Origin of the sequence: Serratia ureilytica (assembly GCF_017309605.1) — a bacterium.
In the GTDB taxonomy this organism is placed as follows: domain Bacteria; phylum Pseudomonadota; class Gammaproteobacteria; order Enterobacterales; family Enterobacteriaceae; genus Serratia; species Serratia ureilytica.
Genome location: NZ_CP071320.1, coordinates 400,627 through 457,178 on the forward strand (window position 1 = coordinate 400,627; position 56,552 = coordinate 457,178).

Annotated in this window: 52 protein-coding genes (2 of these 52 only partly in view); 31 read left to right on the top strand and 21 right to left on the bottom strand. The window is 60.5% G+C overall.

Going from position 1 to position 56,552, the window contains the following annotated elements; genetic code table 11:
* Positions 1–1,609, top strand: partial view of a glucose-6-phosphate isomerase gene (pgi, locus tag J0X03_RS01895; RefSeq protein WP_160204659.1) — the 3' portion only. 38 nt of this gene lie to the left of the window's left edge; only the last 1,609 of its 1,647 coding nucleotides appear in the window; the start codon falls outside the window, past its left edge; the stop codon is at positions 1,607–1,609.
* Positions 1,610–1,670: 61 nt separating this feature from the next.
* Here pgi and J0X03_RS01900 read toward each other — a convergent pair whose 3' ends face one another.
* Complete coding sequence (locus J0X03_RS01900; protein ID WP_033644394.1) at positions 1,671–3,107, bottom strand: capsule assembly Wzi family protein; 1,437 nt, start codon at positions 3,105–3,107, stop codon at positions 1,671–1,673.
* Positions 3,108–3,332: 225 nt separating this feature from the next.
* Between J0X03_RS01900 and psiE the strand changes: the two genes are divergently transcribed.
* On the top strand, positions 3,333–3,740 hold the full coding sequence (gene psiE, locus J0X03_RS01905) for a phosphate-starvation-inducible protein PsiE (RefSeq protein WP_015379238.1): 408 nt from the start codon (positions 3,333–3,335) through the stop codon (positions 3,738–3,740).
* A gap of 85 nt (positions 3,741–3,825) precedes the next feature.
* Here psiE and malG read toward each other — a convergent pair whose 3' ends face one another.
* The 3 genes from malG to malE are packed head-to-tail and all read right to left on the bottom strand — an operon-like array spanning position 3,826 to position 7,556.
* A complete protein-coding gene (gene malG, locus J0X03_RS01910; RefSeq protein WP_046687898.1) occupies positions 3,826–4,716 on the bottom strand; it encodes a maltose ABC transporter permease MalG in 891 nt (296 codons plus the stop codon).
* A gap of 11 nt (positions 4,717–4,727) precedes the next feature.
* Positions 4,728–6,305: a maltose ABC transporter permease MalF gene (gene malF / locus J0X03_RS01915; RefSeq protein ID WP_046687897.1), complete on the bottom strand. Its 1,578-nt coding sequence runs from the start codon at positions 6,303–6,305 to the stop codon at positions 4,728–4,730.
* Between the two features lie 57 nt (positions 6,306–6,362).
* Positions 6,363–7,556, bottom strand: a complete 1,194-nt coding sequence (gene malE / locus J0X03_RS01920; protein ID WP_160204658.1) for a maltose/maltodextrin ABC transporter substrate-binding protein MalE — start codon at positions 7,554–7,556, stop codon at positions 6,363–6,365.
* Positions 7,557–7,914: 358 nt separating this feature from the next.
* On the opposite strand from malE, the gene J0X03_RS24295 reads away from it, so the two are divergent.
* The 4 genes from J0X03_RS24295 to malM all read left to right on the top strand — a co-directional run bounded on the left by J0X03_RS24295 (position 7,915) and on the right by malM (position 12,313).
* Positions 7,915–8,886 carry an alpha-amylase family glycosyl hydrolase gene (locus tag J0X03_RS24295; RefSeq protein ID WP_160204657.1) on the top strand — a complete coding sequence of 324 codons (972 nt, stop codon included), beginning with the start codon at positions 7,915–7,917 and terminating at the stop codon, positions 8,884–8,886.
* Positions 8,879–9,988, top strand: coding sequence for a maltose/maltodextrin ABC transporter ATP-binding protein MalK (malK, locus tag J0X03_RS01930; RefSeq protein WP_016930284.1), 1,110 nt, complete (start codon positions 8,879–8,881; stop codon positions 9,986–9,988). The genes J0X03_RS24295 and malK overlap by 8 nt, the downstream gene beginning before the upstream one ends.
* 32 nt (positions 9,989–10,020) lie before the next feature.
* Positions 10,021–11,310 (top strand): maltoporin, encoded by a 1,290-nt coding sequence (locus J0X03_RS01935; protein WP_025304461.1) that lies wholly within the window; start codon positions 10,021–10,023, stop codon positions 11,308–11,310.
* 97 nt (positions 11,311–11,407) lie between these two features.
* Positions 11,408–12,313 carry a maltose operon protein MalM gene (malM, locus tag J0X03_RS01940; RefSeq protein ID WP_033644398.1) on the top strand — a complete coding sequence of 302 codons (906 nt, stop codon included), beginning with the start codon at positions 11,408–11,410 and terminating at the stop codon, positions 12,311–12,313.
* Between the two features lie 55 nt (positions 12,314–12,368).
* Here the strand turns inward: malM and J0X03_RS01945 are convergent, their stop codons facing one another.
* The 3 genes from J0X03_RS01945 to J0X03_RS01955 are packed head-to-tail and all read right to left on the bottom strand — an operon-like array spanning position 12,369 to position 15,782.
* On the bottom strand, positions 12,369–13,352 hold the full coding sequence (locus J0X03_RS01945) for a nucleoside hydrolase (RefSeq protein WP_089195236.1): 984 nt from the start codon (positions 13,350–13,352) through the stop codon (positions 12,369–12,371).
* A 21-nt stretch (positions 13,353–13,373) separates the two neighbouring features.
* Positions 13,374–14,375 (bottom strand): LacI family DNA-binding transcriptional regulator, encoded by a 1,002-nt coding sequence (locus J0X03_RS01950; RefSeq protein WP_033644401.1) that lies wholly within the window; start codon positions 14,373–14,375, stop codon positions 13,374–13,376.
* Positions 14,376–14,399: 24 nt separating this feature from the next.
* On the bottom strand, positions 14,400–15,782 hold the full coding sequence (locus J0X03_RS01955) for an MFS transporter (protein ID WP_160204656.1): 1,383 nt from the start codon (positions 15,780–15,782) through the stop codon (positions 14,400–14,402).
* 392 nt (positions 15,783–16,174) lie between these two features.
* Between J0X03_RS01955 and ubiC the strand changes: the two genes are divergently transcribed.
* Both ubiC and ubiA read left to right on the top strand, forming a co-directional pair.
* The gene (gene ubiC, locus J0X03_RS01960) at positions 16,175–16,690 is read left to right on the top strand and encodes a chorismate lyase (RefSeq protein ID WP_033651214.1); all 516 of its coding nucleotides are present in this window, start codon (positions 16,175–16,177) and stop codon (positions 16,688–16,690) included.
* 17 nt (positions 16,691–16,707) lie between these two features.
* Entirely contained in the window at positions 16,708–17,580 is an 873-nt protein-coding gene (gene ubiA / locus J0X03_RS01965) for a 4-hydroxybenzoate octaprenyltransferase (RefSeq protein ID WP_025304455.1), read from the top strand.
* A gap of 66 nt (positions 17,581–17,646) precedes the next feature.
* On the opposite strand, the gene plsB is transcribed toward ubiA, so the two are convergent.
* Positions 17,647–20,112, bottom strand: coding sequence for a glycerol-3-phosphate 1-O-acyltransferase PlsB (gene plsB / locus J0X03_RS01970; protein ID WP_033644405.1), 2,466 nt, complete (start codon positions 20,110–20,112; stop codon positions 17,647–17,649).
* Positions 20,113–20,260: 148 nt separating this feature from the next.
* Here plsB and J0X03_RS01975 point away from each other — a divergent pair, with 148 nt between their 5' ends.
* The 4 genes from J0X03_RS01975 (at position 20,261) to J0X03_RS01990 (ending at position 23,306) form a co-directional block, all read left to right on the top strand.
* Positions 20,261–20,629, top strand: a complete 369-nt coding sequence (locus J0X03_RS01975; RefSeq protein ID WP_015379225.1) for a diacylglycerol kinase — start codon at positions 20,261–20,263, stop codon at positions 20,627–20,629.
* Positions 20,630–20,731: 102 nt separating this feature from the next.
* On the top strand, positions 20,732–21,340 hold the full coding sequence (gene lexA / locus J0X03_RS01980) for a transcriptional repressor LexA (RefSeq protein ID WP_025160136.1): 609 nt from the start codon (positions 20,732–20,734) through the stop codon (positions 21,338–21,340).
* A gap of 103 nt (positions 21,341–21,443) precedes the next feature.
* Positions 21,444–22,781 (top strand): MATE family efflux transporter DinF, encoded by a 1,338-nt coding sequence (gene dinF / locus J0X03_RS01985; RefSeq protein WP_033644406.1) that lies wholly within the window; start codon positions 21,444–21,446, stop codon positions 22,779–22,781.
* Positions 22,782–23,096: 315 nt separating this feature from the next.
* Positions 23,097–23,306 carry a CsbD family protein gene (locus J0X03_RS01990; RefSeq protein ID WP_004936743.1) on the top strand — a complete coding sequence of 70 codons (210 nt, stop codon included), beginning with the start codon at positions 23,097–23,099 and terminating at the stop codon, positions 23,304–23,306.
* Between the two features lie 102 nt (positions 23,307–23,408).
* On the opposite strand, the gene zur is transcribed toward J0X03_RS01990, so the two are convergent.
* Positions 23,409–23,921: a zinc uptake transcriptional repressor Zur gene (zur, locus tag J0X03_RS01995; protein ID WP_015379223.1), complete on the bottom strand. Its 513-nt coding sequence runs from the start codon at positions 23,919–23,921 to the stop codon at positions 23,409–23,411.
* Positions 23,922–24,166: 245 nt separating this feature from the next.
* Between zur and J0X03_RS02000 the strand changes: the two genes are divergently transcribed.
* Positions 24,167–24,739 carry a sugar O-acetyltransferase gene (locus J0X03_RS02000; RefSeq protein WP_042785466.1) on the top strand — a complete coding sequence of 191 codons (573 nt, stop codon included), beginning with the start codon at positions 24,167–24,169 and terminating at the stop codon, positions 24,737–24,739.
* A gap of 4 nt (positions 24,740–24,743) precedes the next feature.
* Here J0X03_RS02000 and J0X03_RS02005 read toward each other — a convergent pair whose 3' ends face one another.
* Positions 24,744–25,289, bottom strand: a complete 546-nt coding sequence (locus tag J0X03_RS02005) for an RNA polymerase sigma factor (RefSeq protein WP_160204655.1) — start codon at positions 25,287–25,289, stop codon at positions 24,744–24,746.
* A gap of 18 nt (positions 25,290–25,307) precedes the next feature.
* Positions 25,308–25,841 (bottom strand): tetratricopeptide repeat protein, encoded by a 534-nt coding sequence (locus J0X03_RS02010; protein ID WP_047573523.1) that lies wholly within the window; start codon positions 25,839–25,841, stop codon positions 25,308–25,310.
* 202 nt (positions 25,842–26,043) lie between these two features.
* On the opposite strand from J0X03_RS02010, the gene dusA reads away from it, so the two are divergent.
* Positions 26,044–27,054 (top strand): tRNA dihydrouridine(20/20a) synthase DusA, encoded by a 1,011-nt coding sequence (gene dusA, locus J0X03_RS02015; protein ID WP_060434708.1) that lies wholly within the window; start codon positions 26,044–26,046, stop codon positions 27,052–27,054.
* A 157-nt stretch (positions 27,055–27,211) separates the two neighbouring features.
* Positions 27,212–27,430, top strand: coding sequence for an envelope stress response protein PspG (pspG, locus tag J0X03_RS02020; RefSeq protein WP_016930270.1), 219 nt, complete (start codon positions 27,212–27,214; stop codon positions 27,428–27,430).
* Between the two features lie 299 nt (positions 27,431–27,729).
* On the opposite strand, the gene J0X03_RS02025 is transcribed toward pspG, so the two are convergent.
* Positions 27,730–28,713, bottom strand: a complete 984-nt coding sequence (locus J0X03_RS02025) for a quinone oxidoreductase (protein ID WP_060660196.1) — start codon at positions 28,711–28,713, stop codon at positions 27,730–27,732.
* Positions 28,714–28,880: 167 nt separating this feature from the next.
* On the opposite strand from J0X03_RS02025, the gene dnaB reads away from it, so the two are divergent.
* Together dnaB and alr are read left to right on the top strand one after the other, a co-directional pair.
* Positions 28,881–30,305: a replicative DNA helicase gene (gene dnaB, locus J0X03_RS02030; RefSeq protein WP_025160134.1), complete on the top strand. Its 1,425-nt coding sequence runs from the start codon at positions 28,881–28,883 to the stop codon at positions 30,303–30,305.
* A 17-nt stretch (positions 30,306–30,322) separates the two neighbouring features.
* Positions 30,323–31,402, top strand: a complete 1,080-nt coding sequence (gene alr, locus J0X03_RS02035; protein WP_047026579.1) for an alanine racemase — start codon at positions 30,323–30,325, stop codon at positions 31,400–31,402.
* A 44-nt stretch (positions 31,403–31,446) separates the two neighbouring features.
* Here alr and J0X03_RS02040 read toward each other — a convergent pair whose 3' ends face one another.
* Positions 31,447–32,214 carry a transporter substrate-binding domain-containing protein gene (locus tag J0X03_RS02040; protein ID WP_033651220.1) on the bottom strand — a complete coding sequence of 256 codons (768 nt, stop codon included), beginning with the start codon at positions 32,212–32,214 and terminating at the stop codon, positions 31,447–31,449.
* A gap of 215 nt (positions 32,215–32,429) precedes the next feature.
* On the opposite strand from J0X03_RS02040, the gene J0X03_RS02045 reads away from it, so the two are divergent.
* The 5 genes from J0X03_RS02045 to maa all read left to right on the top strand — a co-directional run bounded on the left by J0X03_RS02045 (position 32,430) and on the right by maa (position 35,780).
* Positions 32,430–32,903, top strand: coding sequence for an Lrp/AsnC family transcriptional regulator (locus J0X03_RS02045; protein WP_025304444.1), 474 nt, complete (start codon positions 32,430–32,432; stop codon positions 32,901–32,903).
* A gap of 79 nt (positions 32,904–32,982) precedes the next feature.
* Complete coding sequence (locus J0X03_RS02050) at positions 32,983–34,176, top strand: amino acid aminotransferase (protein WP_033644416.1); 1,194 nt, start codon at positions 32,983–32,985, stop codon at positions 34,174–34,176.
* Positions 34,177–34,301: 125 nt separating this feature from the next.
* Positions 34,302–34,718: a secondary thiamine-phosphate synthase enzyme YjbQ gene (locus tag J0X03_RS02055; protein WP_016930264.1), complete on the top strand. Its 417-nt coding sequence runs from the start codon at positions 34,302–34,304 to the stop codon at positions 34,716–34,718.
* Between the two features lie 4 nt (positions 34,719–34,722).
* The gene (locus J0X03_RS02060; RefSeq protein WP_019453210.1) at positions 34,723–35,076 is read left to right on the top strand and encodes an MmcQ/YjbR family DNA-binding protein; all 354 of its coding nucleotides are present in this window, start codon (positions 34,723–34,725) and stop codon (positions 35,074–35,076) included.
* Positions 35,077–35,222: 146 nt separating this feature from the next.
* On the top strand, positions 35,223–35,780 hold the full coding sequence (maa, locus tag J0X03_RS02065) for a maltose O-acetyltransferase (protein ID WP_103101919.1): 558 nt from the start codon (positions 35,223–35,225) through the stop codon (positions 35,778–35,780).
* A gap of 13 nt (positions 35,781–35,793) precedes the next feature.
* On the opposite strand, the gene J0X03_RS02070 is transcribed toward maa, so the two are convergent.
* The 3 genes from J0X03_RS02070 to uvrA form a co-directional block, all read right to left on the bottom strand.
* Positions 35,794–36,591: a M48 family metallopeptidase gene (locus J0X03_RS02070; protein WP_164489284.1), complete on the bottom strand. Its 798-nt coding sequence runs from the start codon at positions 36,589–36,591 to the stop codon at positions 35,794–35,796.
* 219 nt (positions 36,592–36,810) lie between these two features.
* A complete protein-coding gene (locus tag J0X03_RS02075) occupies positions 36,811–37,617 on the bottom strand; it encodes a MipA/OmpV family protein (protein WP_033651345.1) in 807 nt (268 codons plus the stop codon).
* A gap of 328 nt (positions 37,618–37,945) precedes the next feature.
* Positions 37,946–40,774: an excinuclease ABC subunit UvrA gene (uvrA, locus tag J0X03_RS02080; RefSeq protein WP_033644422.1), complete on the bottom strand. Its 2,829-nt coding sequence runs from the start codon at positions 40,772–40,774 to the stop codon at positions 37,946–37,948.
* A gap of 277 nt (positions 40,775–41,051) precedes the next feature.
* On the opposite strand from uvrA, the gene ssb1 reads away from it, so the two are divergent.
* Positions 41,052–41,582, top strand: coding sequence for a single-stranded DNA-binding protein SSB1 (ssb1, locus tag J0X03_RS02085; protein WP_004936793.1), 531 nt, complete (start codon positions 41,052–41,054; stop codon positions 41,580–41,582).
* 85 nt (positions 41,583–41,667) lie between these two features.
* On the opposite strand, the gene J0X03_RS02090 is transcribed toward ssb1, so the two are convergent.
* The 4 genes from J0X03_RS02090 to bhsA all read right to left on the bottom strand — a co-directional run bounded on the left by J0X03_RS02090 (position 41,668) and on the right by bhsA (position 44,487).
* A complete protein-coding gene (locus J0X03_RS02090; protein ID WP_069100421.1) occupies positions 41,668–42,624 on the bottom strand; it encodes a cyclase family protein in 957 nt (318 codons plus the stop codon).
* A gap of 226 nt (positions 42,625–42,850) precedes the next feature.
* Positions 42,851–43,054 carry a YdgH/BhsA/McbA family protein gene (locus J0X03_RS02095; protein ID WP_459076041.1) on the bottom strand — a complete coding sequence of 68 codons (204 nt, stop codon included), beginning with the start codon at positions 43,052–43,054 and terminating at the stop codon, positions 42,851–42,853.
* A gap of 272 nt (positions 43,055–43,326) precedes the next feature.
* On the bottom strand, positions 43,327–44,076 hold the full coding sequence (locus tag J0X03_RS02100) for a 3-oxoacyl-ACP reductase family protein (protein WP_033644429.1): 750 nt from the start codon (positions 44,074–44,076) through the stop codon (positions 43,327–43,329).
* 150 nt (positions 44,077–44,226) lie between these two features.
* The gene (gene bhsA / locus J0X03_RS02105) at positions 44,227–44,487 is read right to left on the bottom strand and encodes a multiple stress resistance protein BhsA (RefSeq protein ID WP_069100422.1); all 261 of its coding nucleotides are present in this window, start codon (positions 44,485–44,487) and stop codon (positions 44,227–44,229) included.
* Positions 44,488–44,682: 195 nt separating this feature from the next.
* Here bhsA and J0X03_RS02110 point away from each other — a divergent pair, with 195 nt between their 5' ends.
* The 5 genes from J0X03_RS02110 (at position 44,683) to J0X03_RS02130 (ending at position 49,788) form a co-directional block, all read left to right on the top strand.
* Positions 44,683–45,126: a lipocalin-like domain-containing protein gene (locus tag J0X03_RS02110; RefSeq protein WP_033644432.1), complete on the top strand. Its 444-nt coding sequence runs from the start codon at positions 44,683–44,685 to the stop codon at positions 45,124–45,126.
* Positions 45,123–45,791 (top strand): glutathione S-transferase family protein, encoded by a 669-nt coding sequence (locus J0X03_RS02115; protein ID WP_160204654.1) that lies wholly within the window; start codon positions 45,123–45,125, stop codon positions 45,789–45,791. Before J0X03_RS02110 ends, J0X03_RS02115 begins: the two co-directional genes overlap by 4 nt.
* Positions 45,792–45,838: 47 nt before the next feature.
* Positions 45,839–46,246, top strand: a complete 408-nt coding sequence (locus J0X03_RS02120; RefSeq protein WP_015379207.1) for a VOC family protein — start codon at positions 45,839–45,841, stop codon at positions 46,244–46,246.
* A gap of 333 nt (positions 46,247–46,579) precedes the next feature.
* Positions 46,580–47,941, top strand: coding sequence for an NCS2 family permease (locus J0X03_RS02125; protein ID WP_069100424.1), 1,362 nt, complete (start codon positions 46,580–46,582; stop codon positions 47,939–47,941).
* Between the two features lie 197 nt (positions 47,942–48,138).
* Positions 48,139–49,788: a Na+/H+ antiporter gene (locus J0X03_RS02130; RefSeq protein ID WP_004936822.1), complete on the top strand. Its 1,650-nt coding sequence runs from the start codon at positions 48,139–48,141 to the stop codon at positions 49,786–49,788.
* Between the two features lie 76 nt (positions 49,789–49,864).
* On the opposite strand, the gene J0X03_RS02135 is transcribed toward J0X03_RS02130, so the two are convergent.
* Positions 49,865–50,752, bottom strand: coding sequence for a LysR family transcriptional regulator (locus tag J0X03_RS02135; RefSeq protein ID WP_033644435.1), 888 nt, complete (start codon positions 50,750–50,752; stop codon positions 49,865–49,867).
* A 139-nt stretch (positions 50,753–50,891) separates the two neighbouring features.
* Between J0X03_RS02135 and J0X03_RS02140 the strand changes: the two genes are divergently transcribed.
* The 3 genes from J0X03_RS02140 to J0X03_RS24240 form a co-directional block, all read left to right on the top strand.
* Positions 50,892–51,314: a CidA/LrgA family protein gene (locus J0X03_RS02140; RefSeq protein WP_004936830.1), complete on the top strand. Its 423-nt coding sequence runs from the start codon at positions 50,892–50,894 to the stop codon at positions 51,312–51,314.
* On the top strand, positions 51,307–51,996 hold the full coding sequence (locus J0X03_RS02145; protein ID WP_160204653.1) for an LrgB family protein: 690 nt from the start codon (positions 51,307–51,309) through the stop codon (positions 51,994–51,996). The genes J0X03_RS02140 and J0X03_RS02145 overlap by 8 nt, the downstream gene beginning before the upstream one ends.
* Positions 51,997–52,606: 610 nt before the next feature.
* Positions 52,607–56,552, top strand: the 5' end (the start) of a protein-coding gene (locus J0X03_RS24240) for a non-ribosomal peptide synthetase (protein ID WP_206975675.1). It continues 13,901 nt past the right edge of the window; the window shows 3,946 of its 17,847 coding nt (coding positions 1–3,946); the start codon lies at positions 52,607–52,609; its stop codon lies off the right edge, out of view.

Below are 56,552 nucleotides of genomic sequence, written 5' to 3' on the forward strand. Positions count from 1 at the left end.
AGCCCTGCAGCAACATTATGCACAGATTAAAGACGTACGGATCGCCGACCTGTTCGCCGAGGACAGCGATCGTTTCTCCAAGTTCTCCGCGACCTTCAACGATCAAATGTTGGTGGACTATTCCAAGAACCGCATCACGCAGGAAACCCTGGAGAAGCTGCAGGCGTTGGCGAAAGAAACCGATCTGCAAGGCGCCATCAAATCGATGTTCGCCGGTGAGAAGATCAACCGCACCGAAGATCGCGCGGTGCTGCACATTGCCCTGCGCAACCGCAGCAACAGCCCGATCCTGGTCGACGGCAAAGACGTGATGCCGGAAGTGAACGCGGTGCTGGCCAAGATCAAACAGTTCTGCGCGCGCGTCATCGGCGGCGAGTGGAAAGGTTACACCGGCAAGCCGATCACCGACGTGGTGAACATCGGCATCGGCGGTTCGGATCTCGGCCCTTACATGGTGACCGAAGCGCTGCGCCCTTATAAAAACCACCTGAACATGCACTTCGTCTCCAACGTTGACGGCACCCACATCGCCGAAACGCTGCAGCCGCTGAACCCGGAAACCACGCTGTTCCTGGTGGCGTCCAAAACCTTCACCACTCAGGAAACCATGACCAACGCCCACAGCGCGCGCGACTGGTTCCTGAGCAGCGCCGTCGATCAACAACACGTGGCCAAGCACTTCGCTGCGTTGTCCACCAACGGCAAAGCGGTGGCCGAGTTCGGCATCGATACCGACAACATGTTCGAATTCTGGGACTGGGTCGGCGGCCGTTACTCGCTGTGGTCGGCGATCGGTCTGTCGATCGCGTTGTCCATCGGTTACGACAACTTCGAGCAGCTGCTGAGCGGCGCGCACGCCATGGATAAGCACTTCGCCGAAACGCCGGCGGAGAAAAACCTGCCGGTGCTGCTGGCGCTGATCGGTATTTGGTACAACAACTTCTTCGGCGCCGAAACCGAAGCCATTCTGCCGTACGATCAGTACATGCACCGTTTTGCCGCTTACTTCCAGCAGGGCAACATGGAATCCAACGGCAAGTACGTCGATCGCAACGGCAATCCGGTGGATTACCAGACCGGCCCGATCATCTGGGGCGAGCCGGGCACCAACGGCCAGCATGCGTTCTACCAGCTGATCCACCAGGGCACCAAGCTGGTGCCGTGCGATTTCATCGCGCCGGCCATCAGCCATAACCCGCTGGGCGATCACCACGCCAAACTGCTGTCCAACTTCTTCGCCCAGACCGAAGCGCTGGCGTTCGGCAAGTCGCTGGAGACGGTGGAAGCCGAGTTCGCGGCGCAGGGTAAAACCCCTGAGCAGGTCAAACACGTGGCGCCGTTCAAAGTGTTTGAAGGCAACCGTCCGACCAACTCGATCCTGCTGCGTGAAATCACCCCGTTCAGCCTGGGCAGCCTGATTGCGCTGTATGAGCACAAGATCTTCACCCAGGGCGCAATCCTGAACATCTTCACCTTCGATCAGTGGGGCGTGGAGTTGGGCAAACAGCTGGCCAACCGCATCCTGCCGGAACTGGCGGGCAGCGAGAAAATCAGCAGCCACGACAGCTCGACCAATGCGCTGATCAACCGCTTCAAGGAATGGCGCTAATTGCCTGATCTGAGCCAATAAAAAAACCCGCCGCGGCGGGTTTTTTTACGTCTGCGAAAAGTTACAGGTTGATCGGCACTTCGAAGCTGACGCCGGCGCCCACGTCATCGGCGGTGCTGTGATCGTTGTCGGTGTACCACAGGCTGGTGTCGAACTTAACTTGAGACGGGAAGGTGTAACCCCAGCCGAGCTGAATGCCCTTCAGCGTATCGGATTTCGGGAACGCCTGGTTGATGCTTTGGCTCAGTGGGTTCACCTTGGCGTAAACCACGCGGGTGCTCCAACGCTGGCTGTCGTCCAGCACCAGCTCGACGCGGCCGGACAGCATCTGGCCGTCGCCGCCCATCGCGTGGCCCAACGGGTAACCCTGTTGGTAGTAGCCGCCTTTGTAAGTGTAGTGAGTGTACACATAGTTTTTACGGCTCATATCCGAACGGGTGTCTGACCCTTCGATATACCAGTTGATGGTGGTCGGGCCCCATTCCGGGTGGCCTTCCAGACCGAGCAGATAGGTATTTTGCGACGGCAGATAGCCCGCTTCATCTTCGCCCACCAACTGACCGTACAGGCTGACCGGCAGGCCGATCAAAGGCTGCATTTTCAGCTTGAAGTCGAAACCGGCCAGCTGGTTGCCCGGATCGTTGCCTTTACCTGAATCATCGTTATCTTTACCGGTAAAACCATCCCAGAACGAGCTCCATGACTGCGGACGGCCTTCACCACCCCACATCATGATGCGCGATGCCCCTAATTCCAGGAAGTCGGTCGGCATCATGGTGAAACGGCCACCGATCAGTTTGGTGTGCGGTACAGAACTGTACTGCGACAGCTGGCCGGCGGACAACTGGTATTGCCAGCGGCCGATCCACGACAGCCACGGGGTTTCAAACGGCGATTGGTCGGCGCGCTGCAGCATGAAGCCGGCGACCGGGCGCGCGGCATCGGAGCGGATCAGGCTGCCGTCGTAACCCGGGCCCCACCACTGGGAGACCTCGCCGAAGGAGAGCCATTGGTTCCAGATTTTCACCGCGCCGTAGGAGCCGTTCATATTGAATTTGGAGCCATCGCTGACGCGCTGGTCGCCTTCCACCGAGCCTTGCAGACGCACGTCCCAGAACTCGCCGTTGGCGCCGGCGCCGATGGTCAGGCGATCGTCGGCGTACTCGTTTTGGCCGAAGCCCTGCGGGGTGCCGGGTTTATCGGTCGAGGCGTAACCGCTGACGCGGATGTTGGCTTTCAGGGCGTCAACGCGGCGTTGCACGCGGTCGATGACGTTTTTCTCAGTATTGGTGACCGGTTTGGCCTGCGCGATAACGGAACTGATCTCTTCCTGACTCAGCGGCCAGGTGGACAGGCTGACGTTGATGACGCCGCGGTCAGACAACCAGGCGAGATCGTTACGCAGATCGTTGTCAGGGGCTACCAAGCCGGCGGCGTGACCGGACAATGCACAGGTAAACAGGCCCGCAGCGACCAGTCCGTTAAGTTTAGCGCGCATAAAGAATTCCCTTGTTAATTCGAGGTTATTGGTTTTATGTAAAGATCTCTGTGACCCATGATAGTTGACATTTCGATTTGCTACAAATCTATAAGTCAGAAACATCTTATTATAACTTTATGAATTAAATGGGGTTTAAAGTGCTTTCGCGAAGGGCGTAATTTTTAGGACAATGCCTATATTGGCAAGCTTGAATCATATAAGCGGTATTCAGAGAGAGGTTTTATGGCAAAAACGTCGCGTTCGATAATGATAGCGAAAGGGCTGCAGCGAGTGCTGAACGTGGGCCTTCTGCTGCTGGCGGCAATTCTGGTGGTGTTTCTGGTCAAGGAAACCATCCATCTGGCGAAGGTGTTATTTATCAACAGCGAAGAGTCGTCCTCTTACCTGTTGATTGAAGGCATCGTGATTTATTTTCTGTACTTTGAATTTATCGCCTTGATCGTCAAGTATTTTGAGTCGGGTTATCATTTCCCGCTGCGCTATTTTATTTATATCGGCATTACCGCGATTATTCGTTTGATTATCGTGGATCACAAAAATCCCATCGACACCCTGATCTACGCGGCGGCGATATTGGTGCTGGTGGTGACGCTCTATCTGGCCAACACCGATCGGCTGAAACGGGAGTAGCGATAAAAATGGCGGCCAAAGGCCGCCAAAGACACAGGATTGCCGCTATCGCGGAAAAACATCAAACGCACTGCAGTGGCACAAATTACCCCTTCACGCCGCCGGCCGTCAGGCCGCCCACCAACCAGCGCTGCGCCAGCAGGAACACGGCGGTAATCGGTATCGCCGACAGCACCGCGGCGGCGGCGAAATCGCCCCACAGGTAGTTCTGCGGGTTGAGATATTGCTGCATGCCCACCGCCAGCGTGTAGCTGTTTACATCGCGCAGCAGCAGCGACGCCACCGGCACCTCGGTGATGGCGGCGATAAACGACAGAATGAACACCACCGCCAGAATCGGTACCGACAGCGGCAGGAGCACCAGCCGGAACGCCTGCCACGGCGTGGCGCCGTCCAGCGCCGCCGCCTCTTCCAGCGAATTGTCGATGGTTTCGAAATAGCCCTTGATGGTCCAGACATGCAGCGCGATGCCGCCCATATAGGCGAAGATCACGCCGCCGTGGGTGTTGAGGCCGATAAACGGAATGTACTGGCCCAGGCGATCGAACAAGGCGTACAGCGCCACCAGCGACAGCACCGCTGGAAACATCTGGAAGATCAGCATGCTTTTCAGCAGCGTGCTCTTGCCGCGAAAACGCATGCGGGCGAAGGCGTAGGCGCAGGTGGTGGACAGCGTCACGATGCCGATGGCGGTGATCGCCGCGATCTTGACTGAGTTCCACAGCCACAGCAGCACCGGAAACGGCGGCGGCGTCACGCTGCCGTCGGCGTGGGTGACGCTGAAGCCGAGCGCCAGCCGCCAGTGATCCCAGGAGAGGGTTTCCGGTATCAGGCTGCCGGTGGCGAAGTTGCCGGCGCGCAGCGAGATGGCCACCACCATCAGCAGCGGGAACATGATCAGGGCGATAAAGCACAGCATCAAAATGTGGGTCATCCACAGGCGCAGGCGCTGGGATTTGGGTCGAACCATGGCCATCGTTATTCTCCCTAATCGAAGTTCATCTTGCTGGCTTTCAAATTCAGGATCGCCAGCGCGCCCACCAACAGGAAGATCAACGTGGCGATGGCGGCCGCCAGCCCGAAGTCTTGCCCGCCGCCGCCTTCGAAGGCGATGCGGTAGGTGTAGCTGACCAGCAGATCGGTATAGCCGGCCGGCGTGGTGGTGCCGATCATGTCCGGGCCGCCGTTGGTCAGCAGCTGGATCAGCACGAAGTTGTTAAAGTTGAAGGCGAAGCTGGCGATCATCAGCGGCGTCAGCGGCTTGATCAGCAGCGGGAAGGTGATGCGGAAGAAGTTTTGCCACGGGTTGGCGCCGTCCATCGCCGAGGCCTCGTACAGATCGTCCGGGATGGCCTTCAGCAGCCCCATGCACAGGATCATCATGTACGGGTAGCCGAGCCAGGTGTTGACGATCAGGATCATGCTCTTGGCGGTGAGCGGATCGCTGAACCAGGCCGGTTTGATGCCGAACAGGTGGCTGAGCATCATGTTGATCTCGCCGAAGCTCTGGTTGAACAAGCCTTTGAAGATCAGGATCGAGATGAACGACGGTACCGCATAGGGCAGGATCAGCAGCACGCGGTAGATAGCCTTGCCTTTCAGCGCCTCCCACTGCACCACGCAGGCAAGCACCATGCCGACCGCCACGGTAAGGATCACCGTCATCACCGAGAACACGAGGGTCCAGATGAAGATCGACACGAACGGTTTTTTGATGCCCTCGTCCTGCAGCACCCGCAGGAAGTTTTTCCAGCCGGTGGTGACGGTATAGCCTGGGCTCAGGGTTTCCTGCGCCCAGCCGCCGTCGGCGTTGATCGCCTGATAGAAGCCGATGTCGCCGTTCGGCCGGTAGCGCACCTGAGTCTGGTTATTGGTCAGCGTGCTGCCGTCTTTGTCCAGCGCATACAGCGGACGGGTGCCGGAGAACTGGCGCAGGGAGCTCATGCGCAATTCATCGCCGTCCGGCAGCTGCGCCACCAGTTGGCTCAGCGCCTGCCGGTTCTGGGTGATCACCCGCAGCGTGGCGGGTTCGCCCTGCGGCGCGGCGCTCTGGGCCGTCAATTTCAGGGGGAGCGGCGGCGTCGCGTCGAGGCGGAAAGGCCCGGAAATCAGCGGCTGCTCACTGTCCGGCGAGGTCAGCTGCAGGCGCCACTGCTGGTTTTCCGCCGGGTAGAGGCCGAAGGTGAACGTTTTGCCGCTTTGGAACTGACGCTGCATCAATACCGATTGCGCGCGCTCAAACGTCAGCTGGTTGGTGCTGCTGTAGTTGGTAAAGGCGATGGCGATGGTGCAGATCAGCGGGAACAGGACGAACAATCCCATGCCGGCGACGCCGGGATACACATAGCGCCAGGCGTAGGCGCGGCGGTTGGCGAAGACGTAAAGCCCGGCGCTGACCAGGATCAGCGTCAGGATGGCGAACAGGTATTCACCCTGTGCATACATCAACACAATCAGGTAGCAGGTCACCAGGCTGAACAGGCCGACCACCAGCCATTTCAGCGCGTCGCTTTGCCACCACTTCGATTTTTTACGCGCGGGCGTCCCGGCGTGAGCGAATTGCATAGGGCGTTCCTTTCTGTGAAGCAACGGCGGGGCGCCACGGCGCCCCGCACGACGACATTACTTGGTGATACGGGTCTGCACATCGTCCAACGCGGCTTTCACCGTTTGGCGGCCGCTGACGGCGTTGAGCACCGCGCTGCGTTCGGCGTACCAGAAAGCGCTCATCTGCGGAATGTTCGGCATGATCTCCCCGTTTTGCGAGTTCTGCATGGTGGCGGCGATCTTCGGATCTTTGGCCAGCGTTTCCTGGTAGGACTTCAGCGCCACCGCGCCCAGCGGTTTGTCTTTGTTGACGTCCGCCAGCCCTTCGTTGGTCAGCAGATAGTTCTCGAGGAACTCGGTCGCCAGTTCTTTATTCGGGCTGGCGGCGTTGATACCGGCGGTCAGCACGCCGACGAACGGTTTGGACGGTTTGCCTTTGAAGGTCGGTAGCAGCGTCACGCCGTAGTTGATTTTGCTCTGCTCGATGTTGTTCCAGGCCCACGGGCCGTTGATGGTTATCGCGGTCTGGCCTTTGTTGAACGCGGCTTCGGCGATCGAGTAATCGGTATCGGCGTTGATGTGTTTGTTTTTCACCAGATCGACGATGAACTGCAGGCCGGCCTGCGAACCGGCGTTGGCGACGCCGACATCCTTGATGTTGTATTTGCCGTTCTCATACTTGAAGGCATAACCGCCGTCGGCGGCGATGATAGGCCAGGTGAAGTAGGGTTCCTGCAGGTTCCACATGATGGCGCTTTTGCCGCTGGCGCGCAGCTGTTTGTCCAGCGCCGGGATCTCTTCCCAGGTCTTCGGCGGCTGTTTGACCAGGTCTTTATTGTAAATCAGCGACAGCGCTTCGACGGCGATCGGGTAGCCGATCAGCTTGCCGTCATAGCGCACGGCGTCCCAGGTGAACGGGAACAGCTTGTCCTGGAAGGCTTTGGACGGGTGGACTTCGGCCAGCAGGCCGGACTGCGCATAGCCGCCGAAGCGATCGTGGGCCCAGAGGATGATGTCTGGGCCGTCGCCGGTGGCGGCCACCTGCGGATATTTCTCTTCCAGCTTGTCGGGATGCTCGACGGTGACTTTGATGCCGGTGTCTTTTTCGAATTTCTTGCCGACTTCGGCCAGGCCGTTATAGCCCTTGTCGCCGTTGATCCAGATAACCAGTTTGCCTTCCTCTATCTTGGCGAAGGCGGAAGAAGAGAGCACCAGAGTAGCCAGTGCCGAGAGCGCCAGCGTACGGGCGAGGGTAATGCTGCGAGTCATAATCCAGTCCTTCTTTTTGTGGGCACATAAATCAAGGAGAGACGTTTCGCGATCATAGTGGGTCACAACGCGACATATTCTCATCCTCCCCCCCTCTACGCCCCTGAGATGAGGAGTGTGATCCAGTTAACGTTGCGCTCTATTCTGTGGCGTCAGGCACAAAATAGGGGGGCGATTTTTGCCGGCTTGATCACAGATTTGCCTTAAGCGCGGAACTTCTCATCGCCGCGGTCGTTCTCTCATCCTCCCGTCTCCTCCCCCATGAAAAATCCTGTTACGGATGATTACCCTTTCCGGCGACTCCCGCACTATCGGCCCATTGATTTTTAACGCCACGCGCAGCAGGGATACCGGATTTATGTCGTCAATGCCTATCGCCACTCAGCCCACCCTGTACCGGATCCATCCGGCCAGTTTCCGTGACGGAAACGGGGACGGCGTGGGCGACGCGTACGGCATGCTGGCGGCGCTGCCGTACCTGAAAGCGCTGTCGATCGACGGTCTGTTGCTGCCGCAGACGCTGGCGCCGGAGGCCGAAACGGCGGTGACGGGCGAAGGGCTGACGCTGTGGTACGCCGACGAAGCCCATCGCGTTCGTCATGCCGCCGACGTGCAGCGGTTCGTCCACGGCGCGCTGGCGCTCGACGTGATGCCGTTCAGCGCGGAAAAGCTGGTGGCGGTGCTGCACGCCCGCCGCGCCACGTTGGCGGACAGCCTGTGGAGCACCGGCGACGCCGATCAGCCTCGGGTGGTCAGCCGCTGGGGGCAGGGCGACCTGCGTTCCGCCGCCGCCTTTTTGACGCTGCTGGCGATGTTGCCGGCGCCGATCTGCCTGTACCAGGGCGAGGAGTTGGGGCTGCCGCACGCCGCCGGCCTGCAGGATCCGCGCGGCGCGCAAACGCCGATGCCGTGGCATGAAGCCCCCGAACAGGTCACCGCCGGGGAGATCAGCTGGTATCAGCAGGTGGCGATCGAACACCGCGCGTTGGCCATCAGTCGCCAACAGCACGACAGCCACTCCACCTTGCGTTACTGCCAGACGCTGCTGGCCCTGCGCCGTTCGCCGCTTTTCCAGCGCGGCGAGCTGAGCGCGGTCAGCCAGCGCGATGGCGTGGTGCGCTTACTTATTACCCATCAGGATCAATGCCTTGAAGCGCTGATAAACCTGCAGCCTTATACTCAGGCGGCCGCGCCGTCTGAGGCGACCTTGCCGTTGGCATGGCAGCACGGCGCGCAGCAAGAGGGTCATCAATGGGTTTTGGCGGGCTTTGCCTCCGCCATTTTCACACGACATGTTAACTGCGAAAGCAGGGGAGTAACGCATGGCTAGCGTGACACTGCGCAGCGTTTATAAGGCCTTCGGTGAGGCCGTGATTTCCAAAGACGTCAATCTGACCATCGAAGACGGCGAGTTTGTGGTGTTTGTCGGGCCGTCGGGCTGCGGCAAATCGACGCTGCTGCGCATGATCGCCGGGCTGGAGGACATCACCTCCGGCGACCTGCTGATCGGCGAGAAACGCATGAATGAAGTGCCGCCTTCCGAGCGCGGCATCGGCATGGTGTTCCAGTCTTACGCGCTGTATCCGCACCTGTCGGTGGCGGACAACATGTCGTTCGGCCTGAAGCTGGCCGGCGCCAAGAAAGCGGAAATCAATCAACGGGTGAACCAGGTTTCCGAGGTGCTGCAGTTGGCGCACCTGCTCGATCGGCGGCCGAAGGCGCTGTCCGGCGGGCAGCGTCAGCGCGTGGCGATCGGCCGCACGCTGGTGGCCGAGCCGGACGTGTTCCTACTCGACGAGCCGCTGTCCAACCTCGACGCCGCGCTGCGGGTGCAGATGCGCATTGAGATCTCCCGTCTGCACAAGCGCCTGCAGCGCACCATGATTTACGTCACCCATGATCAGGTCGAAGCGATGACGCTGGCCGACAAGATCGTGGTGCTCGACGCCGGTCGCGTGGCGCAGGTCGGCAAGCCGCTGGAGCTGTATCACTACCCGGCCAACCGCTTCGTCGCCGGGTTTATCGGCTCACCGAAGATGAACTTCCTGCCGGTCAAGGTCACCGCGGCGGAGCCGCGACAGGTGCAGGTCGAACTGCCCAACCGCCAGCTGGTCTGGCTGCCGGTGGAAGGCGCGGGCGTCCAACCCGGCGCCAACCTGTCATTGGGCATTCGCCCTGAACATCTGCTGCCCGGCGAAGCCTCTGAAGTGCGGCTTACCGGCGACGTGCAGGTGGTGGAGCAGCTCGGCAACGAGACGCAAATCCATATCCAAATCCCGGCCATCCGTCAAAACCTGGTGTACCGCCAGAATGACGTGGTGCTGGTAGAAGAAGGTGCCACATTCGCCATCGGCCTGCCGCCTCACCGCTGCCACCTGTTCCGTGAAGACGGTACGGCATGTAAACGGCTGCACCAGGAGCCGGGCGTTTAAAGCATCAAAGTCGGTATAACAGGAGAATAATGATGACTACTCTGCGCAAACTTCCTCTGGCACTGGCTGTCGCCGCCGGTGTTCTCTCTACTCAGGCGCTGGCCGTGGATTTCCACGGTTACGCCCGTTCCGGCATCGGTTGGACCGGCAGCGGCGGTGAGCAACAGTGCTTCAAGGCCACCGGCGCCGCGAGCAAATACCGTCTCGGCAACGAGTGCGAAACCTACGCCGAACTGAAACTGGGGCAGGAAGTGTGGAAAGAGGGCGACAAGAGCTTCTATTTCGACACCAACCTGGCCTACTCGGTCTCGCAGCGTTCTGACTGGGAAGACGTGACCCCGGGCTTCCGCGAAGTGAACGTGCAGGGTAAAAACCTGATCGAGTGGCTGCCGGGCTCCACGCTGTGGGCCGGTAAGCGTTTCTATCAGCGTCATGACGTTCACATGATCGACTTCTACTACTGGGATATCTCCGGCCCGGGCGCCGGTCTGGAAAACATCGATCTGGGCTTCGGCAAGCTGTCCGCCGCCGTGACCCGCAACTCGGAATCCGGCGGCTCTTACGGCTACCTGGATAACGAATGGAAACAGCGTCCGACCGTCAACGATACCTTCGACGTGCGCTTGGCCGGGCTGGAGCTGAACCCGGGCGGCACCCTGGAGCTGGGCGTGGACTACGGCCGAGCCAATGCGCAGGATAACTACCGCCTGGCCGACGGCGCCAGCAAAGACGGCTGGATGTTCACCGCCGAACACACGCAAAGCATCCTGAACGGTTACAACAAATTCGTGCTGCAGTACGCCACCGACTCGATGACCTCGCAGAACAACGGCCGCAACGAAGGCGCCACCATCGATAACAACGGCAAGATGATCCGCGTGCTGGATCACGGCGCCATCGACTTCAACGATCAGTGGGCGCTGATGTACGTCGCCATGTTCCAGGACATTGACCGCGACAACAACAACGGCACCACCTGGTACACCGTGGGCGTGCGCCCGATGTACAAATGGACGCCGATCATGAGCACCCTGCTGGAAGCCGGCTACGACAACGTCAAATCTCAGCGCACCGGCGATCGCAACGGCCAGTATAAAGTGACCCTGGCGCAGCAATGGCAGGCGGGCAACAGCATTTGGTCGCGTCCGGCCATCCGCCTGTTCGCCACCTACGCCAAGTGGGACGAGAAGTGGGGCTACGCCACCGGCGATGACACCGGGTATAACGCCGGCACCGCTTACAACGACACCAGCATGCATACCTTCAGCCGCGGCAAGGATGACGAAGTCACCTTCGGCGCCCAGATGGAAATTTGGTGGTAACGACAGGACGGGGAGGGCCGCCGGCTCTCCCCCAACCGCATTCGCCGTGGCCCGATCTCTTGCCTGATCCGCCGCGGTGCTGAAAGAGGATATAACGATGAAAAAGAATCTGCTGTCACTCTGCCTGTCGCTGGCGCTGACCGTCGGCGCGCCTTTGGCGGCCAACGCCGATACGCCGGCCAACGTTTCCGTCGCCCCGGCCATCAGCGCCGCCACGCTGCAAAGCCTGCCGTGGCAGCCGCTGCAACCGCCGGTGTCGCAAGAAGTGAAGCTCGACGCCGTTAGCCCGCAGCTCAATCAGGGCGACATTCAGGGGGCGATCGCCGCCTATACGCTGCCGGCCGATCGCGGTTCGCTGGAAGTGACGCTGAGCAGCCTCGCCAAGAACAATTCGCTGTACGCGCCGAGCGTGCTGGTGCTGGACGAGCATCTACGCCCGGCGGCGTATTACCCGAGCAGCTATTTCCCTTACCAGCCGCCGGGGGCGATGTCCTCCGATCGCCTCGAAGGCACGTTGAAACTGACGCCGGCGCTCGGTCAAAAACAGATTTACCTGCTGGTGTACACCACCCGTCAGGATTTGGCGAAAACCACGCAGCTGACTAACCCGGCCAAGGCCTACGCACAGGGCGTGGGCAACGCAGTGCCGGATATCCCGGATCCGATCGCCGGCCACGCGACGACCGGCACGCTGAAGCTCAAGGTGACCGCGGAACAGGGCACCGGCAACGTGATGATCGGCATGCTGCAGCCTGCGCCGACCGTGGCGCCGGTGGTGGTGGGATCAACCGCACCGGCCACCGTGGCGGCGCCTGCACCGACGCCGGAGAAACCGGCGGAGCCGATGCTCAACGATACCGAAAGCTACTTCAATAACGGCATCAAGCAGGCGGTGAAGGCGGGCGATATCGACAAGGCGCTGAAACTGATGAATGAGGCCGAGAAACTGGGCTCGACCACTGCGCGTAAAACGTTTATCAGCAGCGTAAAAGGCAAGGGGTAACACCCGACGCTGCCGATGCTGGCTCGATGATTGGTGCGCCTTGGCGCACCTTTTTTCATCCGCGGGCCAGCGTTGCGCCGATCAATGCCAGCAGACGGGCGTTATCGACCTGCTGCATGATGCGCACCGGCTTGCCCTGCGGCGGCGGCATGCCGACCGTCAGGCGCAGGCTGTCCGGCCGCCAACGGCGTGAGCTGCCGCGCGTCAGCGCCCCTTCCAGCGCCACATCCACATGGAACATTTCGGTCGTGACCAGCTGCGGTGCCAGCAGCCAGGCGATCACCAGCGCATCATGGATCCAGCAGCCCGGCAGGCGCCGCGTATGGCGCGAATAATCGATCCACGGCTGCGTGGTGGCGCGCAAATAGCGGCACAGCGGCGTATCCGGCTGCGTCAGTGCGGCCAGATCCGCCTGGGTCAGCATGGTCTGGGTGGTGACGTCCAGCGGCGCCAGCGTGATAGCGGCACCGCTGTTCAGCACCAGCCGCGCGGCTTCCGGATCCAGGCCGAAATTGGTGTCCTTGATGTATCCCTCGACGTTGAACACGCCGCCCATGATCACGATCTCTTTCACCGCCTGCGCCATCTGCGGGTACAGCTGCATGGCGTGCGCAACGTTGGTCAGCGGGCCGATCGCCGCCAGCGTTATCTCGCCGGGATGGCGGCAGATCAGCTCGCCGATGGCGATGGCGGCGTCCGGTGCGGGCGCGTTGGCGAGTGAGGGCGCAGGCAAGTCGCGCCACAGCGCCGCCAGCTTGGGATCGGCGATCGGCCTGTCCAGATGCGCGCGCCATGGCTCCGGCGGCTCGCTCAGGGCGCGCGCCGCGCCGAGGGCGACCGGCACCTGGTAGCCGCTTTGCGCCAGCAGCTCGCTGGCGACGGCGAAGCCCACTTCGCGCGGGGTATTGCCGGCCACGATGCTGATCAGTTCCAGCTGCAGTTGCGGTTTGGCCGCCAGCGCCAGGGCCAGCGCCAGGCCGTCGTCGACGTTGGCACCGGGAACGCCGTTGCCGGGATCGCAATCAATGATCAAACGCATAGAAGGTGTCCTGAAAAACCGCTAACAGCCGCACGAGCGGCGGATGCGCAGTTGAAAAGCGAATTCATGCAGCTCGGCGGGCGCGGCGCCGGCGGCCAGCATGGCGATGGCCCGCTTGGCCATGGCGTCGATAGGCTGCTCGACCGCGCTGAGCGGCGGCACGCTGAATTCGGATTGCTGCGTGCCGTTAAAACAGATCAGCGCCAGATCGTCCGGCGCGCGCAACCCATGCTCCGCCAGCGCCGACAGGCAGCCGAGCGCCTGCTGCTCGTTGGAGGTGAAAACGGCGCGCGGGCGCGGGCCTTGCACCATGCGCTGGGTGGCCTGGTAGCCGCCCTGGCGGGTGTAAGGCGCCTCGAAAATCCACTCGTCGCGCGGCGCAATGCCCGCCTCCAGCAGCGCATCGCGCCAACCGTTCAGGCGATCCTGCGCGTTGAGCATGGTTAGCGGACCGATAAAAATGCCGATGTCGCGATAGCCGTGCTGCAGCAGATGGCGGGTCGCCTGGCAGGCGGCGTCGCGCTCGTCGACGCGGATGGCGCAGACGCCGGCCTGGCTGTCGATAGTGTCTATCATCACGCAGGGCGTGCCGGAGGCGCGGATCAGCTCGAACCACGGATGGCGATCGACGCTGGTGTACAGCAGGCCGTCGACCTGGCGACGCAGCAGGTTATTGATCAGCTCATACTCGCGCTGCCGGTCATCGCCGGCGTCGCCCAGCAGCAGCACGCGGCCGCGGCTGAAGGCCTCCTGCTGCAGCGCCCGCGCCAGCGTGGCGAAGAACGGGTTGGAAATATCCGGCACCACCAGCCCGTAGGTTTGCGTGCTGCCGGAGGCCAATGCCCGCGCGATGTCGTTCGGCCGGTAGCCGGTCTGCTCGATCGCCGCCAGCACGCGCAGCCGGGTGGCTTCCGCCACCGGGCGCGGGCCGTTGTTGATCACATAGCTGACCACGGCGACGGAGGTGCCCGCTACGCGGGCCACGTCGGCGCGGGTAACGCGTCGCGCGGAGTGATTATCCAAATTGAGGTCCTGTTCGCCTTCTCGCTACGCGGCATCCTGCGGCAGGTTGAGATCGCGGCCGCGGGTTTCGGGAGCAAAGAAGGTGGTGATTAAGCCGATGGCCGCCATTACAACAAAATAGCAGGCGACAGGCCACCAGTGACCGAAACCGGACAGCAGCGCGGTGGCGATCAGCGGCGCGGTGCCGCCCGAGAGGATCGAACCGAGCTCTTTGGCGAACGCCATCTTGGAGTAGCGATTCTTCACGCCGAACAGTTCGACGCCGTAGGCCGCCTGAACGCCGAAGATCCCCAGCGACGCGATGCACATGCCGACCACGATCACCGAGATGACGATAGCCGGTTCACGGCTGTCGAGCAGCCAGAACGCCGGGAAGGCGTACAGCACCAGCAGCAGGCAGAACCAGCGGTAGGTGATGCGGCGGCCGAAGCGATCGGACAGCCAGCCGGCCAGCGGGATCACCAGAAAACCGCACAGCGAGGCGATCAACACCGCCAGCGCCGGCACCGATTTATCGACCATCAGCACCTTGGCGACGTAGCCGACGATAAAGCCCTGGCACAGGTAGGAAGGGCCGTTTTCGCCGATGCGCAGGCCGAGCATCACCCAGAACGCTTTGGTACGTTGCAGGTAGCTGCGCGTATCCGGCGCGGCCTGGGCGGCGTCCAGCATGCGCTGGTGGTTTTGCTGCAGCTCGCGTTCGAACACCGGCGTTTCCCGCACGTGACGGCGCAGGTACAGCGCCACCCCGGCGATCAGAATGCTGGCGAGGAACGGAATGCGCCAGCCCCAGCTCATCAGATCTTCCTTGTCCAGCTGCAGCACCAGCAGCCATACCAGCGACGCCAGCAGGGTGCCGCTGTTGGAGCCGATGGCGATGATCGACGCCACCAGCCCGCGCCGCTTGGCCGGCGCGTATTCCGCCAGCATCACCGCGCCGCCGGACAGCTCCGCACCGGCGCCGAACCCCTGCGCGAAGCGCAGGATCACCAGGCAGGCGGGCGCCCAGACGCCGATTTGCGCATAGGACGGGATCAGGCCGATCAGCGTGGTGGAGAGGCCCATCAGCGCCACGGTGGTGATCAGCACCACGCGGCGGCCTTTGCGGTCGCCGATCCAGCCGAACACCAGCGCGCCGATCGGCCGCGCGACGAAGCCGACGGAGTAGGTGGCGAAACTGGCCAGCAGCGCCACCAGCGGCGTGGCTTCCGGGAAGAACACGTCGCCGAACACCATGCCGGCCGCCAGGCCGTACAGCGCGAAGTCGACGTATTCCATGGCGGTGCCGAGCCAGCAGGAGAAGGTGGCGCGCCAAAATTGGCTGCGCCCCTCTTTGGTCGCCAGGCGTTCATCGGCCACCAGCGCGGCGTCGGCGGTCTGTGAAGGGGCAAGCGTTGTTTCGCTCATGGCAGTGCTATCCTCTTTTGTTCTGCGCCTGGAGGGGCGCGGTTAAAGATGGTTTCCCTGGTGCCGGCAACAAAGGTGTGCCGACAAATCATGTCGGACGCATGGCGATTCAACGCTGCTGTATCAGGGTATCTACGCGCGTAGATAACACAACGCGAGGAAGCTGAAACTTTGCGGGCGATCACAGAATCGTCAGCGCGCCGGGAAATGAAGATAGAGAATGCGGATGGCAAAAAGATGACAGAACCCCGGTTTTTCCGGCCGATAGGCCTGCCGTTTTCGCCACGAATCAGCCTGCCGCTTTCGCATTTCTGCGCTACAATGGGGGCCTGTTAACAGTTTGTATCGTCTGGCGCGCCGTACCGGCTGCGGTTCAGGCGAGGAGTAAAGCAATGTCTGGCATCAGGGATTCCATCCTGCCGCCGCTGGAGTGGTTATCCGAACAGGATCCTCCGGCGCCCGCCGCCGTCAGCGACTGGCTGATGGAGTTAGGCTCCATGACCCGCCGATTTGAACGCCATTGCGCCCAGGTGCGCGTTGAACCGCAGCGCGAATGCTTCGTCACGCGCGAGGCGCTGGGCGACGAGGCGAACCACCTGCCCGACAGCCCGCGCTACTGGCTGCGCGAAGTGGTGCTGCTGGGCGACGACCAGCCCTGGCTGCTGGGGCGCACGGTGATCCCGGAACATACGCTGACCGGCCCCGATCAGGCGTTGGTGGATCTGGGGACGCTGCCGCTCGGGCGCTATCTGTTCAGCAGCGGCGATCTGACCCGCGACTATATCCATATCGGCCGGCAGGACGCGCTGTGGGCGCGTCGTTCACGGCTGCGGCTGGCGGGCAAGCCGCTGCTGCTGACCGAACTGTTTTTACCGGCTTCGCCGCTGTATTCAGCGGTTCCCGCATAAGAGAGGAGAGCAAGACGTTGGAGGGAAGCGTGACTCAAAGTAAATGGCGGGCTTACAGCCATTTGATGCGCATTGATAAACCGATCGGCACGCTGTTGCTGCTATGGCCGACGCTGTGGGCGCTGTGGCTGGCCGGGAAAGGCGTGCCGCCGCTGTCGATTCTGGTGGTGTTCGTGCTCGGCGTGTTCCTGATGCGCGCCGCCGGCTGCGTGGTGAATGATTACGCCGATCGCGCGGTGGACGGCTACGTAAAGCGCACCGCCGGGCGGCCGATGCCGAGCGGCCGGGTGAGCGCGAAAGAGGCCAAGGTGCTGTTCGTGGTGCTGGTGCTGATCTCGTTCTGCCTGGTGTTGACGCTGAATGCGATGACCATCTGGCTGTCGCTGGCGGCGCTGGCGCTGGCCTGGGTGTATCCTTTTATGAAGCGGGTGACCAACCTGCCGCAGTTCGTGCTGGGCGCCGCGTTCGGCTGGGGCATTCCGATGGGCTATGCGGCGGTCAGCGAATCGCTGCCGCTCAGCTGCTGGCTGCTGCTGCTGGCGAACATCTGCTGGACGGTGGCCTACGACACGCTGTATGCGATGGTCGATCGCGACGATGATCTGAAAATAGGCATCAAGTCCACCGCTATCCTGTTCGGGCGTTATGACAAGCTGATCGTCGGGCTGTTGCAGTTCGCAACGCTGCTGCTGCTGGTGTGGGTCGGTTATCTGGCGCAGCTCGGCGGCGCGTTTTACTGGTCGCTGTTGCTGGCGGGCGCGCTGTTCATTCACCAGCAGAAGCAGATTGCCGGGCGCGAGCGCGAGGCCTGTTTCAAGGCCTTCCTGCAGAACAATTATGTCGGGCTGGTGGTGTTTATCGGCATCGCGCTCAGCTATCTGCCGGCGTAGCGGTTTCCTGCAGCAAGAAAAAAGGCACCCCTCGGGGTGCCTTTTTTGTTTTCGCGCCGGGCGAAATCACTCGTCTTTCTCTTCTTGCGCATCGGTTTGCGGCAGAGCGTTGGTCTCTTCCGGCATGTTGACGCTTTCGATAGTCAGCTTGATTTCCGGCGTGATCAGATCGCTCAGCATGTTGTACACCTCGAGGGTGTGCTCGCGGATCGCATCGCCGCTGTCGTTGATGTAGCCTTCTTCGCGCAGCGTCGCCACCAGGGTGGAGAACACCGCCTTGTCGAAGAATTCCGGCGCGTTGATGCCGTGCAGCACCGACAGACGCTGCGCCATGATGCGGCTCTCTTTCTCCAGCGCGCCGCGGTTGATGCTCGGGTTGGCGCTGAGGATCGACATAGTGATGGCGTAGCGTTGCAGGGTTTCGCGCACCCCGGCGGCCAGCAGCTGCAGCGGGCGAATGCGCGCCGGGTTCAGCACCAGCTCGTCGCCTTTGTCGCAGATCAGCTGTTGGCGGATCAGCTCGTCGATCATCGGCCGCAGCACGTCCGGCAGCTGCTCCTTGTCGTTATGCAGGAACAGCTCGGCTTTCAGCATCGGGTAAATCATGCCAATCTGGCGCAGCAGTTCGGCGCGCGATACCCGGCGATGATGCATGACGATGCTGGCGATCAGCGACGGCAACACCAGCAGGTGGTGGATGTTGTTGCGGTAATAGGTCATCAGCACCGCCTGCTCGCGCGGCAGAATGATGATGTCGCCGATGTTGTCCTTTTCCACCTCGAACTTGTTCATGTTCAGCGCGTGATCCAGCAGCTCGTCCGGCGTCTGCGTCGGTACGGTGACGTCATGCGCGTAAGGCGCGTTGCGCATCAGCTGCAGGTAGCACTCGAGCTGCTCGAGCAATTGTTCGCGGGTCAGCGAACGCTGGCGCGAGGCCAGCAGCGCGGTGGAACACAGGTTCATGGCGTTGGCCGCGGCGGCATTGTTAATGCGCACCATGATCTGGCCGGCGAGATCGTTGACCGTCGGCGTCAACCAGCTTGGGCGCTGAGCTTCGATCGGATCGATCGACTCGCGCCACTGCGGCACGTGCTGGTTGAGGTAAGCGGTCAACGGCAGCGGTTCGCCGAAGTTGACGTAACCCTGGCCCAGATTGCGCAGTTTGCGCAGGCCGCGCAGCATCTGCAACAGGCTCTCTTTTTCCTTGGTGGCGCCGCGCAGCTCTTTGGCGTAGGTGCCCACTTCCATCACATGCTCGTAGCCGATGTAGATCGGCACCAGCGTGATCGGACGGGCGCCGCCGCGCAGCATCGCCTGGATGGTCATCGACAGGGTGCCGGTTTTCGGTTCCAGCAGACGCCCGGTGCGGGAGCGGCCGCCTTCCACGAAGTATTCCACCGAGTAACCGCGGGTGAACAGCTCGCCGAGGTATTCGCGGAACACCGTCGAGTAAAGCTTGTTGCCCTTGAAGGTGCGGCGGATGAAGAACGCGCCCAGGCGACGGAAGATCGGGCCGGCCGGCCAGAAGTTGAGGTTGATGCCCGCGGCGATGTGCGGCGGCACCAGGCCCTGGTGATACAGCACGTAGGACAGCAGCAGATAGTCCATGTGGCTGCGGTGGCAGGGCACGTAGACGATCTCGTGGCCGTCCTGCGCCAGCTGGCGCACGCGCTCGGCGTTGGTGACGTTGATGCCCTGATACAGCCGGTTCCAGGTCCAGCTCAGCACGCGATCGGACAGACGCACGGTTTCGTAGGAGAAGTCGGCGGCGATCTCTTCCATCAACGCGATGGCGTTCTGCTGGGCCTTCTCGTGAGAGATCTTTTTGCTGCGCGCTTCGTCCTCGACCGCTTTTTCGATCGCTTTGGACGCCAACAGCTTGTTGAACAGATCCTGACGGGCCGGCAGGCTTGGGCCTACAGCGGCCAGGCGCTGACGCGAGAAGTGCATGCGCGCCACGCGCGCCAGTTTCTGCGCGATGGTTTTATCCGTGCCGTGTTCGGTGGCCATGCGGCGCAGCGAAACGGTGTTGGAGAAGCGCACGAAGCTGTCGCGGCCGAGCCACAGCACGGCGAAGAATTTTTGCACGCCGTTCAACAGACGCAGGTGCGGCGTGCCGTGGCCTTCGCGGCCCGGCGAGCGGCCGAACATGACCGAAACCGGCAGCATTTGAATGTCGAGATCCGGATTGCTGCGATGCAGATCCAGGTAGTCGTGGAACAGCTTTACCGACTCTTCTTTCGGGGTGTAGTAGCGGAACACGCGCGGGCCGTCGTGAATGAACACGTAGCTCGGCAGCACGGTGCCGTCGATCTCCAGCGCGTTGAGCGGATCGGGCAGATCCTGCGCCAGGCACTGGGTGCGCAGCGTCAGCAAATCCGCCTTGGAATTGTAAGGTAAAACATACAAAATCGGCCGTGAGGGATCCAACCCTAGCTCGGTAACCGGATCTGAAGGGATGACCTTACTTCTTACCAACAATTTAAGTGGTAAATTCAATATTTTATAATAAATTTTACGCCAACCTGACATAACAACGTGAAGCCTCTTGTTAGCAATGCGCCGCAAGCATACCAGAAACCGGGTAGCAGATCTGTGGTGTTCGAAAACCGAGAGCCGTCAGCGCGGACTGTTCTAGACTCTTTTTATTATGACCGACCTCTGAGAAAGGCACGAAAACATGGCAAACCAAGCAACCGGATTGACCCGCATCATCAAGGCCGCCGGCTATTCTTATAAAGGGCTTTCCGCCGCCTGGCAACACGAGGCGGCGTTCCGCCAGGAACTGGTGGTGACCCTCCTGGCTATCATACTGGCTGTCTGGCTGGACGTGGGTGCGATAGCGCGCATTTTATTGATCGGATCGGTGGCGCTGGTGATGATCGTCGAGATCCTGAACAGCGCGATCGAAGCGGTGGTGGATCGCATCGGCAGCGAACACCATGAGCTGTCCGGGCGGGCCAAGGACATGGGATCGGCGGCGGTGTCGCTGGCGATCGTACTCGCGCTGTTCGTTTGGGGCACGGTCTTGTGGCAGCATTTTGGCTGACGCAAAGCGCCTACTGACTGATTTTTATTTATTCTTCGGTTCCCAATCCGCGCTTACCTGTATATACTCACAGCAAGACTGTATAAACAAACAGGGGGCGGAATGAAAGCACTAACTACCAGACAGCAAGAGGTCTACGATCTGATTCGCGATCATATTTCGCAAACGGGCATGCCGCCGACGCGTGCCGAGATCGCGATGCGTCTGGGGTTCCGTTCGCCTAACGCCGCCGAAGAGCACCTGAAGGCGCTGGCACGCAAAGGCGTGATCGAAATCGTCTCCGGCGCGTCGCGCGGTATCCGCCTGCTGATGGAAGAAGAAGAAGGGCTGCCGCTGATCGGCCGCGTCGCCGCCGGCGAGCCGCTGCTGGCGCAGCAGCACATCGAAGGGCACTACCAGGTGGATCCATCCCTGTTCAAACCGAGCGCCGATTTCCTGTTGCGGGTGAACGGCATGTCGATGCGCGACATCGGCATTCTGGACGGCGATCTGCTGGCGGTGCACAAAACGCAAGACGTGCGCAACGGCCAGGTCGTGGTCGCGCGCATCGAAGACGAAGTGACGGTCAAACGCTTGAAAAAGCACGGCAACGTGGTTGAACTGCTGCCGGAGAACAACGAATTCCAACCGATCGTGGTCGATCTGCGCCAGCAGAATTTCACGATCGAAGGGCTGGCGGTCGGCGTGATCCGCAACGGCGACTGGATTTAATCGCCGCGCCATCACCGCCGCTCCCTGTATCAATCGCCCCTGTTTTGGGGCGTTTTTGTTTCTGACTTCGCCCTTCGTCACTCTGTCACAGGAACATCCCATCATGCGCCTGATTTCCGCCTTCACCAGCGACACCGATAAAGCCCTGTGGCGCCTCGCCCTGCCGATGATTTTCTCCAATATCACCGTGCCGCTGCTCGGGCTGGTGGACACCGCGGTGATCGGCCACCTCGACAGCCCGATCTATTTGGGAGGCGTGGCGATCGGCGCGGTGGCGACCAGCTTCCTGTTCATGCTGCTGCTGTTCCTGCGCATGAGCACCACCGGCCTCGCGGCGCAGGCGCTGGGAGCGAAGAACCCGCAGGCGCTGGCGCGCGCCTTTATGCAACCGCTGCTGCTGGCGCTGTTGGCCGGGGGGGCGATCGTCCTGTTGCGCTACCCGCTGATCGAACTGGCGCTGCGGATCGTCGGCGGCGATGGCGAGGTGCTGGAGCAGGCGCGGCGTTTTCTTGAGATCCGCTGGTTGAGCGCGCCGGCGGCGCTGGCCAACCTGGTGCTGCTGGGCTGGCTGCTCGGCGTGCAGTACGTGCGTGCGCCGGTGATCCTGCTGATCGTCGGCAACCTGCTGAACATCGTGCTGGATATTTGGCTGGTGATGGGCCTGGGTTGGAACGTGCGAGGGGCGGCGGCGGCCACCGCCATCGCCGAATATGCCACGCTATTGCTCGGCCTGTGGCTGGCGTGGCGGGTGATGCGTCTGCGCGGTATTACCCTGGCGATGTTGCGTCAGGCCTGGCGTGGCGATCTGCGTCGCCTGCTGGCGCTCAATCGCGACATCATGCTGCGTTCATTGTTGCTGCAGCTGTGCTTTGCGTCGCTGACCATTTTCGGCGCTCGCCTGGGGAGCGATGTGGTGGCGGTTAACGCGGTGTTGATGAACCTGCTGACGTTTACCGCCTATGCGCTCGACGGCTTCGCTTATGCGGTGGAGGCCCATTCCGGCCACGCCTACGGCGCTCGGGACGGCAGCCAACTGCGTAAGGTGTGGCACGCGGCCTGCAGGCAGGCGGGGCTGGTCGCGTTGGCCTTCGGCCTGGCGTATGCCGTTACCGGCCAGCAGATCGTGGCGGCGTTGACCTCTCTACCGGAGCTGCGCGCGTTGGCCGCCCACTATTTACCGTGGCAGGTCATTTTGCCGCTGGTCGGGGTGTGGTGCTATTTGCTGGATGGCATGTTTATCGGCGCCACGCGCGGCGCTGAGATGCGTAACAGCATGGCGGTGGCCGCGGCAGGGTACGGTCTGACGCTGTTCAGCGTGCCGTTGCTTGGCAACCACGGGCTTTGGCTGGCGCTGGCGGTGTTTCTGACGTTGCGTGGCGTGGCATTGGGCTGGATTTGGCACCGTCACCAGGTGCGCGGCAGCTGGTTTACTGCACATTAAACCGGACGTTTTGTTGGGTTAATGGTTAGTTTTTCTTATGATTTTGGTCATGTTTGCTTACATGTTTTCAGCCTTGGTTTGTTCGCGTTAGTTCGTTGTTTGTTAGCGTTTTTTGTTTTTATTTTGTTTGTTAATGGTTTTTTATTCTGTGTTTTGGCTTTTTTATTTCCATGTTTAACTAGAATGAATCATGTGGCTGGTAAATGAAGGGGAGCGGTGCTTCTTAAGGTGAAGGAAGCATCGGCCAGAAAAATTTCTGGTTAACCCCGACCGGCAACAGGGATCACTGATTCACCACAGGTTAACGGAGAGACTATGAATAAAGATCAAGCCGACGGTAACTGGAAGCAGCTGAAAGGCAAAGTGAAAGAGAAATGGGGCAAGCTGACCGATGACGATCTGACGGTCATCGAAGGGAAACGCGAACAGCTGGTCGGCAAAATTCAGGAGCGCTACGGTTACCAGAAAGAGGCGGCCGAAAAAGAGGTGAAGGCCTGGGAAGATCACACCAAACACCGCTGGTAACACGCAGGGCCGCCACTGACGGCGGCCGGCAACAGCGCAGGCCGGCGTCGCTCCATCCTCTGGCGCCCCGGCCGCAGGTACAGGGAAGTACCTGACTTCGTCTTACTTCTTCTTGATGGCGATGCTGTGATCGTGTTCGGCGCAGTCATGCTTGCTGTCACAAGCTTCAACTTCAACGCAACCGGCGCACAGACCGTGCGCTTCCACCACGCTGTGCCGCAGTGCAAATCCGGCTTCCTGTGCCAGCTTCTGCAGCGTTTCCTCCACGCCTTCGGTGGTGCGTTCGGTCACCTGGCCGCAGCGGTCGCAGATAAACAGCGCGGACGTATGCATCGGCTGTTCGAAATGGTGGCACAGCACGTAGCTGTTGGCCGATTCCACTCTATGGATAAACCCTTGCTCCAGCAGAAAATCCAGCGCGCGGTATACCGTCGGCGGCTTGGCCTGCGGTTCGGCGACGCGCAGCAGATCGAGCAGGTCATATGCGCTGATTGCACCGGGTTGCTGAGTCATCAGACGCAGCACTTCCAGCCGTTGCGGCGTCAATCGCACATTGCGTTGCTGGCAGAGGCGTTCAGCCTGCGCCAGCAGCTTTTCCTGGGTGGTTGAGTTCATCGCAAATATCCCGGTACGTAAAAAAGCCGATTTTACCATGATTACGGCGAATCGCCGAGAGTTGCCCCCTTTTCCCCTGATGATAGCGCAGGGAAAGTCGCGCCGATCGCGCTAAAAGAGAGATGCGTCACAACTTTTCCCCGCCGTCGGGCGGCAAATCAACGTTGCCGGTTTTAGCGCTGGAGAGCGGGGGGCGAGCGCGGTATAACGCCTTTTACCCGCGTGATGAGCAGGAGCCCTGTGTGATGACGGAAAGAGAGAAGCTGTTAAGCGGCCTGGAGTACAACAGCCGCGATGAAGAACTGATCGGGATGTACCATCGGGCGAGGGCGTTGATCAAAAGCTTGGGGGCGCTGGACTCGCATCAGGCGGACGAGAAAAACCGCCTGCTCGGCGAGCTGTTCGGCGCCTGGGGGGAAGCGAGCTGGATTGAAACGCCATTCTGGTGTGACTACGGGCAGCATGTCCGCATCGGTAAAAACTGCTTTATCAACGTCAACGCGGTGTTCCTCGACTGCAATACCATCACCATCGGCGACAACACGCTGATCGGCCCCAACGTGCAAATCTATACGCCGAGCCACCCGCTGAAGGCCGCAGAGCGCTTCACCGGCGATCCGGATTTCCCTTTCCGCACCTCGGCGCAGCCGGTGTCCATCGGCAACAACGTCTGGATCGGCGGCAACGTAGTGATCCTGCCGGGAGTGACTATCGGCGACGGCACCACCATCGGCGCGGGCAGCATCGTCACCGGCGACATCCCGGCCAACGTGCTGGCGCTGGGGCAGCCATGCCGGGTTATCCGCTCGTTGGAATAGGGCGTTATCGACGAGCAGGAGGCAAGGGGGCGGGATGGCGCTCTTTGCGGTGCGGGCCGTCGTTTGCCAACGGGCGGTCATCGGCCAATGCCAGACGTGCGGCCGCCAAACGGCTCATGACGGTGCCGATCGGCACCGCCAGCACTTTTGCGGCCTCCCGGTAAGACAGCCCTTCGACATACACCAGAAACAGCGCGTTGCGCTGGGCCGTCGGCAGCCGGCTGATGCGCCGCATCACTTCATGGAGCCAGACCGGCTGTTCGCCGTTGTCCGCATCGCCCAGCTCTTCCGCCGCCATGCAGCCTTGCCCCTGGCGAAGATGTTGGGCGCGAACTTCATTGAGCCAAATGGAGTGCAAGATGGAAAACAGCCAGCGATCCAGGTGTGAACCGGGGGTGAATTGCGCGGCGCGCTCCAGCGCACGCAGGCAAGTGGCCTGCACCAGATCGTCGGCGACATCCCGCCGGTGCGAGAGCACCAGCGCATAGCGCCACAGGCGGGAGAGATAGTGGCCGAGTTCATCGCGTATCGCATCGCCGCTGATAGTCACCTCCGCAGGCGCGTCAGATCACGATTCCGGGTGGCGGTCGATGGCCGCCGCCAAATCGCGGTACTCCTCGCACCCGGTGCCGCACAGCGACTGGATCACCTGCAGCTGTTGGCGAGCCAGATCGGGTCGGCCTTTCAGCATATAGGCTTCCCCCAGGTACTCGCGCACTTTGGGGTATTTCGGATCGAGGGCTACTGATTTTAAATAATAGCCGATCCCCTCATCGGTGCGGCCAAGTTTGCGCATGGCGTAGCCACGATAGTTCAGCGCAACGGCGGTGTTGGGATTTTTCAACGTATTGAGCATATCGAGCGCTTCCTGATAACGGCCGCTTTTCGCCAGTACATAGGCGTAGTTAGTGCGGTCGGCGTCGTCGACCTTGCCGCTTTTATCTACCATGCAAGTCTGAGTTTTGCTGTCGTAGACCTGGCCTTTCGGACAGGTTGGCGGGGTTTGGCCGCTGCCGTCGCCGCCCATCGCCAGCGCCGCGCCGGACAACAGCAGGCAGCCGGCAATGGCCGATGCCAGCAGGCGTTTAATGAAGCTGTTCATGGTTATGTCCTCAAGGCAGAGGCGCCGTGCGCGCCCGTAATGAGATAACACCTGAACGAGCGGGTTTATTCGCCTTGTCTCCGCTTATTTTTGCCGGCGGCAAGCGGGTTTTCCCAACGGCGCCGATTGTCGTTATAATAGCCGTTTGCGGCCGCGTGCCGTTCGTTGAACCCAGACAGACTCAGGTAGCCAGTAACTCAGCATGACGAAAGACAACCACGCCCCAACCTACGCCGCCAATCGTTTCTCCATCGCGCCGATGCTCGACTGGACCGATCGTCATTGCCGTTACTTCCACCGCCTGCTGACCAAGGAAACGCTGCTGTACACCGAGATGGTGACCACCGGCGCGATCATCCACGGCAAGGGCGACTATCTGGCCTACAGCGAAGAAGAGCATCCGGTGGCGCTGCAGCTGGGCGGCAGCGATCCGGCCGCGCTGGCGCATTGCGCCAAGCTGGCGGAGCAGCGCGGTTACGATGAGATTAACCTCAACGTCGGCTGCCCGTCCGATCGGGTGCAAAACGGCATGTTCGGCGCCTGTCTGATGGGCCAGGCGGCGCTGGTCGCCGATTGCATCAAGGCGATGCGCGACGTGGTGTCGATCCCGGTGACGGTGAAGACCCGCATCGGCATCGACGATCAGGACAGCTACGCCTTCCTGTGTGACTTTATCGAGACCGTCGCCGGGCGCGGCGAGTGCGACATGTTCACCATCCACGCGCGCAAGGCCTGGCTCTCCGGCCTCAGCCCGAAAGAAAACCGCGAAGTGCCGCCGCTGGACTATCCGCGCGTCTATCAGCTGAAGCGGGATTTCCCGGCGTTGACCATCGCCATTAACGGCGGGGTGAAAACGCTGGAAGAGGCGCAGCAGCACCTGCAGCACTTGGACGGCGTGATGATGGGGCGCGAGGCGTATCAGAATCCGGGTATCCTGGCGCGGGTCGACAGCGAACTGTTCGGCGCGCAGACCGCGGTGCCGGACAGCGTGGCGATCGTCGAAGCGCTGTATCCGTATATCGAGCGCGAGCTGTCTAACGGCACCTATCTTGGCCACATTACTCGCCATATTCTCGGTCTGTTCCAGGGCGTGCCGGGCGCGCGCCAGTGGCGTCGCCATCTGAGCGAGAACGCCCACAAGCCGGGCGCCGATGCGCGGGTGGTGGAGCAGGCGCTGGCGCTGGTGCGTCAGCCGCGCGTCGAAATGGCGTAATCCACAAAAAATTTGACCAACAGTTAGTGTTTTTCACCAGGCGTTCGGTGCGTTACCGGATGCCTGCCTTCGGTTTTCAATAGGTTAGCCCATCCGCCGTTCTGGCACGCTTCTTGTAATCCACTCTGCAGATACGTTGTATTGCAAAGGAGCAATCATGTTGGAAATCTTCTTTCTCATTGGTTTTGTGGTGATGCTGATGGTGACCGGCATCTCGCTGCTGGGGATCTTCGCAGCGCTGTTGGCGGCGGCGGCATTCATGCTGTTGGGCGGGCTGTTCGCAGTGGTCATTAAGCTGCTGCCGTGGCTGATTTTGGCGGTGGTTGGGGTATGGATTTACCGTTCAATGCAGAAACCCCAGATCCGGCGTTACTGATTTTTTGCTGAATAATCAGACAGTCACACTGAAACTTGCACAATTTCCCGCACCGCGAATGCGGCAGCGATCACAGCTTGGCAGTTTTCCCCGGCGATGTGGCACATAAAGCGTGTTTTTTGCCGGACGGGGCTGTTAGGATGTGGGTCGATGCAGTGATGCGACCGATTTCATCACCGTGAGAGACACCTAAAATTCGTGTTGCTAAAGCAACCCCTGTCTCTGGCGGACTCTGCTCTACCCCTACAAAACGCAGTAACAGAAAGGGCTCCGCAAGGAGCCCTTTTCTTTGGCCGCGATCAGGGGATCAGCAGGCTGGAACCGCTGGTGCTGCGGCTTTCCAGCACCTGGTGCGCACGCTGGGCGTCGGCCAGCGCGAATTTCTGATCGTCTCTCACCTCCACCCGAATGGCGCCGCTGCCGATCAGCGAGAACAGCTCGTTGCTGGCGTACTGCAGCTCGGCGCGGTTGGTGATGTAGCCGTTGAGGGAAGGGCGGGTGACGTACAGCGAGCCCTTCTGATTCAGCAGCGCCAGATCGACGCCGGTCACCGGGCCGGACGCGTTGCCGAAGCTGACCATCAGGCCGCGCCGCTTCAGGCTGTTGAGCGAGGCCTGCCAGGTGCTTTGCCCCACCGAATCGTATACCACGCCGACCTTCTCGCCGTGCGTCAGCTCGGCCACCCGCTGGGCGATATCCTCTTTATGGTAGTTGATGGTGGCCCAGGCGCCGGCCTGCTTCGCCAGCGCCGCCTTCTCGTCGGAGCCGACGCTGCCGATCAGGCGCGCGCCCAGCGCTTTGGCCCACTGACAGGCGATCAGCCCGACGCCGCCGGCGGCGGCATGGAACAAAAATACTTCACCCGGCTGCACTTCGTGGGTCTGGCGCAGCAGATAGTGCACCGTCAGCCCTTTCAGGAAAGAAGCGGCGCCTTGCTCAAAGCTCAGGTTGTGCGGCAGCAGCGCCACTTTCTCTTCCGGCACGTTGTGGATCTCGCTGTAGGCGCCGAGCGACGACTGCGCATACACCACCCGGTCGCCCGGTTTGATCGCGCTGACCCCGGCGCCGACCTTGACCACCACGCCGGCCGCTTCGGTGCCGAGGCCGCTCGGCAGGCTGGCCGGCGCGTACAGCCCGCTGCGCACATAGGTGTCGATGTAGTTGATGCCGATCGCCTTGTTCTCGATCTGCACTTCACCGGCAGCCGGATCGAGCGGTGTAAAATCAACGTATTGCAAGACTTCCGGTCCGCCGACGGCGGAGAATTGAATGCGCTTGGCCATAGGGTTACCTCGTTGGAGTGTCTGATTTCACCCTATTCTTTTTATTATCGGAGATCCAGTTCGCCCGTGCGGGGGTCAATACCTTTTTTGCATCGGTTATGACGCAAAAATCACGTATACTCTCGCGTCAGGATCCTTCATTCGCAACCGGATAAAGACTACGTTTCATGGCAGGAAAAAAACCAACCAACAAAACAAACGCGGACGAAACCAGAGAGCGTTCCAGAGATCGTCAGATGGAAGGGCTGAAGATGCCGCCGCACTCGCTGGAGGCCGAGCAGTCGGTGTTGGGCGGTTTGATGCTGGATAACGAGCGTTGGGACAACGTGGCGGAACGCGTGGTCGCCAACGACTTCTTCAGCCGCCCGCATCGCCTGATCTTTACCGAGATGCAGCGTCTGCTGGAGATGAGCAAGCCTATCGACCTCATCACCCTGTCCGAATCGCTCGAACAGAAGGGCGAACTGGACTCGGTGGGGGGCTTCGCCTACCTGGCCGAGCTGTCGAAAAACACCCCGAGCGCCGCCAACATCGGCGCCTACGCCGACATCGTACGCGAGCGCGCGGTGGTGCGCGAAATGATCTCGGTGGCTAACGAAATCGCCGACGCCGGCTACGATCCGCAGGGGCGCAGCAGCGAAGACCTGCTCGATCTGGCGGAATCCCGCGTATTCCAAATCGCCGAGAACCGCGCCAGCAAAGACGAGGGCCCGAAGGGCATCGAACGCATCCTGGAAGACACCGTCTCGCGCATCGAACAGCTGTATCAGCAGCCGCATGACGGCGTGACCGGGGTCGATACCGGCTATCAGGACCTCAACAAGAAAACCGCGGGCATGCAAAAGTCCGATCTGATCATCGTCGCCGCCCGTCCATCGATGGGGAAAACCACCTTCGCCATGAACCTGTGCGAAAACGCCGCGATGACCCAGGAGAAACCGGTGCTGATCTTCAGCCTGGAGATGCCCGGCGAGCAGATCATGATGCGTATGCTGGCGTCACTGTCGCGCGTGGATCAGACGCGCATCCGTACCGGCCAGCTCGACGACGAGGACTGGGCGCGCATTTCCAGCACCATGGGCATCCTGCTGGAGAAGCGCAACATGTACATCGACGACTCCTCCGGCCTGACGCCGACCGAGGTGCGCTCGCGCGCGCGGCGCATTTTCCGTGAGCACGACGGGCTTAGCCTGATCATGATCGACTACCTGCAGCTGATGCGCGTGCCGGCCTTGTCCGACAACCGTACGCTGGAGATCGCCGAGATTTCGCGCTCGCTGAAGGCGCTGGCGAAAGAGCTGCAGGTGCCGGTGGTGGCGCTGTCGCAGCTGAACCGAAGCCTGGAGCAGCGCGCCGACAAACGCCCGGTCAACTCCGACCTGCGTGAATCCGGCTCCATCGAGCAGGACGCCGACCTGATTATGTTCATCTATCGTGATGAGGTGTATCACGAGAACAGCGATCTGAAAGGGATCGCGGAAATTATTATCGGTAAGCAGCGTAACGGCCCAATCGGCACCGTGCGCCTTACCTTTAACGGCCAGTGGTCGCGTTTCGATAACTACGCGGGGCCACAATACGATGACGAATAATCAGCTAAGGAACTGAAATGAAAGCGGCAACCGCTGTAATCGACCGCCGCGCTCTGCGACATAATCTGCAACAGGTGCGCCGCCAGGCGCCGCAAAGCCGCCTGATTGCCGTTGTGAAAGCAAACGCTTATGGACATGGCCTGCTGGAAACAGCACACACCCTGCAAGACGCCGACTGCTACGGCGTAGCGCGCATCGGCGAGGCGCTGATGCTGCGCTCCGGCGGCATCGTCAAGCCGATCCTGCTGCTGGAAGGCTTCTTCAGCGCCGAAGACCTGCCGGTGCTGGTGGCGAACAACATCGAAACCGCGGTGCACAGCATCGAACAGCTCGAGGCGCTGGAACAGGCCGAGCTGGCGCGCCCGGTGCCGGTGTGGATGAAGCTCGATACCGGCATGCATCGGCTGGGGGTGCGTCCCGAACAGGCGGAGGCGTTTTATCAGCGCCTGTGCGCTTGCCGCAACGTGGCGCAGCCGGTCAATATCATGAGCCACTTCAGCCGCGCCGACGAGCCGGAGTCCGACGCCACCCTGAAACAGATCGCCTGCTTCGAGCAGTTCGCGCGCGGCAAACCGGGCCAGCGCTCGGTCGCCGCTTCCGGCGGCACGCTGCTGTGGCCGGACGCCCACAACGAGTGGGTGCGCCCCGGCATCATTCTGTACGGCGTGTCGCCGTTGGATAGCGGCAGCGGCGCCGAGCATGGTCTGCAGCCGGCGATGACGCTGAAATCCAGCCTGATCGCGGTGCGCGAGCACAAGGCTGGTGAAGCGGTGGGCTATGGTGGCACCTGGATCAGCCCGCGCGATACTCGCCTTGGCGTGGTGGCGATGGGGTACGGCGACGGCTACCCGCGCAGCGCGCCGACCGGCACGCCGATCCTGATCAACGGCCGCGAAGTGCCGATCGTCGGCCGGGTGTCGATGGACATGATTTCGGTCGATCTCGGGCCGGACGCCGCCGATAAGGTGGGGGATGAAGCGGTGCTGTGGGGGCCGGCGTTGCCGGTCGAGCGCATCGCCGCCTGTACCGGCATCAGCGCTTATGAACTGATCACCAAGCTCACGCAGCGCGTGGCGATGGAATACATTGGCGACTGATACGCCGCAGGGGCCGACGCGCGTCGGCCCCGTTTCTCAGCGGGTTACTTCTTTACCGCCAACCACTTGTCGATAACCTTCTGATACTCGCCGGTCGCCTTGGCCAGGTGCAGCCACTGATCCACATACAGTTTCCAGCTCAGATCGTCGCGCGGCAGCATGTAAGCCTTTTCGCCGTACTGCATCGGTTTGGTCGGATTCACCGCGCACAGCTTCGGATAGCGCTTCTGCTGGTACAGCGCCTCGGAGGCGTCGGTGATCATCACGTCCGCCTTGCGATCCACCAGCTGCTGGAAAATGCTCATGTTGTCGTGCGTCAGCGTCAGCTTGGCTTTTGGCAGATAGGCGTGCACGAAGGCTTCGTTGGTGCCGCCCGCCGGTTCCAGCAGACGCACCGACGGTTTGTTGATCTGTTCTATCGTGCGGTATTTCTTCACGTCGGTGCAGCGCACCAGCGGAATTTTGCCGTCGGTATCCAGCTTGTCGGCGAAGAACACCTGTTTTTGGCGCTCCAGCGTGACGGAGATGCCGCCCATGGCGATGTCGCACTTGCCGGAGGCGAAGTCCGGCGTCAGGGTTTTCCAGCTGGTTTTCACCCACTTCACCTTGGCGCCGAGGCTCTTCGCCAGCGATTCCGCCATGTCGATATCGATGCCTTCATAGCTGCCATCTTCCTTGAGGAAGGTGTAGGGCTTGTAGTCGCCGGTGGTGCAGACCTCCAGGGTCTTTTGCTGCAGCACTTTGTCCAGGTGGGATTGCGCGCCGGCGCTGCCGGCGGCGAGCAGCAGCGCGAGAGGGAGTAACTTTTTCATCTGGCGTCCTTTTTATACATTCGTGGTTTTATGCGTTACTTCGCCGTTAATTGTCGTTTGCCTGCATGAGTTAGCCGTTTTTTATGCCGCTTACCGGCGAAAACGCCGGGCGTTGCTGCTGTACGCGATTTAAGCGCCAGGGTGTGACGTCGGCAACGGTAAAAAAACTGGTAGGCTGTAACGTCAACATTTATTAACACAGTTTACAGGTGGCTATGTACAACATTGACGATTTTGATATGAAAATCCTGACGCTGTTACAGGCCAACGGCCGTTTGACCAATCAGGAGCTGAGCGAACTGGTGGGGCTTTCCGCTTCCCAGTGTTCACGGCGGCGCATCAGCCTGGAGCAGGCGCAGCTGATCCGCGGCTACCACGCGCGGCTGGCGCCGGAGGCGGTCGGCCTGGGGCTGGTGGGGCTGATTGAAGTCAGCCTGATCACGCACGCTCAGGAGCAGATCGACAGCTTTCATCAGATGCTGGAGGACGTGGACGCGATCCTGGACGCTTACAAGACCACCGGCGACGCCGATTACCTGCTGAAAGTGGCGGTGGCGGACCTGCCGGCGCTGAGCGAGTTCATCAGCCAGACGCTGTCGCCGCACAAAAGCGTGGCGCATATCAAAACGGCGGTGGTGCTCAATCGCATCAAGGAAAACGGTTTGTTGCCGGTGACGCGAGAAAGCTGAAACCGAATACGCTTTTCCGTCTATATTAGGAACGTAACGCTGTGCCCAAACCACAATAAATAAACCAGGAGAAAAAAACGTGTTCCAGAACGTTGACGCCTATGCCGGCGATCCCATTCTGTCGCTGATGGAAAAATTCAAACAAGACCCGCGCGCGCACAAGGTGAACCTGAGCATTGGCCTGTACTACGATGCGCAGGGCGTTATTCCGCAGATGCGTGCGGTCGCCGCGGCGCAAGCGCAGTTGAACAGCGTCGAGCACGGCGCCTCGGTATACCTGCCGATGGAAGGGCTGCAATCCTACCGCACCGCCATCCAGCATTTGCTGTTCGGCGAGCAGCACCCGATGCTGCAGCAGGGGCGCATCGCCACCATTCAGACCGTCGGCGGTTCCGGCGCGCTGAAAGTGGGCGCGGACTTCCTGAAAAGCTACTTCCCGAATTCGCAGGTGTGGGTCAGCGATCCCACCTGGGAAAACCACGTAGCCATCTTCAGCGGCGCCGGTTTCAAGGTGAATACCTATCCGTATTTTGACGGCGAAAGCCTGGGCGTGAAGTTCGACGCCATGCTGGCTGCGCTGAAACAGCTGCCGAAGCACAGCATCGCGCTGCTGCATCCGTGCTGTCACAACCCGACCGGCTCAGACCTGACCCCCGCCCAGTGGGACGAAGTGATCAAGGTGATCGCCGATCGTGAGATCATTCCGTTCCTCGACATCGCCTATCAGGGCTTCGGCGGCGGTATGGAGCAGGACGTCTACGCCATTCGCGCCATTGCGGCGGCCGGCTTGCCGTGCCTGGTGAGCAACTCGTTCTCGAAGATCTTCTCGCTGTACGGCGAGCGCGTCGGCGGCCTGTCGGTGGTGTGTGAAAGCGAAGAAGCGGCCGGGCGCGTGCTGGGCCAGCTGAAGGCGACCGTGCGCCGCAACTACTCGAGCCCGCCGAACTTCGGCGCGCAGCTGGTAGCTAAAGTGCTGAACGACGCTGAGCTGAAAACTCAGTGGCTCAATGAAGTGGAAAGCATGCGCACCCGCATTCTCGAAATGCGCCACGCGTTGGTGGACACCCTGAAGAGCGCGCTGCCGCAGCGCAACTTCGATTACCTGCTGGCGCAGCGCGGCATGTTCAGCTACACCGGCTTCAGCGCGGCGCAGGTCGATCGCCTGCGCGAAGAGTTCGGCGTCTACCTGATCCACAGCGGCCGCATGTGCGTGGCCGGCCTGAACCACGACAACGTGCGTCAGGTAGCCGAGGCGTTTGCTGCGGTGCAGTAACGCCTGTTAGTCTGAATGGACGTTCATCGGGAGCGATAGCGATATCGCTCCTTTTTTATTGCCGGCGCGCCGCCGAAGTTGCCGCAAACCGGAGAGAGAATATACTGATTGAGGGGCGCTCACTCATGTGGCATCAGCAAACGCTAATCCTCAGCGCAAAAGCGCGTGGCTTTCATCTGGTTACCGACGAGATCACCAACCAGTTAACCCACTTACACCGCCTGCAAACCGGCCTGCTGCATCTGTTGCTGCAGCATACCTCGGCCTCGCTGACGCTCAACGAGAACTGCGATCCCACGGTGCGAGCCGATATGGAGCAGCATTTTCTGCGTCAGGTGCCGGAAAACGCCCCCTATCAACATGACTACGAAGGGCCGGACGACATGCCGGCGCACATCAAATCCTCGCTGCTGGGCGCTTCCTTGACGCTGCCCGTCAGGCACGGGCGGCTGATGTTGGGCACATGGCAGGGCATCTGGCTGGGGGAGCACCGCATCCACGGCGGAGCACGCCGTATTGTGGCCACATTACAGGGGGAATAACCCAATGAATAACAGCGCATTGCTGGAGTACTGCATGGCGAAGCCGGGCGCGGAGCAAAGCGACCAGAACCAGTGGCAGGCCAGCCAGATCAAGGTGGGCGACGTGATGTTCGCCATGGTGTGCGAAGTGGAAGGGCGGCCGGCGCTGGCGGTCAAGTCCAGCCCGGAGCTGGCGGAAAGCCTGCGCGAACACCACCCTGAGATCGTCGCCTGCGACGGCCTGAACAAGGCGCACTGGAATACGGTATTTCTCGACGGCAACCTGCCGAACTCGCAGTTTTATACGTTGATCGACAGCTCCTATCAGCTGGTGGTGGAAGGCCTGCCCGAACACGTGCGCCAGGAACTGCGCGCCTGATTGCCGGGCGGCGGCGCCGCCCGTTTTCTCCTGCTTTCTCGCGTTAAACCGTGATCGCGGTTTTAAATTGGGAACGTTCCCTTTTTATTGCCGGGCTAAAGCGGCTACGCTTGGGCATTCAAGAAACGCGGATGAAGGAGGCCGACATGGCCATGAGCGAAGAAAAGCGCAAGATGATCGCCGGGGAACTGTACGACGCCGGCGATGAACTGCTGCGCAGCGAGCGTCGGCGCGCGCGCCAGATAACGCATCGCTACAACCACTCATCGCCGGAAGAGGGCGAGCTGCGCAAACAGTGGCTGGGCGAGCTGCTGGGCGGCTATCAAGGCGGCGCCATCGAGCCGACGTTCCGCTGCGACTACGGCTATAACATCTATCTCGGCAAGAACTTCTACGCCAATTTCGACTGCGTGATCCTCGACGTGTGCGAGGTGCACATCGGCGACAACTGCCTGCTGGCGCCGGGCGTGCATATCTACACCGCCACTCATCCGCTGGACGCCGAGACCCGCGTCGGCGGCGCGGAGTTCGGCAAGCCGGTCAAGATTGGCAACAACGTGTGGATCGGCGGGCGCGCGGTGATCAATCCGGGCGTGACCATCGGCGATAATGCGGTCGTGGCCTCCGGCGCGGTGGTGACCAAAGACGTGCCGGCCAACTGCGTGGTGGGCGGCAACCCGGCGCGCGTGCTGAAAACGCTGTAAGCCCTCGGGCGGATTAAAACATGCTGCCATGGCGCTCGAAGCCGTGCATCTCGATGTCTTTGAGCGCCTTGAAGCGTTTGACCATCACCGCATGGTCTGACAGCAGATTGCTGATGCGAACAAACAGCTCCTTGTTCTCTTCTTCGCACTGCTCCAGCCAGGCCTGCGGATTCACGCCGTGCTGCATCCAGGGGCCGACGGCCAGCAGCCGCACCGTGTTGGCGTAGCTCGGGCACACCGCGAGCGCCACGCGATCGGCGGAATACTCCTGCGCGCGAGTGGTCGCCAGGCCGGGCAGCACCAGCGACTGCGGCACAACGCCGATCGCCAGACGCCACAGCGACACGTGCCGCAGCTTGTGATGGGCCAATTCATGGGCCAGCACGAACTCCACGATCTCCGGCGCGGTGGGCATCAGCATGGCGATTTCAGCATGGATCACCACGTAGCGCTGGCGGCGGTTGCATTCCAGCGCGAAGGCGTTGACCACGCCGTTGCCGTTGGTCAGATAAAGCTTGGGCAGCGTCTTGAGTTCCAGCCGACGGCCGATATCCTGATACAGCGCGAACAGTTCCGGAAATTGCGCCGGCCCGATGCGCAAGGCGTTGGATTTCGCCTGTGCGGCGAGATAGAAACGGTAAATATAGAAAGCGATCGGGATCAGCGGTAATAACGCGAGCAGGCTGAGGGTATCCAATGTTTCCTTGGCGTCGTCTCCCAACCCAAGTGCAGTTCCATCCGTATTTACCACGACGGCGGCGATGCCAAATAAAAAACCGAACAAGGTAATTATCGCCGATAGCCAGATCATGGGCATTTCCCAGCGGTGGCGAAATGCGGTGAAATTACGACATTCCGTCGCATGATGTTGACACATAAAATATCCTTAATAAGGGAAAGCCACGCCTGACATTGTCAGGTAAATAATGAATGTTTAATTATCCATCCGTTTACCTGACACTCAGCTAAACTGTAGTTCGTTTTTTAATCATGGCGTTTATCCCTTCCTGCACAGACTTAGGCAAAAACGTCAAAAACTGTAGCTGGCGCTGGTGAAGGCCATGCCCGAGGTGGTTTTCTCAACGATGGGGCTGTCGGCCGCGTCGCCCAGCAGGCGCGTTACGCCGACGCCGGCCTGGAAGGCCACGTTCGGTCGCCATTGGTAGTTGAGTGCGGCGGTGAGCGTCGCGTCCTTGAAGCCGCTGCCCGGCCGATATGCGCTGAAGGCGCTGTGCTGCGCCTGCTGCGACGTCACGCCGAAATAGCCGCGCTGATAGCCGCTGTTGGCCCAGGTGGTGGAGAGATTGCCGATAAGCGTCAGCTGTTCGCTGAGCGGATATTGCCCGGTCAGTCCGCTTTCCACATAGGCGGTGTGGCCCAGTTCTTCCCCGCCGTAGCTGCGTTTGCGCGTCGCCTGCATCCCTTTGACATAGGCGCGGAAGGGGTCGAGTTGGTAGCTCAGCTCAGCGCCGGCTTCCAGCGCGCCGCCCAGTTTGCCCATGCCTTTGAGTCGAGTGTTGCGCCCGCGCAAGGTTTTGATTTCCTCGTCACGGCCGGCGTCATAGTTGAGCAATAACGCGATGCCGACGGGCCCGGCGATGGGGAATTGCCAGCGCGCCCCTTCGCTGCCCGCGCTGAATTCTCCCCAACTGGCGTTTTGATAGCCGGCATTCACCTGATACAGCGGTTCAATGCTGTAAAAAGACGAGCCTTCATAGGCGGGAGCGACGGCGAGGCCGCCGGCGAGCGTTAAAGACGCTTCGCCGTCCTGCGCCTGACCGGCGAGGGGAAAAAGAAAGAGCAGGGCGGCGGCAGAGGTACCCAGTTTATTATCCACGTTAAACACCTTTATATCATCCCATTGAATAAACGGCCCGCAGGCCCACGTTTAAATGACGGCTTATTGATAAACGCCATGTTTATATTGATTAATCGACAGGCGACGGCGCGCCATTGGCGTTATTTCACCGCAATAGTGAAACGCATGGGGAATAAACAAAAGCCAAACAAATGGCATGATGGGGCGAGTTTATTATTGGCTGGGTCCAAAGCGCCTGTTTTTAAAGGAATGATGCAGAGAAGGGTATTTAATGTTTCTCGCAGAGGGATAGGTTGATTGCTCAACGAGGCGGAATAGGGCGCCTCGTTGAGCGTATCATCCGCCGTTATTTTTCCAACAGCGGTTTCAGGAAGCGCGCGGTGTGCGATTTTTCACACTCGGCGACCGTTTCCGGCGTGCCGGCGACCAGGATCTCGCCGCCGCCGCTGCCGCCTTCCGGCCCCAGATCGACGATCCAGTCGGCGGTTTTGATCACGTCCAGGTTATGCTCGATGACCACGATGGTATTGCCCTGATCGCGCAGCTGATGCAGCACCGCCAACAGCTGTTGGATATCGGCGAAGTGCAGACCGGTGGTCGGCTCGTCGAGAATATACAGCGTCTGGCCGGTGCCGCGTTTCGACAGCTCGCGCGCCAGCTTGACGCGCTGCGCCTCACCGCCGGAGAGCGTGGTGGCCGACTGGCCGAGGCGGATGTAGGACAGGCCGACATCCATCAGGGTTTGCAGCTTGCGCGCCAGCGCCGGCACCGCGTCGAAGAAATCGCGCGCTTCTTCGATGGTCATCTCCAGCACTTCGTGGATGCTCTTGCCTTTGTACTTCACTTCCAGCGTTTCGCGGTTATAGCGTTTGCCTTTGCACTGGTCGCACGGGACGTAGATGTCCGGCAGGAAGTGCATCTCGACCTTGATCACACCGTCGCCCTGGCAGGCTTCACAGCGCCCGCCCTTGACGTTGAAGCTGAAGCGGCCCGGCGTATAGCCGCGGCTGCGCGACTCCGGCACGCCGGCGAACAGCTCGCGCACCGGGGTGAAGATGCCGGTGTAAGTGGCCGGGTTGGAGCGCGGCGTGCGGCCGATCGGGCTCTGATCGATATCGATCACCTTGTCGAAATGTTCCAGGCCGGTCACTTCGCGGAACGGCGCAGGCTCGGCGATGGTAGCGCCGTTAAGCTGGCGCTGGGCGATCGGGAACAGCGTATCGTTGATCAGCGTCGACTTGCCGGAGCCGGACACGCCGGTGATGCAGGTAAACAGACCGACCGGCAGCGTTAGCGTCACGTCCTTCAGGTTGTTGCCGCGCGCGCCGCTCAGCTTCAGCACCTTGGTCGGATCGGCCTGCACGCGCTGCGCCGGGATGGCGATCTCGCGTTTGCCGCTGAGGAACTGGCCGGTCAGCGATTCCGGCTGCGCCATGATGTCATCGACGGTGCCTTCCGCCACCACCTGGCCGCCGTGCACGCCGGCGCCGGGGCCGATGTCGATCACGTGGTCGGCGGCGCGGATGGCGTCTTCGTCATGCTCCACCACGATCACCGTGTTGCCGAGGTTGCGCAGGTGGATCAGCGTTTCCAGCAGGCGCTCGTTGTCGCGCTGGTGCAGGCCGATCGACGGCTCATCCAGCACGTACATCACGCCCACCAAACCGGCGCCGATCTGGCTGGCCAAGCGGATACGCTGCGCTTCGCCGCCGGAGAGCGTTTCCGCCGAACGGGACAGCGACAGGTAGTTCAGGCCGACGTTCACCAGGAACTTCAGGCGATCGCCGATCTCTTTCAGCACTTTCTCGGCGATCTTGGCGCGCTGGCCGCTGAGCTTCATGTTCTGGAAGAACGTCATCGCATGGCCGATGCTCAGATCGGAGATCTCCGGCAGCGTGGTGTCTTCGACGAACACGTTGCGCGCCTCTTCACGCAGGCGGGTGCCGTGGCACGAGGCGCAAGGGCGGTTGCTGATGAACTTCGCCAGCTCTTCGCGCACCGCGCTGGATTCGGTCTCTTTATAGCGGCGCTCCATGTTGTGCAGCACGCCTTCGAACGGGTGGCGGCGCACGGTGGTGTCACCGCGATCGTTGATGTATTTGAATTCGATCGACTCTTTGCCGGAGCCGCTCAGCACCGCCTTCTGCACGTTGGCGCTCAGGGTGTTGAACGGGGCTTCGACGTCGAACTCATAGTGCTCCGCCAGCGAGCGCAGCATCTGGAAGTAATAGAAGTTGCGGCGATCCCAGCCGCGGATCGCGCCGCCGGCCAGCGACAGCTCGGGGTTTTGCACCACGCGATCCGGATCGAAGAACTGTTGCACGCCCAGGCCGTCGCAGGTCGGGCAGGCGCCGGCCGGGTTGTTGAAGGAAAACAGGCGCGGTTCCAGTTCGCGCATGCTGTAGCCGCAGATCGGGCAGGCGAAGTTGGCGGAGAACAGCAGCTCGTCCGCTTTTTCGTCGTCCATGTCCGCCACCACCGCGGTGCCGCCCGAGAGCTCCAGCGCGGTTTCGAACGATTCGGCCAGGCGCTGCGCCATGTCGTCGCGCACCTTGAAACGGTCGACCACCACTTCGATGGTGTGTTTTTTCTGCAGCTCCAGCTTCGGCGGATCGGACAGATCGCACACTTCACCGTCGATGCGCGCGCGGATATAGCCCTGAGCGGCCAGGTTTTCCAGCGTTTTGGTGTGTTCGCCCTTGCGATCTTTCACCACCGGCGCCAGCAGCATCAGGCGCTTGCCTTCCGGCTGGCTCAGCACGTTGTCGACCATCTGGCTGACGGTTTGCGCCGCCAGCGGCACATGGTGATCCGGGCAGCGCGGCTCGCCGACGCGGGCGAACAGCAGGCGCAGGTAGTCGTGGATCTCGGTGATGGTGCCGACCGTGGATCGCGGGTTGTGCGAGGTGGATTTCTGCTCGATGGAGATCGCCGGCGACAGACCTTCAATATGGTCGACGTCCGGTTTTTCCATCAGCGACAGGAACTGGCGCGCATAGGCGGAGAGTGATTCGACATAGCGCCGCTGCCCTTCGGCATACAGCGTATCGAAAGCCAGCGAAGACTTGCCGGAACCGGACAGGCCGGTGACGACGATCAGTTTGTCACGCGGGATGATCAGGTTGATGTTTTTCAGATTATGGGTTCGAGCACCACGAACTTCGATATTGTCCATTTACACTTCCCGTCTTGATGATACACCGCGCCTGTCGCGATTTTTGCGGGGGATTTTGTGATGGATCTCGCAAAAAACCGGCACAGCCAGGTCGAAACGCATAATTATGACACAAAAAAACCTGAATGGATATCCAGTATGCGAATGCAATAAGGTCGATTGGAAAGACAATTCTGGAATGCAATTCGCACTTATCAACACGGGTGTGGTTTCGTACTCAGCGTGGTAAACTGACGCGTTTATACTGTGTAGAAATCAATCATCGGGAGAAGTGCTCATGGCCAGCAGAGGCGTAAACAAAGTAATTCTGGTCGGGAATCTGGGTCAGGATCCAGAAGTCCGTTACATGCCGAACGGCGGCGCAGTGGCCAACATTACCCTGGCGACCTCCGAAAGCTGGCGTGACAAAGCGACCGGCGAACAGAAAGAGAAGACCGAGTGGCACCGCGTTGTGCTGTTCGGCAAACTGGCTGAAGTGGCGGGCGAATACCTGCGCAAAGGCTCTCAGGTCTATATCGAAGGCTCCCTGCAGACCCGTAAATGGCAGGATCAGAGCGGCCAGGATCGCTACACCACCGAGATCGTGGTTAACGTCGGCGGCACCATGCAGATGTTGGGCGGCCGTCAGGGCGGCGGCGCACCGGCCGGTCAATCTGCCGGCGGCCAGGGCGGTTGGGGCCAGCCTCAACAGCCACAGGGCGGCAACCAGTTCAGCGGCGGCCAGCAGCAGTCTCGTCCGGCGCAGAACAGCGCTCCGGCGACCAGCAACGAACCGCCAATGGATTTCGACGACGATATTCCGTTCTAAGCCTGGCAACAGCGCTAAAAAAACCCCGCTCAGGCGGGGTTTTTTGTGGGCGCTCACTGCCGATTTTCTACGGCGGTGTCGCCAATCAGTAAATTGCTACCGGGTTGATGTTGACCTGGGTTGAGCCGACATACAGCGGTTGCCCCAGTACGAACAGGAATTCCCAGGTTTTCGTGCGCACCAGTGGGCGGCTGTCGATCAGTTCCAGGTTATAGACGCCGCGTTTGGCCAGCAGGTATTGGTTGACCGGGAACTCTTCGTCATTTTTCGGGTTAGGGTATACTTCGGAAGCCCAGGTATCACCGCCAAAGGCCACGATACCTTGGTCAGCCAACCACTTCGCCGCTTCCATGCCAATACCCGGCTCGACCTCCAGGAATTTTTTATTGTCCTTACCAATCAGCTCCAGCCAACCGGTATTAAATAAAACAACGTCGCCTTTCTTTAAGCTAATGCCCTGCTTCTTAAGCACCGCTTGAATATCCGCAACGGAAAATTCGGTGCCGCCCGGAACGATGTCTTTATGATAATAAGCCGTCATATCGAGTACGACGCCGCGTGTGACCATGGGCGGCACTTTTTCCACGCCCAATTTTTTCACGCCATCTACGGTGACGAAATCCGCCGCCTTATTGCCGTTATAATAAACATTGTCGATGCCGATATGGCCAATGCCATTCAACTGAGTGCCGACGCCGGTCCAGGCATTCACCAATTCATCATTAAAGGTGAATTTATTTGGGCCAAGCGTTTTACCGTCCTGCTGACCAGGCTGAATATTATATAAGCGGAAGCTGCGGTGGCGGAACGCCGGGAAATCTTTATCGACGGGCACCGCCAATGACAATGTCTTGCCTTGTTTTACCAACTGCACGGACTGTAATACCCCTTCTGGCGTGAGCAGGTTGGCCGCGCCGATTTCGTCTTTTGCACCGTAAACGGAAGGATACCAGTCTGACGGCTGAGCGGCGGACTCTGCGGCGTGTGCAGGCACTGTGGCAAGCAAAGGCAGCAAGAGGGAGAGGCGATACAATGATTTCATCAGTGACTCATCCTTATAACAACGTATTGCAGGGTGAATGAAAATGAGCCGTCCGGACATGGGCGACATCAGGCCGCCGAATAATAACCGGTGGAGAAAGAAGCTCATTTTTGGGTGCGCGGGGTGTATTAGCGTAATGCCTTATAACAAGGCGTGGTGAATAACCACCCGACGATGACTTCTTTATGCGGAAATAAATAACGCCGGGCGAGCGGCGTCATTGATATTATTTTTTCAGCTCAGCACTCATGGTGACGAAATTACCCATATAGGCGCTGGTGATTTTGTAGCCGCTTGCGCCGGCCTCTTGCGCTTTTTTAGCGATGAGGGCTTCGGTGGAATCCAGCGTGCTGCCGGTTGCGGTAACGCTCTCTGCTGCAGCGTTAAACGACAGCGTGGAAAACAGAGCGAGTGAAATAACGGTGGTCATGGTTTTCATATCTTTATCCTGTGTTCGATGATTCGAAAAATAAGGGTGTCCGGTACGACACGATGGAGCGAAGGATAAAGGGGGCAGTGAGGTGAATAAATAACAGAATCGTCAATAAACTATTCCGTTTTTGTACATAAACTGATTCGATTGTTGTATTTCACGCGGGATTGGCGGCGTAAAGCGTGGGCAGGGGAAACAAGCGTGCATCGACGTCGTCAGGCTTGCATACTGCGGCAAGCCAATAAAAAGCCCCTCGCGGGGCTTGGATGTTACGCCGAGAAGCCGCCGTCGATGCTCAGGCTGGCGCCGGTGATGTAACCCGCCTGTGGGCCCGCCAGGTAGGCGACAAAACCGGCGATCTCTTCATCTTTGCCGTAGCGGCCGATCGCCATCAGCTGCTTGAGCTGATCGGCGAACTCGCCGGCGTCCGGGTTCATTTCGGTGTCCACCGGGCCGGGCTGCACGTTATTGACGGTGATGCCGCGCGGGCCGAGATCGCGCGCCATGCCTTTGGTCAGGCCGACCAGCGCCGATTTGCTCATCGCATACACCGCCGCGCCGCCGAACGGCACGCGTTCGGCGTTGGTGCTGCCGATGTGGATGATACGGCCGCCGTCATTCATGTGGCGCGCCGCCTCTTGGCTGGCGACGAATACGCTGCGCACGTTGACCGCCAGCATGCGATCCAGATCGTCCAGCGCCAGCGCTTCGGTGCTGCCCAATGTAAACACCCCGGCGTTGTTCACCAGAATATCCAGGTTGCCGAAGTGGCTCACCGCCTGGCGAACCGCCTGCTGCAGCGCCGCTGCATCGGCGCTGTCGGCCTTGATGGCGAGGGCTTTGCCGCCGGCGGCGGTCACGGCGCTCGCCACCGCTTCGGCGCGATCGGCCGAGGCGGCGTAGGTAAAGGCGACGGCGGCGCCTTCGTTCGCCAACCGTTTCACGATGGCGGCGCCGATGCCGCGGGAGCCGCCCTGAACGAATGCGACTTTGCCTTGCAGAGGTTGTGCTGTCGTCATGCTATTTCTCCAAAGTGGGTGAGGGTATTGCGCTGTCATTCAGTATGGGTGAAATGAATGGCGATCACTGTCCACAAAGAGCTCTGGCCGCCTGAAACGAGAAAAGCCCCTTGCGGGGCTTCTTTCTTCCGTCGATTGGCTGTCCGACGATCAGTTGAAGATTTCTGCGGTGCCGTACAGTTTGTTTTGGCCGCCGGCGGCGACGATGCGGTAGGAACTGGCGCCCGACGCGGCGGCTTTGCTGGCCAGTTCGCTTTCCAGCGCGCTCAGGTTGGCGGCGCCGCTCACGGTGACTACGCCGATTTTCTGCGCGTCTGCGGCTGGCTGGCTGGTTGGCAGGTCAGCGGCGAAGGTAGAGAAAGAAGCGGTAGCCAGCAGTGCAGCGGTAGCAAAAATTTTGACGTTTTTCATGATGTGTTCCTCAGAGTATTTATTAGGTGAGAGCGCGTTGTCTCTCGATGTGTTAAATACTAGTGCACCGGGTGTGAATAAAAAATCGGAGAGTTTTGAGTATCTCTGTCAAATAAATTGACGGTTTTTCAGCCGTTGGCGTGCGGCAAAAATTGCCACTACCCTTTACAGACGATCCTTAACCGGAGAAGCGTCATGACGGTAAACGCGTTTATCGGCAGCTGGGCGTTGGTGTCGTCGGCGTTCAAAAACCAGAACGGCGAGCTGAATTACCCGCTGGGCGAGCAGGTGTTGGGGCGCATCCACTATGAGGCCAACGGCACAATGGCGGCGCAGCTATACAGCGCCGTGCGGCCGCGTTTCGTCGCCGACGATTTGGCGCAGGGATCCGAGCGGGAGATCCATGCCGCCTTCATCAATATGATTTGCTATTTCGGCCGTTATCAGGTGGAAGAAAGCGAGCAACGGGTGGTGCATCAGGTTGAAGGCTGCTCGTTCCCCAATTGGATAGGCAGCCGTCAGGTGCGCTTTTACGCCTTTAACGCCGATCGGCTGACGTTGCGCACGGTGCCGCTGCAGCTCGGCAACGGCGTGCAGATCGGCGAACTGGTGTGGCAGCGGACGGGAGCGTCATCATGATCATTGTTCATCATCTCAATCACTCGCGGTCGCAGCGCATTCTGTGGTTTTTGGAAGAGCTGGGCGTGCCCTATCAGGTGCAACGCTACGAGCGCGATCCGCACACTCTGCTGGCGCCGCCGGCGCTGAAAAAGATCCACCCGCTGGGCAAATCGCCGGTGATCGTCGATGGCGATCTGGCGCTGGCGGAATCCGGCGCCATTATCGAATACTTGCAGGAGGCCTACGACGCACAGGGCATGTTTATGCCGACGGACTTCCACGCGCGCCAGCAATACCGCTACTGGTTGCACTACGCAGAGGGATCGCTGATGCCGCTGTTGGTGATGAAGCTGGTGTTCAGCCGTCTCGGCCAGCCGCCGATCCCCTGGCTGCTGCGGCCGGTGGCGGGCGCGATCGGCAAGGGCGTACAGCGCGAATACCTCGACAAACAGATCGCGCCGCACTGCGAGTATCTCGAACAGCACCTGAACAAGGGCAGCTGGTTCGTCGGCAACGATTTCAGCGCGGCGGACATACAGATGAGCTTCCCGCTCGAGGCGATGGCGGCGCGCGGCGCGTTGGACAATTGCCCGAAACTGCGCGGCTTCCTGCAGCGCATCCACGCCCGGCCCGCTTACCAGCGGGCGCTGGAACAGGGCGGCCCTTACGACCTGCTGAGTTAAGCGGATGGGCTATACTCGATGGGGTCATTCTTCATCGGAGGTAGCCCATGGCTACGCAAATCTTCGTAAATCTGCCCGTACGCGATCTGCCCGCCTCTATGGCGTTTTTCACCCAGCTCGGCTTCAGTTTCAACCCGCAATTTACCGACGATACCGCCGCCTGCATGGTGGTCAGCGACACGATTTACGTGATGCTGCTGACCCACGACAAATTCAGGATGTTTACCCCGAACCCGATCGGCGACGCCAAACAGGCCACCGAAGTGTTGGTGTGCCTGTCGCAACCCAGCCGGGCGGCGGTGGACGAACTGGTGCGCAAGGCGATCGCCGGCGGCGGCAATACCTATCATCCGCCGCGGGACTATGGCGTGATGTACGGTCACGGATTTCAGGACCTGGACGGCCATATCTGGGAATTGATGTATATGGATCCCGCAGCGGTGCAGGCGCAATAAGATCGCCGTGAAACAGGCTGGCAGGGGCGCCGGATCGCCCCGTCTTTTCGCGCAGAAGCCCTTCCCGCCGCTTTCTGCATAAATTGCCGCGATCTTTAGTTGATTAGACGCTAGGGAAGGCAGGATAATCGTTTGCCTTGAATAAACCACCATAAATCACCCGTACCGCGCGCTGCGAGTTAAACGTTTGCCTTGGTGCGCATCGCCGTTGGCGGTGCGACGGAAGGGCAAGGAAGCGGAACGTGACGTAAACGATTACGTGGCGATCAGGCGCGGGCGAGATTACAGGCCTGCTGCGACGGGCCGATTCATGAAACACAGGGGAAGTAACCTATGTCGAACTCTCAAGCGAACCACGCCGCAAAACCAACCGGCGGGCTTGATGGCTATTTTAAAATTTCCGCGCGCGGCAGCAGCGTGCGTCAGGAGGTGGTGGCGGGGCTGACCACCTTCCTGGCGATGGTGTACTCGGTGATCGTGGTGCCGAGCATGCTGGGCAAAGCGGGCTTCCCGCCGGCGGCGGTGTTCGTTTCCACCTGTCTGGTGGCCGGTCTGGGCTCGCTGCTGATGGGGCTGTGGGCTAACCTGCCGATGGCCATCGGCTGTGCGATCTCGTTGACCGCCTTTACCGCTTTCAGCCTGGTGCTCGGCCAACATATCAGCATTCCGGTGGCGCTGGGCGCGGTGTTCCTGATGGGCGTGCTGTTCACCGTCATCTCGGTCACCGGCATCCGCGCCTGGATCCTGCGCAACCTGCCGATGGGCGTGGCGCACGGCACCGGCATCGGCATCGGGCTGTTCCTGCTGCTGATCGCCGCCAACGGCGTCGGCCTGGTGGTGAAGAACCCGCTGGATGGCTTGCCGGTGGCGCTCGGCGCGTTCACCTCTTTCCCGGTCGTCATGACGCTGGTCGGCCTGGCGGTGATCTTCGGCCTGGAGAAACTGCGCGTGCCCGGCGGCATTCTGCTGGTGATCATCGCCATTTCCATCATCGGCCTGATCTTCGACCCGGCAGTGAAATATCAGGGGCTGTTCGCCATGCCGAGCCTGGCGGACGCTGACGGTAAATCGTTGATCTTCAGCCTGGATATCATGGGCGCATTGCAGCCGGTGGTGTTGCCGAGCGTGCTGGCGCTGGTGATGACCGCGGTGTTCGACGCCACCGGCACCATCCGCGCGGTAGCCGGGCAGGCCAACCTGCTGGACAAAGACGGCCAGATCATCAACGGCGGCAAGGCGCTGACCTCGGATTCCCTGAGCAGCATCTTCTCCGGGCTGGTGGGCGCCGCGCCCGCCGCAGTCTACATCGAGTCCGCCGCCGGCACCGCCGCGGGCGGCAAGACCGGCCTGACCGCCACCGTGGTCGGCGTTCTGTTCCTGCTGATCCTGTTCCTGTCGCCGCTGGCCTATCTGGTGCCGGTCTACGCCACCGCGCCGGCGCTGATGTACGTCGGCCTGTTGATGCTGAGCAACGTCACCAAGCTGGACTTCAACGACTTCGTCGACGCGATGGCCGGCCTGCTGTGCGCCGTGTTCATCGTGCTGACCTGCAACATCGTCACCGGCATCATGCTGGGCTTCAGCTCGCTGGTCATCGGCCGCATCTTCTCCGGCGAATGGCACAAGCTGAACATCGGCACCGTGCTGATCGCCGTGGCGCTGGTGGCGTTCTACGCCGGCGGCTGGGCGATTTAAGCCTCTTGGGTTTCCCTCGCCCATCGGGCGGGGGAGCCTGTGACGGCAATTCCCTTCTTAAGATAAGTCTTCTTCTGCTCTGCACCGCGTTTTGAAAGGCACAACAAGCTTTAACGGCTGTAAAAAAAGTGATCTACTATCGGGACCAACGCAGGCCCTGAGCCGATGTCGTCTGAATCGTAGAGTCTAAGGAAAGCATGGAAATCTTTTTTACAATCCTCATTTTGATCCTGGTGGTCTCCCTGTCCGGGGTGGTGACGCGCATGTTGCCGTTCCAGGTGCCGCTGCCGCTGATGCAAATCGCCATCGGGGCCCTGTTGGCCTGGCCGCATTTCGGGCTGCACGTCGATTTTGATCCCGAACTGTTCCTGGTGCTGTTCATCCCGCCGTTGCTGTTCGCCGACGGCTGGAAAACGCCGACGCGCGAGTTCCTGCATCACGGGCGTGAAATTCTCGGCCTGGCGCTGGTGCTGGTGCTGATCACCGTGGTCGGCGTCGGTTATCTGATCTACGCCATGGTGCCGGGCATTCCGCTGGTGGCGGCCTTCGCGCTGGCGGCGGTGCTGTCGCCGACCGATGCCGTGGCGCTGTCCGGCATCGTCGGCAAAGGGCGGATTCCCAAGCCGATCATGGGCGTGCTCGAGGGCGAGGCGCTGATGAATGACGCGTCCGGCCTGGTGTCGCTCAAGTTCGCCATCGCGGTGGCGATGGGCACGATGGTGTTCACCGTGGGCGGCGCGACCCTTGAATTCCTCAAAGTGGCGATCGGCGGCCTGTTGGCCGGCGTGGCGGTCACCTGGACTTACAGTAAATCGCTGCGGGTGATGAGCCGCTGGAGCGGCGACGATCCGGCGACCCAGATCGTGTTCCTGCTGCTGCTGCCGTTCGCGTCCTACCTGATCGCCGAACATATCGGCGTTTCCGGCATCCTGGCGGCGGTGGCGGCGGGGATGACCATCAGCCAATCCGGCGTGATCCGCAACGCGCCGCTGGCGATGCGCCTGCGCGCCAACAGCGTGTGGGCGATGCTGGAATTCGTGTTCAACGGCATGGTGTTCATCATGCTGGGCCTGCAGCTGCCGGGCATTCTTGAAACCTCCATCCTGCAGGCGGAGCTGGATCCGACCATCCAGACCTGGTATCTGTTCGCCGACGTGGCCACCATCTACGCCGCGCTGCTGGTGCTGCGTTTCACCTGGCTGTGGGTGATGAAGAAGGCCAGCAACCGCTTTATGAAAAAGCGTCCGCTGCAGTTCGGCGATTACAGCACACGTGAGCTGTGGGTGGCGTCGTTCGCCGGGGTGCGCGGGGCGATTACCCTGGCCGGCGTGCTGTCGATACCGCTGTTGTTGAGCGACGGCACCGCCTTCCCGGCGCGTTATCAGCTGGTGTTTATCGCCGCCGGGGTGATCCTGCTGTCGTTGATTGTCGGCGTGCTGGCGTTACCGCTGCTGTTGCGCGGCGTGCAGGTGACCGACAAGAGCGCCAGCAAGCAGGAAGAGCGCATGGCGATCGCTATGGCAGCCGAGGTGGCGATCGAGAGCGTGAATAAAATGGAAGAGCGCCTGGTCGCCGATACCGAAGAGAATCTCGATCCGCAGGTGTTGAAAGAAGTCAGCTCGCGGGTGACGGGCATGTTGCGGCGGCGTATCGCGTCGAAAGACGATATCGAGAATGCGCTGGCGATGGAAAACCTCGAGCGGCGTTTCCGCCTGACGGCGCTGCGCGCCGAGCGCGGCGAGCTGTACCACCTGCGCGCCACGCAGAAAATCAGCAACGAGACGCTGCAAAAACTGCTGCACGATCTCGATTTGCTCGAAGCGCTGTTGATCGAGCGCGAGGGGTAAACGCAGAGGGAGGAATAAACGTTTTTCCTCGTTATCCCCATCCTGAAGGGCCGCCTGTGCGGCCCTTGTTTTTTGGCTACTTGAGCGGCGGCCAGTAGTCGCGGCAGCAGGCGATCCAGGCCTGCGCGCTGTGCGACAAATAGCTGCCCTGGCGCCAGATCAGGCCGATTTTCCATTCCATGCGCGGTTCCAGCGGCAGCCAGACCAGGTTTTCCTTATCCAGCCAGCGGCAAACCGGCTCCGGCAGCATGGCGATGCCCACGCCGGCCTGCACCATCGAGGCGAGGAAGTCCCATTGGCCGCTGCGCACCGCGATTTGCGGTTCAAAACCGGCCAGGCGAAACGCCTTCATCAGCATCTTGTACAGCGCAAAGTCTTCGTTATAAATCAGGATCGGGCTGTCGGCCAATTCGGCGATATTGATGCTGGTGCGGTTGAGCCACTGCGGCGTGCGCGGCGCCACCACGCACATCGGGTGGCCCAGCAGCGGCAGAAAGGTCAGCGGCTGCTCCGAGTCGAAGGGCAACACCGTCATCGCCAGATCCAGTTCGCCGGACATCACCGCCTGTTCGACCGACAGCCCGCCCAGCTCGGAAATCTTCAATTCGATGCCGGGGTAGGTCTGACGAAAGCGGCGGATCAGATCGGCGATCTGCCTGCCGACCATCGGCGGAATGCCCAGCCGCAACACGCCCTTTTTCACCGAGCTGATGTCTTCCAGCTCCGCCTCCAACTGGCGGAATTCGTCGAGGATCGTCAGGCCGCGCTGATACACCGCCTGGCCGCTGTCGGTCAGGCGCAGCTTGCGGCCTTCGCGGATCAGCAGCGTGCATTCCAGCTCCTCCTCCAGATGCCGCAGCATTTTGCTGATGGTGGGCTGGGTGACGAACAGTTTTTCCGCCGCGCGGGTGAAGCTTTGCTGGCGCACCACTTCAACGAAGTAGCGCAGGGTGCGGACATCCACGTTAGGGTTCTCCTTGGGGACGCTACCGGCGGGAAACTATTCCCGGACGGCATGATGTCGATAATTTTAATTCATTTCAGGCGTGGTTTCCCGGCTGCGTATACTGTAGGCCGTCAATTATTGTTTGAGGTCATCTTTCATGTCTCTGGCGTTACGCCGCGTTGCCCCCTCCCTGCTGACCCGTTTGCAGGTGCCGATTCAGGTGGCGTTGTATGCGGCGCTGTTCCTGATCGCCGATCGCCTGGTGCAACAATTCCACCTGCCGCTCCCCGCCAATATCGTCGGCATGCTGATGCTGCTGGCGCTGATCCTGCTGCGCATTCTGCCGCTCAGCTGGGTCAAGGCCGGCTCCCGCTGGCTGCTGGCGGAAATGCTGCTGTTTTTCGTGCCGGCGGTGGTGGCGGTGGTCAACTATGCCCAGCTGCTGATGGTCGAGGGCTGGAAGATCTTTCTGGTGATCGCAGTCAGCACCATGCTGACGCTGGGCGCCACCGGGCTGGTGGTGGACAGGGTGTATCGGCTGGAGATTTGGCTGCAGCGGCGGAAGCAGCGCCATGAATGATTTTATCCTTAGCCTGGCCTGTTTTCTGGCGACGCTGGCGCTGTATTTCGCCAACAAGAAACTCTATCGCCGCCGCCGCACGTTGCTGCTGATGCCGCTGGTGCTGACGCCGATGATTCTGGTGTTGCTGCTGGTGGTCACCCATATCTCCTATCAGGACTACATCGGTGAAACCCACTGGCTGCTGTGGCTGCTGGGGCCCGCGACCATCGCCTTCGCGGTGCCGGTGTACGAGAATCTGCATATCATCCGTCGCCACTGGCTGTCGCTGACCGCCGGGGTAACGACCGCGGTGCTGGTGGCGGTGTACAGCTCGGTGTGGCTGGCGCGCCTGTTGACGCTGCCGGAAGAGGTGCAGCGCAGCCTGGCGGTGCGGTCGATCACCACGCCGTTCGCGCTGGAGGCCGCCAAACAGATGGGCGGGCAGCCGGATCTGGTGGCGCTGTTCGTGGTGATCACCGGGGTGTTCGGCATGGCGGTGGGGGATATTTTGTTTTTGCGGCTGGCGGTGCGCAGCCGTCTGGCGAAGGGCGCCGGATTTGGCGCCTCGTCGCACGGCGCCGGCACTGCCCGCGCCTATGAGCTGGGGTCGCAGGAGGGCGTGGTGTCGAGTTTGGTGATGATGCTGGCCGGCATCATCACGGTCGTGGCCGCGCCATTGATCGGCCGGCTGATGTGGTAAGACCTCTTGGGGCGGGCTCTGCCGCCCCATTGACATTGTCTGCGGTTGGGAACGGTGCCGTTGATTTGCGCACGAAAAAACGCAAAATTTTTTCAGCATAATTTTTCCCATTGTTATAACAAAAAGCGATAGAGCCGCTGCCGATAAAACCGGGCATAAATTTCGATGACAATGAATTAATTAAATTATTAATTATTGTTTTTAAAACAATAAAGTATAACTTATTGATATGGAGAGGCTCTTATCGTAAGAATTGCTGCATATTAACCTCTTTGAATAATACAAAAAAATATTAATTATTCTCTAATCATCTCAGGTTAATACAAGTTCAATACCCTCGTCATCCCTGAGTAATATCGGGGAAATAAAATGGTCATTTATTCCCTTTCGCACGTTTCGCCAAAAAAAATATCCTCTCCTATACTTCACAGCTCAGCAAATTGAGGCGCAGGGGGGACCTCTGGATTAGCCATTCTATCCTTTCTTAGTTGGGGGAGACCCAGCTTTTCTACGGTTTTTTTATTCTGACTTGAACTGTCGGGCGGCCAGTCTTTGCCTAAATCCTGACGGTCTATTTCATTAACGTAATGAAAACGTGCTAGAGAATATTATGAACAAACAAACTGATGTGAAGAGTGGGGAATTCCGTGCAGGGTCTCAGGCCGCAACGGAGAAAGTTGAGCTGCATGAAATAACAACCGCCCAGCGTGAACTCTGGCTGGGGGAAAACATCTCCAAAGATTTGTCGTTCAATATCTGGGGCTACGGACAGGTCGACGGGCCGCTCAACGTTAAACTGCTGCGGCAAGCCATCGACGCCATCGTCGAAGAAACGCCGGCTCTGCAAGCGCATTTTGTGGAAAAAGACGGTGAGCTTTATCAATACCGCGCGCCACGTACACATGAGCCGCTGTTCACGCTCGATCTCAGCAAGGAGCCCGATCCACTGCAGGCGGCCAGACGTTGGATGGTGGCGGATTCGGCGCTGCCGCGCCGCGCTACGGGAGAAGAACCTTTTAGTTTTTATGTCATTACGCTCGCACCGCAGCGCTACATCCTCTATCGCCGTTTCCACCATATGATCACCGACGGCCGCAGCGCTGAGGAAGTGATGCGGCGCATCGCGGCTTACTATAACGCGCTGGCGTCCGGCGGCGTCATCCCTGAATTCGCCAACTGCAATTTCTCTCTGCTGTATGAAAACGACATCAAGTACCGCGACTCTTCGCGCTTTTCTTCCGATCAGGCGTTTTGGCGGGAATACACCGCCGCCGCGCCGCAGAGCTTGTCACGCAGGGCCGTATTGACGCCGGACGCTGCGATGCACCACAACACGCAGCTGCTGGAAAAAGACGCCCTGGATCGGCTGCAGCGGCAGGCCGACAATATCGGCGTACACCGTGCGCATATATTGGCCGCCGCCGTAGCATTATGTTTCTACAGCTTAACCGGCAGCGAATATCTTAATTTCAGCATGCCGGTGACCGGGACAAGGGAACGAAACAGTATTGGTATGACCTCTAACGTTGTCCCTTTGATTATTAAGGTTGAACCTCAACTAAGTCTGGCTGAATTTATCCAGAAAGTGGCGGCTGAAATAGCGAAAGTGGTTCGCCATCAATTATATCGCGGGGAGGATATTCGGCGTGATAATGGCGCGACGGATTCCGCCTGGTTTGGCCCTTCAATTAACATCGTTTCTTTCGACCACGGTGATCCTTTCTGGGGATGCCGCACCCGTTGGTATTACGGTGGCAATATTCCGTCCGGCGATCTACAGATTATGCTGTATGAAGACCAGCAGGCGAATGAACTGGACGTCACTTTTTCTGACGCCGCCTATGCAAATTCATTAGACGATCTGGATGTTTTGCAGCGTCGTTTCCAGTTCATTTTACGCGCGCTGAACGCTTCAACGACGGGAACGATCGAAGCGTTGGATCGGCAAGTGGCGACGTTGGCGGATGCCGAGGCCGGCGGCAGCTTTTACGCCAACCGGCGGCAACCGCCTGCCGGTGGTATCATCCGTTGGGATCGCCCGGCTCAGGCGCTGCAGCGCCTGGTGAGCTCGCTGAGCCATGGCGCGGGATGCGCGGCGAAGATACTGTTGGCGGAGCGCGTGCTGGGCGTGACGACGCTGCTGGCGGTGAGCGATGAACGCCAGGCCGAACCCGGCACCCTGCTGCGCATCGAGACCGACGGCTGGGAGATCGCCGCGCATCCCGGCGTGGTGCGCGTCGGGCCGTTCTTGCGCGCCGACGACTCGATTCAGCCGGGTGATGCGCTGGCGCAGGCCTGCGGCCTGTCTGTCGGCTCGGTCTTGCCGACGCTTAGCGATGCCGAAGCTTCGCTGTTAGGCGCGGCGTATGGCGCCAGCGCTGACAGCGCCGCTTTCTGGCAACCGCGTCTGACACGCTTTTATCCGGCGCCGTTCCCGCCAGGGCCTGACCGCCGGGCGGCCCTTCCCGCACGCTGGCAGGCCACGGCCTGGCAGCGCCTGGAAAAGATTGCCGGCGAGCAGGTGCTGGCGGCAGCAACCCTCTATCTGGCGCGCATGTGTAATGAAACCGATTTTCAGCTGGGTTGGATTACGTCGAACGATCGGGATTGGGGACGTTGGGCTCACCTGAGCGCACGCGTGCTGCCGCTGCAGGTCTCAGTTGATCACTCCTACAATTTCCAGCAGGCATTGGCCGCGCTGGAACAAGAATACGGCCGGTTGCGCGCTCATGCTGATTATCATCCCGCGTTGCTGACGGGCGATGCGGATCTGCGGGCGCCCCAAGCTTGGCCGACGGCGGTATCGATCGTCAGCCGGCGTTCAGAGACAGGGTTGCAGCCTGAAGACGAGGGCGTGGCTGCCATCATGGCTTCCGGCTCGCGCGCGGTATTGCAAATCTGCAAGGCTGACGGCGCCTTCCGTTGGGTATACGACGCCGCCTCAGTGGCTGACGAACAGATGTTGCGTGCGACGCAACATCTGCTGATGCTGCTCAACGACGCGGTGAGAGCGGGCTCTCATCGTCGCACCATCGGCGAACTCAATCTGGTTTCCGAGGAAGAACGCACGCAGTTGCTGCAGAGCCTCAATCACACCGTTGCTTCGCACTCGCCGGCGGCGTGTCTGCATCGGCTGTTCGAAGCGCAGGTCAAACGCACGCCAGATGCGACGGCGATGACATACGGCGACGACAGCCTGACTTACGCTGAATTGAATACCTGGGCGAACCGATGGGCCCATCGGCTGGTAGAGCTTGGCGTACAACCGGACAGTCTGGTGGCGCTGTGCGCCGGACGCGGTCTGCCGATGCTGGCCGGGTTGCTGGGGATCCTCAAAGCCGGCGGCGCCTATGTGCCGTTGGATCCCGCCTATAGCGGAGAGCGGCTACAGTACATCCTGGCGGACTCCGCGCCGGTGCTGCTGTTGGCGGATGAACTTGGCAGGCAAGCGCTGGGCGGCTGCGAGGTGCCGGTATTGGCGCTGGAACAGCCGTTGACGGGGAACAGCGACGATCTGCAGGACGTCGAGGTGCGGCCATCACACCTGGCGTATGTGATTTACACCTCCGGTTCGACCGGCAAACCGAAAGGGGTCATGGTGGAGCATCGCCAGGTCGCGCGCTTGTTCAGCGCCACCAACGCCTGGTTTAACTTCAGCGCCGCCGACAAGTGGTGCCTGTTCCACTCATTCGCCTTCGACTTTTCGGTTTGGGAGATCTGGGGCGCCTGGTTGTATGGCGGCCAGCTGTTCATCGTACCGCAGGAGATCGCCCGTTCGGCGCCGGACTTTTATCATTTCGTCTGCCGCAGCGGCATCACGGTACTGAATCAGACGCCGAGCGCCTTCAAAGCCTTTATCCAGGCTCAGGCACACAGCGAAGCGCGCCATCAGCTGCGCGAGATCGTGTTCGGTGGTGAAATGCTGAAGCCTTCCGATCTCGCGCCGTGGTTTGCTCGTCCAGAGAACCGGCAGACGCGATTGGTCAACATGTACGGCATCACCGAAACCACGGTGCACGTGACGTACCGGCCGCTGTCGGCACAGGATACGGCGATCGTCGCCAGCCCGATCGGCTGCCGTATTCCGGATTTGCGGCTGTATCTGCTGGGCGGCGATGGCGAACCGGTGCCGATGGGGGCGATCGGCGAACTGTACGTCGGCGGTGAAGGGGTGGCGCGAGGGTACCTGAACCGGCCCGAATTGACGGCGGAACGTTTTCTCGAAGACCCTTTCAACCGGGCGCCGGGTGCGCGCATGTATCGCACCGGCGATCTGGCGCGCTATCTGCCGGGGGGGGATATCGAATACCTGGGGCGCAACGACCAGCAGGTGAAAATCCGCGGCTTCCGCATCGAGTGCGGTGAGGTGGAAGCGCAGCTGAGCGCCGATCCGCGCGTGCGCAGCGTAGCCGTGGACGCTATCGACGATGGCGACGGGAATAAGCGACTGGTGGCATGGGTGGTTCCGGCGCCGGAGACGGAACGCGCTACGCTGGCGACCGAATTGCGCCGGCATCTGCAGGCGCGGTTGCCGGACTATATGGTGCCGGCGGCTT

What these genes read in the sequence shown, in the direction of transcription:
- J0X03_RS01900 (WP_033644394.1), bottom strand. Translation starts at nt 3,107, where the DNA reads ATGCGCGCTAAACTTAACGGACTGGTCGCTGCGGGCCTGTTTACCTGT.
- psiE (WP_015379238.1), top strand. Translation starts at nt 3,333, where the DNA reads ATGGCAAAAACGTCGCGTTCGATAATGATAGCGAAAGGGCTGCAGCGA.
- malG (WP_046687898.1), bottom strand. Translation starts at nt 4,716, where the DNA reads ATGGCCATGGTTCGACCCAAATCCCAGCGCCTGCGCCTGTGGATGACC.
- malF (WP_046687897.1), bottom strand. Translation starts at nt 6,305, where the DNA reads ATGCAATTCGCTCACGCCGGGACGCCCGCGCGTAAAAAATCGAAGTGG.
- malE (WP_160204658.1), bottom strand. Translation starts at nt 7,556, where the DNA reads ATGACTCGCAGCATTACCCTCGCCCGTACGCTGGCGCTCTCGGCACTG.
- J0X03_RS24295 (WP_160204657.1), top strand. Translation starts at nt 7,915, where the DNA reads ATGTCGTCAATGCCTATCGCCACTCAGCCCACCCTGTACCGGATCCAT.
- malK (WP_016930284.1), top strand. Translation starts at nt 8,879, where the DNA reads ATGGCTAGCGTGACACTGCGCAGCGTTTATAAGGCCTTCGGTGAGGCC.
- J0X03_RS01935 (WP_025304461.1), top strand. Translation starts at nt 10,021, where the DNA reads ATGACTACTCTGCGCAAACTTCCTCTGGCACTGGCTGTCGCCGCCGGT.
- malM (WP_033644398.1), top strand. Translation starts at nt 11,408, where the DNA reads ATGAAAAAGAATCTGCTGTCACTCTGCCTGTCGCTGGCGCTGACCGTC.
- J0X03_RS01945 (WP_089195236.1), bottom strand. Translation starts at nt 13,352, where the DNA reads ATGCGTTTGATCATTGATTGCGATCCCGGCAACGGCGTTCCCGGTGCC.
- J0X03_RS01955 (WP_160204656.1), bottom strand. Translation starts at nt 15,782, where the DNA reads ATGAGCGAAACAACGCTTGCCCCTTCACAGACCGCCGACGCCGCGCTG.
- ubiC (WP_033651214.1), top strand. Translation starts at nt 16,175, where the DNA reads ATGTCTGGCATCAGGGATTCCATCCTGCCGCCGCTGGAGTGGTTATCC.
- plsB (WP_033644405.1), bottom strand. Translation starts at nt 20,112, where the DNA reads ATGTCAGGTTGGCGTAAAATTTATTATAAAATATTGAATTTACCACTT.
- J0X03_RS01975 (WP_015379225.1), top strand. Translation starts at nt 20,261, where the DNA reads ATGGCAAACCAAGCAACCGGATTGACCCGCATCATCAAGGCCGCCGGC.
- lexA (WP_025160136.1), top strand. Translation starts at nt 20,732, where the DNA reads ATGAAAGCACTAACTACCAGACAGCAAGAGGTCTACGATCTGATTCGC.
- dinF (WP_033644406.1), top strand. Translation starts at nt 21,444, where the DNA reads ATGCGCCTGATTTCCGCCTTCACCAGCGACACCGATAAAGCCCTGTGG.
- J0X03_RS01990 (WP_004936743.1), top strand. Translation starts at nt 23,097, where the DNA reads ATGAATAAAGATCAAGCCGACGGTAACTGGAAGCAGCTGAAAGGCAAA.
- zur (WP_015379223.1), bottom strand. Translation starts at nt 23,921, where the DNA reads ATGAACTCAACCACCCAGGAAAAGCTGCTGGCGCAGGCTGAACGCCTC.
- J0X03_RS02000 (WP_042785466.1), top strand. Translation starts at nt 24,167, where the DNA reads ATGACGGAAAGAGAGAAGCTGTTAAGCGGCCTGGAGTACAACAGCCGC.
- J0X03_RS02010 (WP_047573523.1), bottom strand. Translation starts at nt 25,841, where the DNA reads ATGAACAGCTTCATTAAACGCCTGCTGGCATCGGCCATTGCCGGCTGC.
- dusA (WP_060434708.1), top strand. Translation starts at nt 26,044, where the DNA reads ATGACGAAAGACAACCACGCCCCAACCTACGCCGCCAATCGTTTCTCC.
- pspG (WP_016930270.1), top strand. Translation starts at nt 27,212, where the DNA reads ATGTTGGAAATCTTCTTTCTCATTGGTTTTGTGGTGATGCTGATGGTG.
- J0X03_RS02025 (WP_060660196.1), bottom strand. Translation starts at nt 28,713, where the DNA reads ATGGCCAAGCGCATTCAATTCTCCGCCGTCGGCGGACCGGAAGTCTTG.
- dnaB (WP_025160134.1), top strand. Translation starts at nt 28,881, where the DNA reads ATGGCAGGAAAAAAACCAACCAACAAAACAAACGCGGACGAAACCAGA.
- alr (WP_047026579.1), top strand. Translation starts at nt 30,323, where the DNA reads ATGAAAGCGGCAACCGCTGTAATCGACCGCCGCGCTCTGCGACATAAT.
- J0X03_RS02040 (WP_033651220.1), bottom strand. Translation starts at nt 32,214, where the DNA reads ATGAAAAAGTTACTCCCTCTCGCGCTGCTGCTCGCCGCCGGCAGCGCC.
- J0X03_RS02045 (WP_025304444.1), top strand. Translation starts at nt 32,430, where the DNA reads ATGTACAACATTGACGATTTTGATATGAAAATCCTGACGCTGTTACAG.
- J0X03_RS02055 (WP_016930264.1), top strand. Translation starts at nt 34,302, where the DNA reads ATGTGGCATCAGCAAACGCTAATCCTCAGCGCAAAAGCGCGTGGCTTT.
- J0X03_RS02060 (WP_019453210.1), top strand. Translation starts at nt 34,723, where the DNA reads ATGAATAACAGCGCATTGCTGGAGTACTGCATGGCGAAGCCGGGCGCG.
- maa (WP_103101919.1), top strand. Translation starts at nt 35,223, where the DNA reads ATGGCCATGAGCGAAGAAAAGCGCAAGATGATCGCCGGGGAACTGTAC.
- J0X03_RS02070 (WP_164489284.1), bottom strand. Translation starts at nt 36,591, where the DNA reads ATGATCTGGCTATCGGCGATAATTACCTTGTTCGGTTTTTTATTTGGC.
- uvrA (WP_033644422.1), bottom strand. Translation starts at nt 40,774, where the DNA reads ATGGACAATATCGAAGTTCGTGGTGCTCGAACCCATAATCTGAAAAAC.
- ssb1 (WP_004936793.1), top strand. Translation starts at nt 41,052, where the DNA reads ATGGCCAGCAGAGGCGTAAACAAAGTAATTCTGGTCGGGAATCTGGGT.
- J0X03_RS02090 (WP_069100421.1), bottom strand. Translation starts at nt 42,624, where the DNA reads ATGAAATCATTGTATCGCCTCTCCCTCTTGCTGCCTTTGCTTGCCACA.
- J0X03_RS02095 (WP_459076041.1), bottom strand. Translation starts at nt 43,054, where the DNA reads ATGACCACCGTTATTTCACTCGCTCTGTTTTCCACGCTGTCGTTTAAC.
- J0X03_RS02100 (WP_033644429.1), bottom strand. Translation starts at nt 44,076, where the DNA reads ATGACGACAGCACAACCTCTGCAAGGCAAAGTCGCATTCGTTCAGGGC.
- bhsA (WP_069100422.1), bottom strand. Translation starts at nt 44,487, where the DNA reads ATGAAAAACGTCAAAATTTTTGCTACCGCTGCACTGCTGGCTACCGCT.
- J0X03_RS02110 (WP_033644432.1), top strand. Translation starts at nt 44,683, where the DNA reads ATGACGGTAAACGCGTTTATCGGCAGCTGGGCGTTGGTGTCGTCGGCG.
- J0X03_RS02115 (WP_160204654.1), top strand. Translation starts at nt 45,123, where the DNA reads ATGATCATTGTTCATCATCTCAATCACTCGCGGTCGCAGCGCATTCTG.
- J0X03_RS02120 (WP_015379207.1), top strand. Translation starts at nt 45,839, where the DNA reads ATGGCTACGCAAATCTTCGTAAATCTGCCCGTACGCGATCTGCCCGCC.
- J0X03_RS02125 (WP_069100424.1), top strand. Translation starts at nt 46,580, where the DNA reads ATGTCGAACTCTCAAGCGAACCACGCCGCAAAACCAACCGGCGGGCTT.
- J0X03_RS02130 (WP_004936822.1), top strand. Translation starts at nt 48,139, where the DNA reads ATGGAAATCTTTTTTACAATCCTCATTTTGATCCTGGTGGTCTCCCTG.
- J0X03_RS02140 (WP_004936830.1), top strand. Translation starts at nt 50,892, where the DNA reads ATGTCTCTGGCGTTACGCCGCGTTGCCCCCTCCCTGCTGACCCGTTTG.
- J0X03_RS02145 (WP_160204653.1), top strand. Translation starts at nt 51,307, where the DNA reads ATGAATGATTTTATCCTTAGCCTGGCCTGTTTTCTGGCGACGCTGGCG.